Annotated in this window: 46 protein-coding genes and 1 tRNA gene (1 of these 47 running past the window's edge); 21 read left to right on the top strand and 26 right to left on the bottom strand. The window is 51.9% G+C overall.

The window, feature by feature from the left end; translation table 11 throughout:
• Positions 1–147: 147 nt before the first annotated feature.
• The 4 genes from ONB24_05790 to ONB24_05805 form a co-directional block, all read right to left on the bottom strand.
• Positions 148–378 carry a hypothetical protein gene (locus ONB24_05790; protein ID MDZ7315617.1) on the bottom strand — a complete coding sequence of 77 codons (231 nt, stop codon included), beginning with the start codon at positions 376–378 and terminating at the stop codon, positions 148–150.
• Between the two features lie 11 nt (positions 379–389).
• Complete coding sequence (locus ONB24_05795; protein ID MDZ7315618.1) at positions 390–1,289, bottom strand: universal stress protein; 900 nt, start codon at positions 1,287–1,289, stop codon at positions 390–392.
• 87 nt (positions 1,290–1,376) lie between these two features.
• Positions 1,377–3,650: a hypothetical protein gene (locus ONB24_05800; GenBank protein ID MDZ7315619.1), complete on the bottom strand. Its 2,274-nt coding sequence runs from the start codon at positions 3,648–3,650 to the stop codon at positions 1,377–1,379.
• Positions 3,651–3,669: 19 nt separating this feature from the next.
• Entirely contained in the window at positions 3,670–7,440 is a 3,771-nt protein-coding gene (locus ONB24_05805; protein ID MDZ7315620.1) for a C25 family cysteine peptidase, read from the bottom strand.
• Positions 7,441–7,654: 214 nt separating this feature from the next.
• Between ONB24_05805 and ONB24_05810 the strand changes: the two genes are divergently transcribed.
• Together ONB24_05810 and ONB24_05815 are read left to right on the top strand one after the other, a co-directional pair.
• Positions 7,655–9,196, top strand: coding sequence for a DoxX family membrane protein (locus tag ONB24_05810; protein ID MDZ7315621.1), 1,542 nt, complete (start codon positions 7,655–7,657; stop codon positions 9,194–9,196).
• Positions 9,197–9,218: 22 nt separating this feature from the next.
• Positions 9,219–10,250: a DUF2334 domain-containing protein gene (locus ONB24_05815; GenBank protein ID MDZ7315622.1), complete on the top strand. Its 1,032-nt coding sequence runs from the start codon at positions 9,219–9,221 to the stop codon at positions 10,248–10,250.
• Between the two features lie 23 nt (positions 10,251–10,273).
• Here ONB24_05815 and ONB24_05820 read toward each other — a convergent pair whose 3' ends face one another.
• The gene (locus ONB24_05820; GenBank protein MDZ7315623.1) at positions 10,274–11,059 is read right to left on the bottom strand and encodes a sugar phosphate isomerase/epimerase; all 786 of its coding nucleotides are present in this window, start codon (positions 11,057–11,059) and stop codon (positions 10,274–10,276) included.
• A gap of 138 nt (positions 11,060–11,197) precedes the next feature.
• A complete protein-coding gene (locus ONB24_05825; protein ID MDZ7315624.1) occupies positions 11,198–12,565 on the bottom strand; it encodes a sigma-54 dependent transcriptional regulator in 1,368 nt (455 codons plus the stop codon).
• A gap of 140 nt (positions 12,566–12,705) precedes the next feature.
• On the opposite strand from ONB24_05825, the gene ONB24_05830 reads away from it, so the two are divergent.
• On the top strand, positions 12,706–13,536 hold the full coding sequence (locus ONB24_05830; GenBank protein ID MDZ7315625.1) for a sugar phosphate isomerase/epimerase: 831 nt from the start codon (positions 12,706–12,708) through the stop codon (positions 13,534–13,536).
• A 22-nt stretch (positions 13,537–13,558) separates the two neighbouring features.
• A complete protein-coding gene (locus tag ONB24_05835; protein MDZ7315626.1) occupies positions 13,559–14,932 on the top strand; it encodes an oxidoreductase in 1,374 nt (457 codons plus the stop codon).
• Positions 14,933–14,987: 55 nt separating this feature from the next.
• On the opposite strand, the gene ONB24_05840 is transcribed toward ONB24_05835, so the two are convergent.
• The 5 genes from ONB24_05840 to ONB24_05860 form a co-directional block, all read right to left on the bottom strand.
• Positions 14,988–16,073 (bottom strand): hypothetical protein, encoded by a 1,086-nt coding sequence (locus ONB24_05840; GenBank protein ID MDZ7315627.1) that lies wholly within the window; start codon positions 16,071–16,073, stop codon positions 14,988–14,990.
• A gap of 78 nt (positions 16,074–16,151) precedes the next feature.
• Positions 16,152–18,047 (bottom strand): ABC-F family ATP-binding cassette domain-containing protein, encoded by a 1,896-nt coding sequence (locus ONB24_05845; protein MDZ7315628.1) that lies wholly within the window; start codon positions 18,045–18,047, stop codon positions 16,152–16,154.
• 108 nt (positions 18,048–18,155) lie between these two features.
• Positions 18,156–18,917, bottom strand: a complete 762-nt coding sequence (locus tag ONB24_05850; GenBank protein ID MDZ7315629.1) for a PEGA domain-containing protein — start codon at positions 18,915–18,917, stop codon at positions 18,156–18,158.
• Between the two features lie 12 nt (positions 18,918–18,929).
• Positions 18,930–19,619 carry an NUDIX hydrolase gene (locus ONB24_05855; protein ID MDZ7315630.1) on the bottom strand — a complete coding sequence of 230 codons (690 nt, stop codon included), beginning with the start codon at positions 19,617–19,619 and terminating at the stop codon, positions 18,930–18,932.
• Positions 19,603–21,366 carry a DNA topoisomerase I gene (locus ONB24_05860; GenBank protein MDZ7315631.1) on the bottom strand — a complete coding sequence of 588 codons (1,764 nt, stop codon included), beginning with the start codon at positions 21,364–21,366 and terminating at the stop codon, positions 19,603–19,605. The genes ONB24_05855 and ONB24_05860 overlap by 17 nt, the downstream gene beginning before the upstream one ends.
• Before the next feature lie 148 nt (positions 21,367–21,514).
• On the opposite strand from ONB24_05860, the gene ONB24_05865 reads away from it, so the two are divergent.
• The 17 genes from ONB24_05865 (at position 21,515) to ONB24_05945 (ending at position 36,905) form a co-directional block, all read left to right on the top strand.
• Positions 21,515–23,077 (top strand): bifunctional response regulator/alkaline phosphatase family protein, encoded by a 1,563-nt coding sequence (locus ONB24_05865; protein MDZ7315632.1) that lies wholly within the window; start codon positions 21,515–21,517, stop codon positions 23,075–23,077.
• Complete coding sequence (tsaE, locus tag ONB24_05870) at positions 23,074–23,538, top strand: tRNA (adenosine(37)-N6)-threonylcarbamoyltransferase complex ATPase subunit type 1 TsaE (GenBank protein ID MDZ7315633.1); 465 nt, start codon at positions 23,074–23,076, stop codon at positions 23,536–23,538. The genes ONB24_05865 and tsaE overlap by 4 nt, the downstream gene beginning before the upstream one ends.
• On the top strand, positions 23,535–24,221 hold the full coding sequence (tsaB, locus tag ONB24_05875) for a tRNA (adenosine(37)-N6)-threonylcarbamoyltransferase complex dimerization subunit type 1 TsaB (protein MDZ7315634.1): 687 nt from the start codon (positions 23,535–23,537) through the stop codon (positions 24,219–24,221). The genes tsaE and tsaB overlap by 4 nt, the downstream gene beginning before the upstream one ends.
• Positions 24,208–24,696, top strand: coding sequence for a ribosomal protein S18-alanine N-acetyltransferase (gene rimI / locus ONB24_05880; GenBank protein ID MDZ7315635.1), 489 nt, complete (start codon positions 24,208–24,210; stop codon positions 24,694–24,696). Before tsaB ends, rimI begins: the two co-directional genes overlap by 14 nt.
• A gap of 20 nt (positions 24,697–24,716) precedes the next feature.
• Entirely contained in the window at positions 24,717–25,577 is an 861-nt protein-coding gene (gene accD, locus ONB24_05885) for an acetyl-CoA carboxylase, carboxyltransferase subunit beta (GenBank protein ID MDZ7315636.1), read from the top strand.
• 9 nt (positions 25,578–25,586) lie between these two features.
• Positions 25,587–26,366 carry a 5'/3'-nucleotidase SurE gene (surE, locus tag ONB24_05890; GenBank protein ID MDZ7315637.1) on the top strand — a complete coding sequence of 260 codons (780 nt, stop codon included), beginning with the start codon at positions 25,587–25,589 and terminating at the stop codon, positions 26,364–26,366.
• Positions 26,360–27,904, top strand: a complete 1,545-nt coding sequence (gene guaA, locus ONB24_05895; protein MDZ7315638.1) for a glutamine-hydrolyzing GMP synthase — start codon at positions 26,360–26,362, stop codon at positions 27,902–27,904. Before surE ends, guaA begins: the two co-directional genes overlap by 7 nt.
• Positions 27,905–27,913: 9 nt before the next feature.
• Positions 27,914–29,746, top strand: coding sequence for a glutamine--fructose-6-phosphate transaminase (isomerizing) (gene glmS / locus ONB24_05900; GenBank protein ID MDZ7315639.1), 1,833 nt, complete (start codon positions 27,914–27,916; stop codon positions 29,744–29,746).
• Positions 29,747–29,762: 16 nt separating this feature from the next.
• A complete protein-coding gene (locus tag ONB24_05905; GenBank protein MDZ7315640.1) occupies positions 29,763–31,610 on the top strand; it encodes a penicillin-binding protein activator in 1,848 nt (615 codons plus the stop codon).
• An 84-nt stretch (positions 31,611–31,694) separates the two neighbouring features.
• Positions 31,695–32,513 (top strand): undecaprenyl-diphosphate phosphatase, encoded by an 819-nt coding sequence (locus ONB24_05910; GenBank protein MDZ7315641.1) that lies wholly within the window; start codon positions 31,695–31,697, stop codon positions 32,511–32,513.
• A 15-nt stretch (positions 32,514–32,528) separates the two neighbouring features.
• Complete coding sequence (holA, locus tag ONB24_05915) at positions 32,529–33,548, top strand: DNA polymerase III subunit delta (GenBank protein ID MDZ7315642.1); 1,020 nt, start codon at positions 32,529–32,531, stop codon at positions 33,546–33,548.
• 13 nt (positions 33,549–33,561) lie between these two features.
• Entirely contained in the window at positions 33,562–34,179 is a 618-nt protein-coding gene (locus ONB24_05920) for a sigma-70 family RNA polymerase sigma factor (GenBank protein MDZ7315643.1), read from the top strand.
• Between the two features lie 11 nt (positions 34,180–34,190).
• On the top strand, positions 34,191–34,850 hold the full coding sequence (locus tag ONB24_05925; GenBank protein MDZ7315644.1) for a zf-HC2 domain-containing protein: 660 nt from the start codon (positions 34,191–34,193) through the stop codon (positions 34,848–34,850).
• A 12-nt stretch (positions 34,851–34,862) separates the two neighbouring features.
• Entirely contained in the window at positions 34,863–35,957 is a 1,095-nt protein-coding gene (locus ONB24_05930) for a PDZ domain-containing protein (protein MDZ7315645.1), read from the top strand.
• 83 nt (positions 35,958–36,040) lie between these two features.
• Positions 36,041–36,238, top strand: a complete 198-nt coding sequence (locus tag ONB24_05935) for a hypothetical protein (GenBank protein MDZ7315646.1) — start codon at positions 36,041–36,043, stop codon at positions 36,236–36,238.
• Positions 36,235–36,840 carry an RdgB/HAM1 family non-canonical purine NTP pyrophosphatase gene (gene rdgB / locus ONB24_05940; protein ID MDZ7315647.1) on the top strand — a complete coding sequence of 202 codons (606 nt, stop codon included), beginning with the start codon at positions 36,235–36,237 and terminating at the stop codon, positions 36,838–36,840. The genes ONB24_05935 and rdgB overlap by 4 nt, the downstream gene beginning before the upstream one ends.
• A tRNA-Pro gene (locus tag ONB24_05945) sits at positions 36,831–36,905 on the top strand. Before rdgB ends, ONB24_05945 begins: the two co-directional genes overlap by 10 nt.
• 7 nt (positions 36,906–36,912) lie before the next feature.
• On the opposite strand, the gene ONB24_05950 is transcribed toward ONB24_05945, so the two are convergent.
• The 15 genes from ONB24_05950 to ONB24_06020 form a co-directional block, all read right to left on the bottom strand.
• Positions 36,913–38,451: a hypothetical protein gene (locus ONB24_05950; GenBank protein MDZ7315648.1), complete on the bottom strand. Its 1,539-nt coding sequence runs from the start codon at positions 38,449–38,451 to the stop codon at positions 36,913–36,915.
• Complete coding sequence (locus tag ONB24_05955; protein ID MDZ7315649.1) at positions 38,448–40,217, bottom strand: DUF6057 family protein; 1,770 nt, start codon at positions 40,215–40,217, stop codon at positions 38,448–38,450. The genes ONB24_05950 and ONB24_05955 overlap by 4 nt, the downstream gene beginning before the upstream one ends.
• A gap of 9 nt (positions 40,218–40,226) precedes the next feature.
• Complete coding sequence (locus ONB24_05960) at positions 40,227–43,595, bottom strand: CotH kinase family protein (GenBank protein ID MDZ7315650.1); 3,369 nt, start codon at positions 43,593–43,595, stop codon at positions 40,227–40,229.
• A gap of 20 nt (positions 43,596–43,615) precedes the next feature.
• The gene (locus ONB24_05965) at positions 43,616–45,517 is read right to left on the bottom strand and encodes a GDSL-type esterase/lipase family protein (GenBank protein ID MDZ7315651.1); all 1,902 of its coding nucleotides are present in this window, start codon (positions 45,515–45,517) and stop codon (positions 43,616–43,618) included.
• A 358-nt stretch (positions 45,518–45,875) separates the two neighbouring features.
• Entirely contained in the window at positions 45,876–46,982 is a 1,107-nt protein-coding gene (locus tag ONB24_05970) for a T9SS type A sorting domain-containing protein (protein MDZ7315652.1), read from the bottom strand.
• A gap of 783 nt (positions 46,983–47,765) precedes the next feature.
• Positions 47,766–48,791: a spermidine/putrescine ABC transporter substrate-binding protein gene (locus ONB24_05975; GenBank protein MDZ7315653.1), complete on the bottom strand. Its 1,026-nt coding sequence runs from the start codon at positions 48,789–48,791 to the stop codon at positions 47,766–47,768.
• Positions 48,788–49,561 carry an ABC transporter permease subunit gene (locus ONB24_05980; protein MDZ7315654.1) on the bottom strand — a complete coding sequence of 258 codons (774 nt, stop codon included), beginning with the start codon at positions 49,559–49,561 and terminating at the stop codon, positions 48,788–48,790. Before ONB24_05980 ends, ONB24_05975 begins: the two co-directional genes overlap by 4 nt.
• Positions 49,558–50,433, bottom strand: coding sequence for an ABC transporter permease (locus ONB24_05985; GenBank protein MDZ7315655.1), 876 nt, complete (start codon positions 50,431–50,433; stop codon positions 49,558–49,560). Before ONB24_05985 ends, ONB24_05980 begins: the two co-directional genes overlap by 4 nt.
• Positions 50,430–51,629 (bottom strand): ABC transporter ATP-binding protein, encoded by a 1,200-nt coding sequence (locus tag ONB24_05990; protein ID MDZ7315656.1) that lies wholly within the window; start codon positions 51,627–51,629, stop codon positions 50,430–50,432. Before ONB24_05990 ends, ONB24_05985 begins: the two co-directional genes overlap by 4 nt.
• A gap of 196 nt (positions 51,630–51,825) precedes the next feature.
• On the bottom strand, positions 51,826–53,190 hold the full coding sequence (locus ONB24_05995; GenBank protein MDZ7315657.1) for a glycoside hydrolase family 140 protein: 1,365 nt from the start codon (positions 53,188–53,190) through the stop codon (positions 51,826–51,828).
• Between the two features lie 30 nt (positions 53,191–53,220).
• The gene (locus tag ONB24_06000; protein MDZ7315658.1) at positions 53,221–54,543 is read right to left on the bottom strand and encodes an SAF domain-containing protein; all 1,323 of its coding nucleotides are present in this window, start codon (positions 54,541–54,543) and stop codon (positions 53,221–53,223) included.
• 40 nt (positions 54,544–54,583) lie between these two features.
• Entirely contained in the window at positions 54,584–55,621 is a 1,038-nt protein-coding gene (locus tag ONB24_06005) for an alcohol dehydrogenase catalytic domain-containing protein (protein MDZ7315659.1), read from the bottom strand.
• On the bottom strand, positions 55,618–56,235 hold the full coding sequence (locus ONB24_06010) for an SIS domain-containing protein (protein MDZ7315660.1): 618 nt from the start codon (positions 56,233–56,235) through the stop codon (positions 55,618–55,620). Before ONB24_06010 ends, ONB24_06005 begins: the two co-directional genes overlap by 4 nt.
• A complete protein-coding gene (locus ONB24_06015) occupies positions 56,232–57,254 on the bottom strand; it encodes an ABC transporter permease (protein ID MDZ7315661.1) in 1,023 nt (340 codons plus the stop codon). Before ONB24_06015 ends, ONB24_06010 begins: the two co-directional genes overlap by 4 nt.
• On the bottom strand, positions 57,251–57,671 hold the final stretch of the coding sequence (locus ONB24_06020; protein ID MDZ7315662.1) for a sugar ABC transporter ATP-binding protein. Its footprint extends 1,067 nt past the window's final position; only the last 421 of its 1,488 coding nucleotides appear in the window; the start codon falls outside the window, past its right edge; the stop codon is at positions 57,251–57,253. Before ONB24_06020 ends, ONB24_06015 begins: the two co-directional genes overlap by 4 nt.

The following is a 57,671-nucleotide window of genomic DNA, read 5'->3' on the forward strand; positions in this document are numbered from 1 at the left end:
TCATTGATCAACCGAATGATGGTCTCGAGCACCTCTCGTTGGCGTCGCGTAAGCTTCTCCATCCTCTCTCCAAAAACAAAAAAGGGTGAACTTGATGTCACCCTATATTACAAAAACCGTTTTCGATTGTCAAGCAAAAAGTCGCGCTTAAACCTCAGGCACGTTGAGGAGCGTTAAAAGCCGTTGATGCACTGCCTCCGGCACTTCTTTTTCCTGCAGAGAGCGGAACAGATGCACCAGTGTTCTCATCGATTCGAGTTGAGTGCGGCATTCCTCACACTGTTCCAAATGCTTTTTCAACTCTATGCACAACTCCGAATCGATGTCTTCGGCAAGCTCATCGCAGAGACGCTGCAATACCTCGGCACAACATTCCATGAAAAGTTCCTCTATTTTACGGTAATGACCGGGCAGCAAGCCTTGCGGATTACGCGATTCGCTTCGCTGCCGATAAACAAATGGCTAAGGGCATTTTGACCATGCGTACCCATGACGATCAGATCGATGCTCTGCGTCTCGGCGTATTCGAGAATTTCATGGGCAATGGATCCCTCGAGCGTAACGGTCTGCACGTCAATTCCCGCGGGCACTTGTGAGGCGGACTGTTTAAGAAGCGCCTCCGAGTTATCGCGGATTTGCGGCGTGATTTCATATATGAGTTCGCCGTCGGCGGCAAAAAACGCCGGCTGCACCAAACCCTCGATCACGTGCAGTAAAAAGATCGTTCCGCCCTCTTCCAGCAGTCCGCAGGCCAAATGTAGAGCCTTGCTGCTCGGCTCCGTAAAGTCGGTCGGCACCAACAGACGCTTGAATTTCGGCGTGATCGACTCGGTAGGAGTTTTGACGTTCATTCGCACGGTCATCACCGGGCAGGATGCATGGTGAACGACCTTGGCGGTAACGCTGCCGAGGAAAAAACGCGACAACGCCGTGCGGCCGTGCGTGCCCATAACGATCAAATCGACGGGATTATCTTCGGCGAAGCGGAGTATCTCCTCGTAAGGGCTGAACCCTCTTTGCACGACATAGCTGACATTTAATCCTGCCGATTGATTCTCGGCAATTAACTTTTCGAATTGACCACCGGCTTGCTCTTCGAGATGCTTGTAAAATTCATCGAGATGTGGAAATGAGAATTGAGGGTCGTAGGGATCGTCGTCGAAAAGGGTAACGACATGGAATAAGGTCAAGTGCGCTGAAAAACGCTTTGCCAATGCCGCGGCATAAATGAAAGCGCGCCGAGACGAATCATAAAAATCAAAGGGCGCCAAAATGTTCTTGATTTCCATAAGGCACCTGCGGCTTTTAGTTCATTTTGATTATTTGATGCAGGAACGGCGTAAAATATTCAAAATTAAAACGAGATGCAACATATTCTATAACGAAATCGGCAGTTTGAATCGCGTCCCGATGAAGATAAAGCCTTTTGAGGACGACTGTCCGGTCAGATTGGCGCCGATGCCGAGCTGCAGATGCTGCCAAAGAATGGCGCTTATTCCGGTACCGACTTGAACGGAATAGTCGCTTTTATCATACCTGGCATTACCGACAATAAAGGCGGCGTCGACTTCAAAAAACCGCTTTTTAACGAACGGCTGCCAGCTTACTCCCAGTCCGATTGAATTGAGAATTTGCGTCTTTTCATCGCCGCCGCCGAACGGTATTTTGCACAGAATAAAGGAGGTCGAGCCGTGAAAAGCTTCGGACCAATGCGGCGCGACAACAAAATATTCGGTAATGCGGTTTTGATTACCGGGGTTCTGCAGAGTAATTTCCAATCGATCGCCGGAACGAATGCGCTCTCTGCCCCGCCAACTCCAAGTGATCTCGTCGTCTCCCGCGGAAACGGCGATGCGGCGGCTGTCGAGAGATTCGGCGCGCACGGCACCGCTCGAGTCGGTCAGCACGCCGTTGATCAACAGCTTTTGCGTACCCAATTTAGGATTGATTCGCGACGGTTTGATGCGAACGGTTATCATCTCTCCCGCTTTAATGATATGGGTGCTTTCCACGCCGCGGAAGCAGGATTCCGGAGGCAAATCGCCCGAGGATGAAAGGTGAAAAACAATATACTCACTGAAGGGCTGCCAGGGGCGTATGGAAAGACGAAAGGCCTCGAACGTAAAGACCGTACCTTGGATATAGGCTTCCAGCGGATAATCGCCGATCCGTACGCGCATCGTGGAGGCAGCCGTTACCCGCACAAAGTCCTCCCGCTGCTCCAGTATCTGAAAAGTGACTTCAGGATCCGCGATACCGAGCAGCATGTCTTTGAGTCGAGCTCCCTTTACCATTATTGTCAGGCTGTCTCCCGGATGGAGGATGAGATTACTCGAAATGGAATCGATACGCGGCGGCAGGCGGCTGCTGAATACACCGCGCCACTGCGGCGGCCGCCCCGTTTCCTGCAGCGTAAAGACATGCTGTCTTTGGAGACGATTTTCAAGTGAAATCGGCACCTCGATTTCCGCCTCGCAGGTGCTGTCGGAGGTGACCACCTGAACTGGAAAGCGCTGTGAATCAATCACAATCTCGTAGGTTTTGCTTTTTTGCAGACGGCGATTTCTATCGACGGCGGCGGTAATCAGCAGGCGGGTCGGTCTGCCGGCGAAAAGGAGCGATTGGTCGACGGGTTCGGCGCGGGCAGGCGCCAACGGCGTCGGCAGAACCAAAAAGATGTTGCTGGTATCGGATTGGCCGTCGGGATTTTCGACGATCAATCGACAACGCACAGCTTCCTCCAGAAGAGGAAGGGAAAAGCGGATTTCGAGTTTGTCCGCTGAAATGCGGCGGCTGCGCAAATCGACCGGCATACCGGTCAGTTTAGCCTTCACTCCCAAGGCAAAGTCGCTGCCTTCGAGCAAAAGGGTTCTGCTTTTACCGTCTGCCGTCAGGTCATTGATCTCGGAAAAAAGTCGCGGCGGCCTGGGTGAACGCAAAAAGAGCTTTTTCACGCCTGCAGGCGCGAAAGCGCTTTTCAGCGTCAGCAATCCTTCTCCCAAAACCGCTTCCGGTTTGATTTCGATTTCAACGCACAAAGCGCCAGTCAGATCAAAAGTGTTCGGAGAGCGGCCTTGTTTTACGGTAATGGCCGGATCGGCAAATTCAATCTGAGCGTCCTGGGGCAGACGTCTGCCGAAAAGGCACAAATGGGCGGTAAGCGGTCGCGCCGGGTCAACAAGAAGAGTATCAATGAGCTTTCTACCCAGAACAGCAACGCGGATGGAATCAATCATTGGCGGGGTCGGAGAAAGAATGTCCAGCACGGCAACGGCTTTTCGCTGCAGATTGGAATCACAAATTGCAAATTGATATTTTCCGCAGCATACAACCTCCGCGTCAAGTCGAAAAGAGACCTCCAATTCGTGAATGCTTTTTGTTTCGACCGATGTAACCTGCAATCCTTCGACTTTGGGCAGAAGAAGAACCGTATCGTTTGGTGAAAAGCGGGTACCGACATCAAAGACGGCGCGCGAGTAAGAAACAATTGAATCGATCGGCGCAAGACGAATCGGCTCAAATCGCAAGGGTTCCTGCGCCCAACCTGTTAAAGTTCCGAGCTGAAGGAACAACAAGATACGGATTATCTTCCAAGCCTTACGCGGAGCAGGTTTGCTTTCCCATCCTCTTTGCATATAAATCAGAACCATCAGCAGATTCCAAATCCTCTTATTGCATGACGACCAAACGTTCGATGACCTCAGCTTTTTCTTCACCGTCGAAAGCGGACAGCCTGTAGAAATATAGTCCGTTGGCAAGTTTCTCACCAGCGGTATCGCAAAGATCATAGGGAATGGCGTTATAGCCGACGGTCGCCTCGCCTTCAGTTTTGTAAATCAGCCTGCCGGAAATCGTAAAAAGTTTGAGGGTTACTCGCGCCGGTTTGTCATTTTCCAGTACAAAAGAAACGACGGTTTGGTCGGCGCAGGGATTGGGAAAGTTGACGACATCCAGCAGACGGAGCGTCGAGGCGATGCGAAAACGGAGGACCCCAAGCGGCTTTGCGGCTGATTCCGGTTCGTGGACAGACAGCTCATATTCACCATCCGACAAAGTATTTACCGGTAAGGTAAAGGCAAGGCCGTCGGTGATGGGACGCCGAGTTGCGGACAGATCAAGAATCTGTCGATTGAGGCGCACGACGGGATCGCCGCTTCCATATTCATGCGAGCATTGAAAGCGAATTTCGATCACCGCATCGCGTTGCAACGGATCACCGTCTGCAAATGTTGGTTCGGCGGCCTCACCGTTAATGAAAAATTTGACCTCCGGCTGTTCGGCGACGAAAGTTGGAAATTCGGAAAGAGCCAGGCGCTGCAGTTGCCCGCCCTTCCACAACGCCGTAGGGAAGAGCTGGGTCGGATTCTGCGGGTAATCGAAAACGAACGTCACCGTATCGCCGGCAACGCCTCCTTCGCGTACCGGTGTTTCCGGATTATCCGGCGGAATATAAATCGGCCCGAATGCGCCTTTTTCGGAATTTATGGTCGTTTGCGCTACGGTTTGTCGGCTGATAAAAGCCGTCAGCGTTTTTCCTTTCACTTTGCGTCCGTCGTTGAATCTGATTTGCCCGGCAAAACCGGCATCTGCAAGACGTTCGGGCTGATACTGTAGTCGGCACGCAGGATCACCAAAAAGGATGTAAAATCGCACATGATCGTCGAAAAACGGATAGTCGGCGTACATGGTAAACAGACCGGCGGTACAGAATTCTCCCAATCTGGTAATGCCTTTTTGATAGAGCGCATCGTAGAGCATGCGGGCTAGGGGAAAAAGCGGCGAGGGATAGGCTTCGCCCGCTGCCGAAAAGCCGCCGATGATTCCGGCCTGATCCTGATTGAACAGCATTTCCGTCAGCGAAGAGTTGGCCGGATTGGGATCGGCAAAGTAGCCGTTGATGCAGCTCATGGTGAAAACAAAAGGGAAAAAACGGCCTCGAGGCAGCAACGGTACCTCTGCACGGGTAAGAATGGAATGCTTGGACCAATTGCCGACACTGCCGTGGCCAAAGTAGTTTATGGTCAATGCTCCTTCACCAAAGATTTCCAGGAGGCGTTTTCTGACTTCGGTTGCGGACGAACGGCTGATGTAAAGGGCTTCGGCTAACACCGTGGGCGGCACAAAGCGCGACGCCAGCGAGGAAGAGGTGTCTTCAAAAGCCATTGTGCCGCCCTCCCCTATATCGGCGACGAACACGGCACGCCGCATTGAAGGTTCGGCGGCTGTTTGATGATAGAGCAGTATTTTCTGTACCATTTGCCGCACTTCGTCGGCTGAACGGGCAGGCAGGCGCCCGACCAGGAGATCAGGCAAAATATCGTCCTCGCCGTCGACGCACGCCAGCCAGTTGTCTGAACACGCCTCGAAATAGTCGACAAGACTCTCGAAAAGGCGCGTCGGGATAAAGTCCGTGGCCTGCTCGCCGCCGTAATTGGGATTGGAAGAATTCAGTCGACGGGGATTCCAGCTTGCATCGCCGACCAGCAGCACATAACGCGGCGCAGGAAGCGGAAACATCTGCATGGCATAGGTCAAAAATCGGCGAATCGCGCGCTCTGATTTTTTGCCGTAATTGAACTCGTCGTAAATGTCCTGAACGTCGATAATTGCTACATTGAGGCCATCCTGCCGATGCCGCTCAGCCAGCGGCGTCAGGGCGGAAACAAACTCGGGGACGGTGATCATAAAATAGTCCGTCTGGCGAAGAGTTTTCCTGAGCGAAGAGATCTCATCCGCAGATATCTTGGACGGTTTGAGCTTTTGCGGCGGCTGAACGGCAAAAATTTCATAGACTCCGGCTTGAGGCAGACGGAAAAGGCGCCTATCCCCTTGTTGTTCCGCATTAACCAGCCGCTTCGGTTGAAAGGGATCGGTCACATCATACAGATCAACGGTTCCCGCGAGATTTTGCAAAACCACGGTTTTCGGTGCATCGAGGTTCAACGTAAAATAGAGCGCCTCAGAGTCCGCCGAATTAACCCGCGGGTAACGCAGCTCGAACCAATCAACAAGCACCCAATCGAGAAAAGAGTCTGTGTCGCCCGGCCCGACAATTTTCAGCGTATTTCCGCTTGCCTTGAGCAGTTGGGTTGAAAAAACGGTCGAGTCGAACAGCGTCACGCGTCCGTCCCAAAATTTATCATAGACAATTTGATCGTTGATCAAGATTTGGGTATGATGATCGGGGAAAACGCTCTGACTTTGGGCATAAGCCTGGATTCTAAATTTTAAAAAGGCTGCACCGCTTGGATCGATCGAGTTGATCGGCAGCGGATAGGTGAGCGTTTTGGGGGCGCGCAAATCGTCCATAAACCACCGCTCGTTGTCGGTATGACCGGGAAAGTCGGCGCGCCGGATGCGGTCTATTTCCAGGCGATAGGTCGCGATGCCGCGGTTGATTAAATCATCGCCTTTGGGATATGCATCCTGTTCCTGCATGCGCAAGCCGTCGCTGCCGCCGTCCGGCGTCAGCCAGTAGACGTTTTCGCTGTTATAGTAATCTTTGTAGGCAACTGCAAAGAACTCAACAGCATCGCCGTCGCTCCACCGGTCGAGGGAAGCGCATTGCATTCGCACAGCGACTTCTTTACCGTCGCAAAAGAGAGCCAAACGCCGAGGTGGACTTTCCAAACGCATTCCCGCCTGCCGAAGATCCGAAGCCGTCAGTCGGTAGAGGCCGGTTTGCGGGATAGTCAGCTTGTACCATTCTGTGCCGCGGTCAAGAAAATAGTCTTCAAGGGGGACAGCTTGGGCTTTCTGCAAAATTTTGGGCACGGATTGATGGTTAATCGTCAAGGCGGACAGCAAAGGATCGGGAGTCGTGTCCGTAAGACGGATTTCGCGGTCTCTTCCAGGCACTGCGTCAAAATAGACGGCTGCTTTCAAGGATCGGCAAAACTGCGCCTCGCCGGTCATCGGATTGACGCGCAGGGGAAAGAAGCGGTAACTGATCATGCGTTGGCCGCGGAACAGGCCTTCCTTGCCAAGTACAATATGGGCGGATGGGAAAAACGTCGATCGTTTATAGACTTCGCCTTCATCGTAGATGAGGGTTCTGTCCTCTGAGAATGCGGATGTTTCCAGCCGCGGAGCGGGCAGAATCCGCGGCAGCCGTCTCGTCTCGATCTCCTGGTCGATGATTTCCAATCGTGCGAGCGTGTTCGGGGGTAGGGTCAACCAAAGCCCCGTCTGCGGCAAAGCAGGTTCTCCGGGGACGCTGTTCTGAGAACAACCGGCAATAGAGGGCAAACAATAATCCATTCCTCCGATTCCCTCAGCGGGAGAAACCAAAACCGACGGGGTAACAAAAGAAAAGACAACGTGCCGCTCGTCCTGCTCCAGCACAACCGGTGCACAAGACTCTTTTGCCAGGATCGAAGCAAAGGTTATGTATATAACAGTGGTTGCAATCCCAAGAATCTCAATCGGCTTTTTGCCCACTAGTCAAGCCTCCCTTGTTGATATTTTTGAAAAATAAAACTCTTTTTGGAAAGAAAAAGTAATTTGCTGTCATTCGAGCGACTGAATCATTATTTGCTTTAGGTAATTATTGAGCATTTATCAAGCAAAGGATCGCGTTTAGAAAAAGTTTAAATCATCTTGACTATCATGTTAAAGTTGGCTATTTTGTTTTAAAAATAGGAGTTTGTCGCCCATGTCCTCTTCCAATAAATTTTCCACCGCCCAGCAGACGGTTTTGGTCATCTTGCGCATGCTGATCGGCTGGCACTTTATGTACGAAGGAGCCGTCAAGCTCTTTAATCCGGGCTGGTCTTCGGCTGTTTTTCTTGCCCGGTCGAAATGGCTCTTTGCAGATTATTTTCATCGCATTGCCGACTCGCCTGCGCTGCTTTCGGTTGTCGACCAATTGAACATTTGGGGGTTGCTCCTCATCGGGTTGGGGTTGTTTTTGGGCGTATTTACGCGGCTTGCAGCCGGTGCGGGATTTCTGCTCTTGGCGCTTTACTATGTCGCCAATCCGCCCATACCCGGATACGGCGTCGGTATGCCGGCCGAAGGCAGCTATCTGCTGGTGGATAAGAATCTCATCGAAATGTTCGCTCTCCTGCTGTTTGTGCTCATTCCAACCGGTCGTCTTTTCGGTTTGGAGGGGCTCTTGAGCGTTATGCGAACCATTCGACAATCCAAAAAGAAAGCTCTTCAAGCGGATGTTAAGGTTAAATCTGCCGCAGATCTGAAGCGTCGCGAAATTCTCAAGAGTCTGGCGTTGATGCCGTTGTTCGGCGGATTCGTTTATGCGTTTGTACGCAAACAGGGATGGGAAAGCTACGAAGAGAAGCACCTGCTTGCGGAAAAAATTCGCGGCCAAACCGACGGGACGACCGGCGCGACCCTCAAAACCTTTCAGTTTACCGAACTGCGGGATTTGAAAGGTGAACTTCCGAAAGGCAAAATTGGAAATCTTGAAATCAGCCGCCTGTTTCTGGGCGGCAATCTGATTGGCGGCTGGGCGCATGCGCGCGATCTAATTTACGTGAGCAAACTGGTCAAAGCTTATCACACCGACCGTAAGATTTTCGATACGTTTTGGCTGGCGGAAAAGGCAGGCATCAATACGATATTGACCAATCCGCAGCTCTGCCGCGTCATCAATGAATATTGGCGCAAGGAAAAAGGGACGATTCAGTTCATCTCCGATTGCGGGTGGAACAATCCCATTGACGGGTTGGAGATCTCGATCGACGGCGGCGCTTGTGCGGCCTATGTTCAGGGCGGCATTGCCGATGCGCTGGTGGAACAAGGAGATTTGGACACGTTCGAAAAATTCTTGGTCAAGGCGAGAGCGAACGGTTTGCCTGCAGGAATCGGCGCACATAAGCTCGAAACGGTCAAGGCCGTGGTCGAGCGCGGCATTCTGCCGGATTTTTGGGTAAAAACCCTGCATCATACTCATTACTGGTCGGCCAATATCGCCAACCAAAACGACAACATTTGGTGCGAGAATCCGGAAGAGACCATCGCCTATATGGAAACGCTCGAACAACCGTGGATCGCGTTTAAAACGTTGGCCGCGGGCGCCATCGAGCCGAAGGATGGATTTTCTTACGCATTCCGCAACGGCGCCGATTTCATCTGTGCCGGCATGTATGATTTTCAGATCGTCGAAGACGTCAACATTGTTTTAGAAATTCTTTCGGGTGATCTGTCTGCTCGTAAACGACCTTGGAGAGCGTGAGAGGCGTGCGGAAATGTGCCCTTTGAATAAGGTTTATTGCCTGCCCTTGTTTTTCCTTCTGCTTGTATCATGCGCCAAGAATCCGTCTGCAGTCGATGACGGCTATGCCCCATACACTCCTATTGTCTCGACCGTTTTCGCAGAGCGGCAAGTTTTCATTCCTACCCCTGCTTCTTTAAGCGGCATCCCTCCTGCATCTTTACATTGGGCGGCAGAAGTGGGCCGCATTGAGGTGACCGATTCGGGAATCGTATTTTTTGCACCTTCTGAGGGGGGATTGGCGCGCATTTTGGTGACAGCGGAGACAAACGAGCCGTCCGCCCTTACAGTCGAGCTGAACATTTATGTGCATCGGCAAATCATCATTTTCAAAGCCGACGACCTGATTTGGGACCGCAAGACGGTTCTGCCTGCGGGATGGTTTCGATTCATCGAATTGATTCGTTCTAAAAAAGCAAGAGCCGCTTTGGGTATTATCGGTAGTTATTTGGAAAAAGCGGATACGCAGTTTTGCAGAATGGTGAAGGATTTGATGGCCGACGGCACTTTTGAGATTTTTAATCACGGCTTTACGCACCAAATCAGCGGATCTGCGGGGTCGAATCCCGACAAGCCCTCTGAATTCTATCGCACCTCGGAAGCCGATCAGTTAACCAGTTTGCGCAAAACCCAACGACTGGCCCGAGAAAAACTTGGACTGACCCTAAGAGCCTTCGGTGCGCCCGGTAACGCGTTTGACAAGACCACCACACGCATTATAAATAAAGACCCTGATATTCTGATTTGGTTTTTCGGCGATCCTGCCTGCTCCAAATTGGTTCTGAAACGAGCGGGAGAAATCGAATATCCAACGCCTAATCCCAGTTTTGCAGAGTTCGCCAAGCGCTATGATCCGATGCGCGAAATGTACGTCTTTCAGATTCATCCGCATCAATGGAAAGAGGCGCAGTTCCAAGAATTCCAAAAAATTCTCGATTTTCTTGTCGAAAAAAAGGTTACCTTTCTCACGCCGACCCAGTATTACCGCATTTTTGTGCAGAATAGAATCCCCTAAACTTGCGCCGATAGCGATTCTGTCTATTTTCCCATCCCCATTAACCGCATAAAAAGCTGCTTTTGGAGCCGCATGGCTTCCAGGCGATCCTGCGGTTCGCTGCGCGCCTCCAACAAGACCCAGCCGCAATAGTCGGTAGCCTTGAGAAGATCGAACAGCTGCCGATAGGGATAATCCGCATCGTCGAGTTCGCGTACGTGGAGCGTTGAGCCGAACCATGGGCGAAGCAAATTAAAGTTATACTCAAAGCCAGGCTCAACAAGATCCTCGGGGTTGCAGTTCCAACAAATGCGGACGTTATTTTCCGTAACTTGATCAAAAATTGCCTTCATGGTTTGCGGCAGCTGCGTCAGCCGACCGTGCACCTCGACGCGAATTTCCTGGCCGTAATCGTGTGCAAAGCGGCCGATCTCATTGAGGGATGCTGCGATTTGGGCTATGGTCTTTTCCGCGGGCACGCCGTCAGGCAAATCGTTCGGCTTTACCTTGACGCCGGAGGCGCCGATGTCATGGCATAATTTGATCAGCTCAAAGGTGCCTTCAATTTGCCTGCGCAGCTCCTGCGGATCCGGCGAATGGTATTCTTGGTTGGAGCCGTAGCCGACGCAGACGATGCCGCTTTCGCGAAAAAGTCGCTTTACCGCAGACCGCTGCTCGCGCGTCAGCGACGGTTCGACTCCGTGGGCGTGTCGTGTTCTTAACTCAACGCCTTCGTATCCGGTTGCCGCGCAGCTTTTCAGCAAGGTCGGCAGATCCCAATCTCTCCCCCATTGATAGGTGACCAGCCCGAATCGCATTTTCTTGGACAAATCTTCTTTTCCCGCAGAGCCGGAAATTGCCCGTCCAGACATGATTGAAAAACCGAGGCTGCAAAGCCCCATTTTCAAAAATGACCGGCGGTCTATACTAAAGGCATTTCCATCCACTGATCCTCACCCTTTCTTTGACTAATTTTCCATATCAGACGGCAGGTCGAGGCCGTAACGCCGAATTTTTTCGTAAAGCGTCTTGCGGTCGATGCCCAATTGTCTGGCTGCCCGGCTGATGTTGTATCCCGCTGCCGCAAGCGTTTTGCGAATGTGCTCGCGCTCTACATCAGCCAAAGACAAAACTTCCGTTGCTTTAGTTTCGACTTGACGACGGATGTGCGGCGGCAAACTCGCAGGACGGATCAAATTGGATTCCTCGACAACCAAGGCCCGCTCGACGGCGTTCTGCAGTTCGCGGATATTTCCGGGCCAAGGATAGTCGAGAAAAAGCTCGATCGCTTCATCGGAAAAACCTTCGACCGGCGTGTTACGACGCTTTATTTTGAATTGCTTGAGGAAATAATTTGCCAATAGAGGAATGTCCTCGCGACGTTCACGCAGCGGCGGAAGCTCGATGGGTATAACGTTAAGACGATAGTAAAGGTCTTCCCGGAATCGTCCCTCCTCCACCGCCTTTTTAAGATCGATATTGGCGGCGGCGATGACACGGACATCGACATGAATGGTCTGTGTGCTGCCGATGCGGCGAATTTCCTTTTCCTGCAGCGTGCGCAGAATTTTGGCTTGAATGCTTAGCGGGATATTGCCGACTTCATCAAAGAAAAAGGTGCCGCTGTGGGCAATCTCAAAGGCGCCGTGTTTGGTTTCCGTTGCGCCGGTAAAAGAGCCTTTGACGTGGCCGAAAAGTTCGCTTTCGAACAGAGTCTCGACCAGCGTACTACAGTCCATGACCACAAACGGTTTGTCGCGTCGGGGTCCTGCGGCATGCACGGCTTTGGCGAAAAGCTCCTTGCCGGTCCCGCTCTCGCCGAGGATGAGCACCGTGCTGTCGGTCGGCGCCGCCTTAAGGATGAGATCATAGACCCTGCGGATGCGCTCACTCTTGCCTATGATGGTCAGAGGAGCGCCGTTGAAGGTTAAATGAAGCCCTGATTCAGGATCGATGTTGTACAACGACCGCTCTTCTTCGATCTTTTTAACCAATCGGACGAGTTTATCCGAGGAACTCGGTTTATCGAGATAATGAAAGGCTCCCAATTTGATTGCTTCTACCGCCGTTTCGATGCTGGAAAAGGCGGTTACTAGAACAAACTCGGCACGCGGCGCCAACTCCTTGCCACTCTGGAGAAACTGGAGCCCGTCCATATCCGGCATCCGATAATCGACGAAAACAATTGCATAATCTCTTTTTTGCAGCTGTTCGAGTCCATCGGCGCCGTCTGCAGCGGTCGTCACGTCATAGCCGTGCTCGGTGAGGATGAGCGCGTAGGTGTGACGGATCATTTCGTCATCGTCGACGATCAGGATGTTGAGCGGCTCGTTCATAAGTATTCTCCGCTTTAAATTTAAACAACCAAGCGAAATTTTCCGATTTTTTTCATTTGGGATCCACGCTTGACATTGACATGAGGAATCGCTAAAATTGCCGGTACAAAATCGTAAAGCCCAACAGGAGAACGGTGAAAATGATAAAACGAAGAGAGTTTTTTACACGAATGGGCGCGGCATTGGGGGCGGCTTCCCTACTTTCTCATTCCGTCAAGCGGGCAGAGGCTGCCGTCGGCATGGAACCGCTGACGCTGGGAATCGCCTCCTACTCTTTTCGCGCGTTCGATCTCGAAACGTGCCTCGAGATGACGAAACGGTTAGACGTTCGGCACATTTGCCTAAAGAGCTTTCATTTGCCGTTGGAAGCTTCACCGGAAGAGATTAAAAAAGCTGCGGAAAAGGTACGCGCAGCCGGAATCGAGCTGTACGGCGGCGGCGTGATCTATATGAACACGGAAGCTGAGGTCAGGCAGGCATTCGAGTATTGTCGAGCTGCCGGCATGCAGATGATGATCGGCGTACCGAAGCACGAACTTTTGGATATGGTCGAACAGCTGGCCGTGCAGCACGATTTGATCGTGGCCATTCACAACCATGGGCCGGGAGATCTGCTTTATCCTACGCCGCAAAGCATTTATGATCGAATCGTGAATCGCAACCGCCGCCTGGGGATCTGCCTGGATATCGGCCATGCCCAGCGATTGGGATTGGATCCGACGGCGCAATTTCGCGCTTACCATGACCGCATCTATGATATTCATATAAAGGATGTCAGCGCTCCGGCTCCCGAAGGCACGACGGTGGAAATCGGACGCGGCGTCATCGATATCCCAAAATTTCTTAAAACTGTCGCGGAAATGCATTACAAAGGACGTCTTTCACTCGAATATGAAAAGGACGAAAAAGATCCCCTGCCCGGCGCCGCCGAGTCGATCGGATATTTGCGCGGTGTTATGGCGACCTGGTGAGCCAACGACGAAAGGATCCTCTATGTACGGCAAACGATTACTTTTTCTGACATGCATCGGCAGTCTGTTCATCGTCTGCAAGAATTCCCGGCAAACCGAGGCGATGTTTACTCTTATGACGCTCGATCCCGGCCACTTTCACGCGGCACTGGTGCAGAAAACCATGTATCCGCAGGTTTCCCCTCAAGTCTATGTCTATGCGCCGGACGGCGACGAACTATACGAGCATCTACGCCGCATCGAATCTTATAACTCGCGGCCGGAGAATCCCACGCGTTGGCAGGAAATCGTCTATCGAGGCGATGACTATTTGCAGAAACTTTTGCAGGAAAAGCCGGGGAACGTGCTGGTGACTGCCGGCAACAACCGCCGAAAAGCGGAATACATTAAAGCCGCCGTCGACGCCGGAATTCACGTTTTGGCGGACAAACCGTTGTGCATCGACGCCCAAGGGTTCGAGCTGATCAAAGAGGCGTTCGCATCTGCAGAAAAAAAAGGCGTGCTGCTTTACGACATCATGACTGAACGCTACGAAATTACGACCATTCTGCAAAAGCGCTTGTCCGGCATACCGGATGTTTTTGGCGAACTGCTGACAGGAACGCCGGACGAACCCGCTATAACCAAAGAAAGCGTGCACCACTTTTTCAAGTATGTTTCCGGCGCGCCGCTCAAACGGCCGGCCTGGTTCTTTGACACCACCCAGCAGGGCGAAGGCCTCGTCGACGTAACGACGCATCTGATCGATCTGATTCAGTGGGAATGCTTTCCGGAACAGATTTTGGACTATCGAAACGATGTCGAGATCTTACGCGCGCGCCGTTGGCCGACCATCTTGACTCCTGCTCAGTTCAAGCAGGTCACTCATCTGGACGATTATCCTGACTACCTAAAGCCTTATGTCAGCGACGGAAATCTGGTTGTATTCAGCAACGGCGAGATCGTTTATCGCCTAAAAAACATCCATGCCAAAGTGTCGGTACTTTGGAATTTTCAGGCTCCCGAAGGCGGAGGCGACACCCATTTTTCCATCATGCGCGGCAGTAAAGCGGATTTAATCATTCGTCAAGGCAAAGCGGAAAATTATCGCCCCGAATTGTATGTGCGTCCCAATTCAAAAGCTTTAACGGCAGAATTCGAAAAGGCCCTGCAGGCGGCGATCGAAAAGCTGGCCAACGAATATCCTGGCCTTGGTCTCGAACGCGGTAATGACGAGTGGCGGGTCCTTGTGCCCGACAAATATCGCGTCGGCCATGAAGCCCATTTCGCGCAGGTGATGGAAAAGTTCCTCAGTTATCTTCAGGCGGGAAAATTGCCGGACTGGGAAGTCCCGAACATGATCGCCAAGTATTACACAACAACGGCGGCGCTGCAGAAAGCTCTTATGGAAAACTAAAAAGGGCTTTTTACAAAGCCCTTTTTAGCCTTACCGACTCATTTTACGGCGGCTTTTATCCGTTTGTAATCGATTCGTCTTTGAGAATCATTTTGACGATCCTGCCGGACTGAACCACATAGGTGATGCCCGGATAGATCCACGCATCTCCGTTCTTTTGCAGCGGCTGGCCGTATTTCTGCACAAGTTCGCCGGATGCGCTTCCGATGCCGATCATTTCGGGCGTAAGGCCGTCATACGGCGCATAGACTTCGATATAGTTCACTTTGCCGCTGCCGTAGAGAATCATCGAATTGGTGGTCACGCTAAAGTGAACGCCTAGATCGTCATAGGTAAAATGGTGGATGAACACCGTTTTCTCCGGCCTTTCATACCAATTGCGGTCGGGTTTTCCCAGTTTGTTCTGCACCATCGTATAGGTGTCTCCCAAATCGACGTTGGCCGCGCCGACACCCGGATAGACCTCGACCTCTCGCTCATAAGTTAAAAAAACTTTGAGCAGGTGTTCGCCGCCGTTTGAAACGAATTTGACCTCGTCTTGATACTGCCCGTATTTCAACATGCGCAGGCGGGCTCGAAACGGAACCTTTTCCGGCCGATCAAAGACACTTCCCGACGTAACCTCGAACTTGAGCCACTCCGGCGCGCGATCGATTCTCCACACCAACTCGCCGCCGCCCGCATTGCGGATTTCCAGCTGGGTGTAAGTGAAACGGCGATCCATGTTGACGATCGGCACATCGATGCCCAACACGGGCGCTCTGTAGACCAGCCTCAATTGAATCTCGGCATTGCCGCCGTTGGAATCGATGCGAAGGACGCCGGTATGGGTGCCGTATTCCAAGACTGCAAAGTTGGTCTGCAGCTTGAGCACAAAAGTGTCCTGCGTAACCCAGCCGACCATATTGCTGACATTCAGCCAACTCGGCTTTTCGGCTATCGACCACTTGAGCTGGCCGCCGCCGGCATTGACAATTAGAATTTGGTCGTAACGTGAGCTGCCGCTGAGATTCATTTCCGTTTTGTCCACGGAAAGTTGCGGCGGCCGGTTGTCGATGGTGCTGCTCGGCGATTTATTGCAGGAAGCGAGCTGAAGCACGATCATAAAAACAAGGGTAAAGATCAACAAACTTCTCTTCATACATTCCTCAAAATGATTTACTCTCCCTATGCGTTTAAAAATATAAAACTCTAAACTGTTCGCCAAGAAAAGGTTCAGTTAAGGCAGAGAGCGTAACAGTTCTTCCAATTCGTTTTGGGTTGCGCCCCATTGCGCATACAATTCATCGATTTTTACTTTAATAAGATTCAATTCACGAGCCAAAGATGCAACCCGAGCGCCGTCTTTATAGGTCTGCGGATCGGCCAAAAGTCGCTCCACCTCTTCTCGACGTGCTTCTTGCTGCATGATTTCAGTTTCAAATTGGTTGATCAACGTCGTTAGTTCATTACGCCGCTTTGATACAGCCTGCCGGGCTTCAGCTTCCCGACGCTTTTCTTCCTTGGATTTATATCCGGGGGATGATGTTTTTTCATTACGCTCGGGGGGTGGCGATTCGGGAAGCGGCCGGCGGAGCCGCAAATAGTCGCTATAGTTGCCTTCGTATTGATGCAGCTCGCCATCGCGAAGCTCGAACACACGATTGACGATTTTGTCGAGGAAATAGCGGTCGTGAGAGATGAGCAACAGCGTACCGTCGTAAGAGGACAAGGCTTCTTCCAAAGCCTCGCGGGAAGCCATATCCAGGTGATTGGTCGGCTCGTCCATAATAAGAAAATTGGCCGGCGAGAGAAGGAAGCGACAAAGCGAGACGCGCGCCTTTTCCCCTCCGGAAAGAACGGCGATCGGTTTAAAAACGTCGTCGCCGTGAAATCCGAACAAGCCGAGCAGGTTGCGAACGTGTTGAATCTGTTCTTCGGCGCAAAAGCCGAGCACCTGATCGATGACCGTCAATGAAAGATCGAGAGCCTCGGTCTGATGCTGGGCATAGTAACCGACGGTCACTCTCCTGCCGAGCTGTACGTAACCCTGCTGCGGCGATAAAAATCCGGCCATCAGCTTGGCCAGCGTCGTCTTGCCGACGCCGTTTTCCCCCACCAGCGCCGCCTTTTGTCCGCGATAGAGGTCGAGTGAGATATTTCTCAACACCCAATCGCGATCGTAGCGAAACCAAACATTCCGCAAATGAATAATGTCGTGATAACTTTCCTCGGCGGCCTGCAGTCTGATCCGATAGCTCTTGGGAGCTGTTTCCAGCTCGACATCCTGTAGTTTTTCCAACGCCTTGATGCGGCTTTGAACTTGACGCGCCTTGGTTGCTTTATAGCGGAAACGGTCGATAAACTCCTGCTGCTTTTTTCGCTCTTTTACGACCAAGAGCGATTGCTTAAGGGCGGTCTCCCGTTCGAAGGCCTTTTGCCGTTCATAAGCATGATAGTTGCCCGTGTAGCCCTTTAGTCGTCCGTTATAAAGCTCGTAGATTTTTTGTGCGATGCGGTCGATAAAAAAGCGATCGTGCGAGATGACGACCACGCTGCCGCGAAAATCTGAGAGATACTCTTCCAGCCACTCCAAAGAAGCGATATCCAAATGATTCGTCGGCTCGTCGAGAAGCAGGAGATCGGGATTCATCAGCAGCAGCCTGGCCAAATAGACGCGCATTCGCTTGCCGCCGCTGAACTCGTGTAAAGAACGATTGAAATCGTCCGGTTTGAAGCCGAGGCCGCTGAGTACGGCCTTGGCCTGCGTTTCGATCTTGTAGCCGTCGAGTGCCTGGAATCGGTGCTCGATCTCTCCCAACTGCGCAATCAGCTCCTCACTGGGATTCGCCTGTAATTGTCGGCGAAGCTCCTCCATCCTTTCGGCAAGCTTTAGCGCTTCCTCTTTGCCTGCTATGACGCAGTCGAGAATGGGTTGGTCGCGTTGATCGATCTCTTCTTGCGGCAAATAGCCGATACGATAGTCTTTCGGTTTGAGGATGTTCCCCCGATCGGGTCGGATTTCACCCGTCAGAATCCGGCAGAGCGTGGTTTTACCTGCGCCGTTCGGCCCGACAAGCGCGGCTCGACTTCCTTGGGGAATAGCCCAATCAATGCCGCGCAAAAGTTGTCGCACGCCGATTTCGTAGTAAATACCCTGGAGGCTGACCATATATCAGAGTTGTAAGTCTCTCGGGCGAACTTTTAAATGAGTGGAAGGTCTCATCAAGACAAAAAGCTTACGCTATTCTTTTTCAAGCTCGGCAATGACGTGATAGATCTCCTTGTTGCCGAATTTCGTCTGATCAAGATAGATGGTTTTGGTGCGATATCCCGGCGAGGAAACCTGCAGCACATGGCCGGATGCTCGGCTCACCGGCGTCCGCAACGGAGACTGACCGACCACTTTGTCGTCTATGATGATTTGAGCGTGCTCCGGTACAGTATTGATCTGCAGCAGGACCTGGCCGGAACCTTCATCCGGCGGAAAATCGCTTTCGGTTGCGCCGGTTGGGACGTATTCCATCTCCAGCGACTCCATGCGGGCGGTGAAATACATGGTGCGATTGACCGGCTCGCCGTTCGGCTTTTTGACGATCTCGGCAGTCACTACGGTCCGTTTGTCATGCTGCACCCGAATGAGGTCTTCGCTCAAAATCGGATATTCTTCCTCCCCCCAGCCGATGTTGGCAATATAGACCGCGCGCAGCTTGTAATATCCGGGTCGGAGGCGGAACTTGTAGACAAAGGTATTTTGAATGTTGGAAACCAGCCAATCGGGATCGATCGGTCGATCGTTCAAATAGAGCTCGACGCGGTTTTTATAGCTGCTTCTGGGATCCGCTACGTTTTTAATTTCGACTACAAGGTTTTCAGCGATCTGGGAAGGCAATTCCAATTGCTTGACCGGGCGAATGGCGTTGTAAGCCTCATCAACCGTTACTCGGCCTTTACAGCTCAACAAAATCACGAAAAAAAGAAAAGTGAACAAGAGAACTTTTTTCATCGCTCGCTTCTCCTATTTTGGGTCGTTCTTAAGACGCCTTTCAGCCCCCGATCGTTTACGGCTTGGATGGCTGAGGCCTGCGGCTATGCGATGGGCAACGGCGCGGTATTCGCCCCAATGACGCCAACGCTCGATGGTAAAGCTCTCCAATTGTTCGATTACTTTTGCCAAATAGGGTCTCGGCACCCATTCATAACCGCTGATATTCTCGCTCGAATCAAGCGGCCGCGGCTGAGTGCCTTCCGTAACAACCTCGAACAGATAGGAGCATAGTCCCATTTTTCGTCGTGCGCAAACTATCGAGGAAAGTACAAGGCCGCGAAAGTGGATAAAGAGAGGCGAGAAAGAAGTCTCTTCGGCGAGTTCACGATGCAGAGCCTGCAGGACGGTTTCGTTCGGTTTGATTCCTCCGGTCGGTAAACGAAAGGTGTTCGGCGGATAGAACGGCTTGGTATGGAGCAGTATGCGGTTCTGGCTGCTACGGATGATTAGGACAACCTCGCCCCTTCTGTCCCTTTTTTCATAATAAATTTGCTGTAAGCCGTAAAAATATTGCCTGCCCACCTGCAGCTTGGCGCGATAAAAATCGGTTGGCCCGTATTTTTCGCACAACTCGATCACTTCATTGGCATGCAGCCATGGGGCATGAAGCTCTGAGTGCAGCACGTCCTTCCAGTCGGCCGGCCTAATCCGCGTCGTCATCCTCTTCCTTTTCGGCGTCCTCGTTGTATTCTTGCTCTTTTACCCATTGAAACTTGGTGCGCAGAGTGCGGGAGTAATACTTTTCCAGCACGTCATAGTTAACCTGCAGACCCCAATTGTAGTAGACCCTCGGATCAATATAAGACTTTTGGCTGGTCGTCAAATTCCATTCGCGGTTCTCCATGGCGATGGTCATTTGCGCCCGCAGCTTTCCCAAGGCAAAGTTCGCTTTTTCTTCGCGATCTTGAAGCGTTTCGATCTTTTTCTGCAGGGTCTCGATCTTTTTTCGATAGCGCTCGACAAGTTTTTCTTTGTTCTTGCCGGCTTCTTTTTTCTTTTGCGACGCCTCTTTTTTCAGCTGTTTCAACGCCTCGTTTGCGGCTTTTAGCTGTTCCTGGATCTGCTTCAATCGTGCGGAAAGGGCTTTTTCCCGTTCTTTAAAGCGCTTGCGGCGTTCAGCCCAGTTCTTCGGCGCCTGGCGGGTGTGATTGCAGAGGATCGCCGCTTCGGTGTTGGCCTTTGTTGCCGCAGCCCATTTTACATATTCCGGATCATCGGCATCGACATCGGAAGCGGCCAGTGAACGACTGACGACCTGAGTGGCGTGATGTGTACGGAACACCTTGGCGGTCAATCCCGGCATGGCCTTTGACAGAAAGGCGTTGACATTGCGGCTGCTGACATCCGGGAAAATCTGCGGCTTGTTGTAGGCAGGATGCTTTTTATTGTTTTTTGCCGAAGCCGAAGGCCTCGCCTGGGCTACCAATTCCTTTAGATTTTCGACGACCTGCGGCGGTAATGGAATGCGCTTATGCCAAAGAACCGAGTCTTTGCCTAAAAATTTAAACTCTACGGTGCCGTCATCATGAAACTTTAGGTGTTCAGGACGCAGTGTGGTGGCGCCGACCGTATCCGCTTCATCCGGGTCCTTTTCGTCGCCGACGCGCAGGCAAAGATGATCGATCAACGCGCAGGCGGTGGCAATTTTGCGAATTTTCGGGTCAGGATCCGTAAGTCCTTTGGCTATATGCTCCCGCACCGCCTCGATTTTTCCCGCCAGCTCGATGGCCTTGTCGAATTTTTGCGCCTCGCGTCTTTGCTTGATCGGCGTGTTGTCGTGCAGCCAAATGTATTTGAGCTTTCCTGAAAGCTTGTCTTCCCAGCGCGCTACCCACAGGCTATCGGGCTGCCAAACGATTTCTTTCCATTCCGACGGATCGATTTCGGCGTCCGGACTCAAGTTGAGGGTAACGTCTTTTTTCTGTGCGCCCTCTTTCCAGCGGCCGCGCAAGGGATGTTTGCCTCGTCCCATAAAAATGCCGGACGGCTCAGTCATGTAGGTCGCCAGTTCAATCCGTTCGCCGTCGGCAATGGCATAGCCGTATTGTTCTTTGAGCTGTTCGCGCAAAGCCTTTCGCTGCGCCGCCAAAGCTTTGCGCTCCTCTTTGCTCATAGCTTCGCGTTTGGCTTTTTCGGCGGCAACAAACTCGATGACCTCGCTGAAATCGATCTGATCGATCTGCAGCGGCTTTTCGAATCCCAAGGCGCGGCTGAAATCGGCCATAAAGTTTTTGACGAAAACCAAATCCTGCACATACGGCGTGCCGAGCTTTTTCACCCACGCTAATGCCATTTCTTCCTGCTTGGGTGTCAATTTGTGCGGTTTGCCGTCGATTTTAATCGTCAGACCCTGATAAGGAGGCGGTTCCGGTACAAGAACGCCCCTATGAATAAGCTGCTTGAGCATAGGCTCCCTATTTTTGCATAACATGAAGATTTTAAATTAACAAACTTTATATAATTTTTGCAAGCCAATAATTGCAAAAGAGTTGTCTATTAAAAGAATTGACTCACGCCGGAAAAATTCTTACCTTAAAATCTATAATAGAGACTCTATGAGCAACGAAAAGAAAATACTTTGGGTTGACGACGAGATCGAGCTGCTGCGGCCGCACGTTCTCTATTTGGAAAGTAAAGGCTACTCGGTCACCACATTGACGAACGCCGAGGACGCAGTCGAGCGCGTGAAGGTTGAAGATTTCGATATTGTGCTCCTCGACGAGATGCTGAACGGCATGGACGGCCTCTCCGCCTTGTCCGAAATCAAAGAAATACGCCCCGGCCTGCCGATCATTATGGTGACCAAGAGCGAAGAAGAGTCGCTGATGGAAGAAGCCATCGGCTCTAAAATTGACGATTATTTGACCAAGCCCGTCAATCCGAGCCAAATTTTGCTCGTCTGCAAAAAGCTTTTGGAAAAACGCAAGATCGCCGGCCATATCCTAAGTCGCGATTACGCGGAAGAATTCAACAAGCTTTCCCTCAGGCTTATGGAGCCGCTCGACTGGAAGGACTGGATTGAAATCCACGTCGAGTTGTCCGAGTGGGAATTGGAGCTGGATGCTCATCCCGAGTTGGGACTTAAGCAGCTGCTTTCAGATCAGCGCCGCGCCTGCAATACTGCATTCGGCAAATTCATCGAAAATCACTATAAAAACTGGCTCTACGCTTCCAGCCGGCCGCCGCTTTCGGTCGACATCATCGGGAACTATGTCCTGCCCCACCTGAAGAACGGCAAGAGGACCATCTTTTTGGTCATCGATGCCCTTCGCCTCGATCAATGGCTCGTTTTAGAGCCGTTGCTGCGGAATTGGTTCAGGATTACGCGCGATTACTATTACTCGATTTTGCCGACTGCTACCCCCTATTCGCGAAACGCAATTTTCAGCGGTCTTTTTCCGGCAGACATTGAACGCATGTATCCGCAGATTTGGGAAGAGGCAGCCGAAGAGGAAGATGATCAAAGCCTCAATCGATATGAGCATATGCTGCTCGAAGAATTGTTAAAGCGGCTCTCCCCTGCCCATCAGTGGGGGATCAAATACGCTAAAATTTTGGATGTCAAGGAAGCGACGGACGTGGCGCGGCGTATCAATGAGTACGCTTCGGCGCCGCTCGGTGCGATTGTATTGAATTTTGTCGATATTTTGGCTCACTCGCGCAGTTCGATCGATCTTTTGAAAGAAATGATTCCCGATGAAGCCGCCTTTCGGTCCATGACTCGCGCCTGGTTCGAGCATTCGGCCATTTTTCAGGCGCTGCAGCATTTGGCGGAGCACGAAAACACTGTGGTCATCACCTCGGATCACGGCAGCATCCGCGGCCTGCGCGGCGCCAAAGTGATCGGCGACCGCCGAACGTCGACCAGTCTGCGCTACAAGTACGGCAAAAACATCAAGGCCGATCCGAAGCAGGCATTGATTATCCCGAATCCGGCAGAGTACCGCCTGCCATCGCGCGGCATCAATTCTAATTACATTATTGCCAAAGAGGATTTCTATTTTGTCTATCCGACGAATTACCATTACTATCTCAACTATTACGCCGACAGCTTTCAGCACGGCGGCATCTCTCTAGAAGAAATGATTCTTCCGGTGGTCACTTTGGAGCCGAAATGAATCATGATGTGTTTATAAAGACTGGGACTCTGCTTTTCGAACATTTAACACGCTCAGAGGAAGAAACGCGTCAAATCGCTACTGATTTCGCCGGACGGCTGCAGCGCGGCGATGTGGTCTGCGTTTCGGGCGAATTGGGTGCCGGCAAGACGACGTTTATTCAAGGAATTTGCCGTGCTTTGGGCGTAAAGGACGCCGTGACCAGCCCGACTTTCACGCTTATCAACGAATACTGTGGGCGGTTACCGATCTATCATTTCGATTTCTATCGCATTGATTCCGAAAAAGAAGCCTTGGATTTGGGCATCGAGGATTATTTTTACAGGGACGGCGTATGCCTTCTGGAGTGGCCGGAGCGCATTCTCGGCCTCCTACCCGAAAAGTTTTACATGGTACAGCTGGAATGGAACCCCGAGCTGGAGGCAAGAAGCCGTCTAATAAAAATATTTTGGCAGGAATGAACCTATTAGCCATCGAAACTTCAGCGCAAATCTGCGCGGCGGCGCTTTTTCTTGAAGGACATTTGGCTGCCGAGTGCCGAACCAATCTCAAAAACGCTCATGCATCCGTTCTCTTTCATCAGATCGAAACGGTACTGCATATGGCTAAAACGACTGCTTCTGAGCTTTCCGCCGTGGCTGTAAGCATCGGGCCGGGCTCTTTTACCGGGCTTAGAATCGGCCTGGCGGCTGCAAAGGGGCTGGCGTTAGCCCGCGAAATTCCGTTGATCGGGGTTCCTTCGCTTGAGGCGATGGTCTGGCGGCTTCCTCCGGTTGATCAAACGATTTATGTCCTCCGAAAATCTCGCGCAGACGAATACTATCTTGCCGACTACCGATTTATAGGAGGAAAGCCGCAATCGATAGGAAAAATTCAACTGCTTCGCGGAGCGGATCTTGCTGCAGAGTTTACCGGCCCGTGCCTCATCATCCTCGATGCAGATGGCGAGGCTGTAAAACTGCCGGAAAACTGTCGAGTAATTCCAAATTTTTTGCCTTCGGCTGAAGCGGTCGGTTTGGCGGCGCTTCCCCGTTTTGCCGCAGGCGACTTTATGGACCTCGATGCAAGTGAACCGTTCTATCTGCAGGACTTTATTGCCGGCAAACCCAGGCCGCTGGAAGCGACTGCGAATGCTCACACTTAAGCCGATAGAACAAACTTTTATTTTTAACGGTTGCCAAGCCCGCATTCGTCCTATGGTCGAAGCAGACCTGGATGCGGTTGTGGCAATGGAAGAAGAGTCTTTTACCGACCCTTGGAGCAGAGAGGCGTTTCAATACGAGTTGTCCGAAGGAAAATCGACTGCCTATGTTGTTGTGCTCGAAAATGGAACCGTTGTCGCTTATATTGTCTATCGCATTCTTTTTGACGAGATGCACATTTTGAACCTCGCCGTGGCGCAGGCGTATCGTCGTCGAGGTATTGCATATAATTTGTTGAATTTTTTTATTGAGCGGGCAAAGGAAGAAGGATTGACTTTTCTTTACCTGGAAGTTCGTGAATCGAATGCCTCGGCGATCAACCTATACAAAAAGATCGGCTTTCAAGTCATCGGCAGACGAAAGTTTTACTACTTTCATCCGCAGGAAGATGCCTTGGTGATGGCGAAAAAGCTTTAAATATTTAACGGAGTAAGCACATGAGTTGGTTTAAAAGAGAAAAAGCCGGCATAACGGTAACGGACAAAAAGGCATTGCCGGACGGACTATGGATCAAATGCGAAAACTGCGGCGAGGTGCTCTACAAGAAAGAGCTGGAGCGTCAGTATTCCGTCTGCAGCAAGTGCGGATTTCATTTCCGCATAACCTGCAACGAGTATATTGCGTTGATCTGCGATGAGGGCAGTTTTGTTGAAACGTTTGCCAACATTCGTTCGGCAGATCCCTTAAAGTTCAAGGATTCGGAGCGCTATATCGACCGCATTAAAAAAGCCATGCAAAAGACAGGCATGACCGAGGCCGTCAAGACCGGAACGGCTGCCATTAACGGTATTCCCGTGGTTTTGGGCGTGATGGACTTTCGTTTTGTCGGCGGCAGCATGGGCTCCGTGGTTGGGGAAAAAATTGCCCGCGCAACGATGTTGGCGCTCGAAAAGCGCCTGCCGCTGATTATCGTCTCTGCTTCCGGCGGCGCGCGGATGCAGGAATCAGCTTATTCGCTGATGCAGATGGCCAAAACCTCGGCGCGACTGGCCATGCTGGCCGAGGCGCGCTTACCTTACATCTCGATTCTTACCCACCCGACCACCGGCGGCGTCACGGCAAGCTTTTCTATGCTGGGCGATGTGATTTTGGCAGAGCCCGGCGCTCTAATCGGTTTTGCCGGCCCGCGGGTCATCAAACAGACCATCGGTCAGGACCTTCCGGAAGGATTTCAGCGCGCCGAATTTTTGTTGGAGCACGGCTTTATCGATGCGGTGATCCATCGCAAAGAACTCAAACAGACTCTTTACTCCCTCCTGACTTTTTTCCTGGATGAAGCGGCGTATCATCAAAATTAAGGACTTTTCATGGCACTGCGAGTTCTATTGACGAATGATGACGGCATCAATGCTCCGGGTTTGGCGGCGCTTGCCGAAGCCGTCGGCAAAGTCGCGCAGATTATGATCGTCGCACCCGCCACCGAGATGAGTGCGGTCGGTCATGCCATTACTCTAACCGATCCCCTGCGCGTTGCCGAGGTAAAGAAAAACGGCCGTTTTTACGGCTATGCCGTTACCGGAACCCCGGCCGATTGCGTTAAAATCGCTTATTGGGCGCTATTGGCGAAAAAGCCCAAGCCCGACGTGCTCATTTCCGGCATCAATCAGGGCGCCAATACGGGCATCAACACAATCTATTCCGGCACGGTCTCAGCAGCAACCGAAGGCGCCATCTTGGGCATACCTTCATTTGCCATTTCGCTGACGACCTATGTCAACCCGGACTTTACCTTTGCCGCCGAGTTCGCAGCACGCTTTTTGCAGGTCTTTAAAAGCCTTCCCCTTCCCCCCGATGTTTTTTTGAACATCAACGTGCCGGCGGTGCCGCGGCAAGAGATCAAGGGCATCCGCATAACCGAACAGGGAATGGCAAAATATATGGAAAAATATCACGTTCGCAGGGATCCCTATAACCGTAAATACTACTGGTTGACCGGTTACAAAGTCGATGTTGAAACTGATCCGGGCATCGATGATGCGGCAACGCAGGCGAACTATATTTCCATTACGCCGGTTCATTATAACCTGACCTATTATCCGATGATCGAACGGCTCAAATCTTTAAATTTGGAATCGATGACATGGTAAGTGAACATTCCGAGATATTGTTGGTTTTAGATTTCGGTTCGCAATATACCCAATTGATAGCTCGACGTATTCGTGAGTTGGGGGTTTATTCGGAAATAAAACCCTACTTTACTTCGGCAGAAGAGATCAAAAAAATCAATCCGCGGGGAATCGTCCTCTCGGGCGGACCGGCTTCGGTTTATGCCGCCGACGCGCCCTTGCCGGAACCGGAGCTTTTTTCACTCGGCATCCCGATCTTGGGCATTTGCTATGGCCTGCAGGTGACGGCGCATTTGTTGGGCGGAGAAGTATCCAGGGCGTCGCGCCGAGAGTACGGCCGAGCGGTCATCGAGGTACTGGAAGACGACGAGCTGTTTCATGGTCTTCCGCCGCGTCTCGACGTCTGGATGAGTCACGGTGATCATCTGACGCGAATGCCGAACGGTTTTTGCGCCATTGCCAAAACCGCCAATTCGCCGATTGCCGCCATGAAGCATGAGCGTTTGCCGATCTTTGGCCTGCAGTTTCATCCGGAGGTAGTGCATACACCTAACGGCAAGGAAATTTTAGCGAATTTTGTCTTTCGCATTTGCGGCTGTCGCGGCGGCTGGAACGCCGGCGCTTTTATCGAGTCGACGGTGGAGAGCATTCGCGCGCAGGTCGGCGAGGGTCGTGTCATATGTGCGCTGAGCGGCGGCGTAGATTCCACTGTTGCCGCCTATTTGGTGGCAAAGGCCGTCGGCAGGCGGCTGGTCTGCATTTTTGTCGATACCGGGCTTTTGCGCTATAAAGAAGCGGAAGAAGTCGCCGCCTTTTTCCGCAATGCGGATTTCGAGTTTCGTCTGGTGAATGCCGCGGATCGCTTTTTGAGACGGCTTAAGACCATAACAGATCCGGAAGTAAAGCGAAAGATCATCGGCGAGGAATTTATTCGTGTATTTGAGGAAGAAGCGAGCAAGGTCGGACGAGTGGATTATTTGGTTCAGGGCACCCTTTACCCGGACGTCATAGAGAGCACGTCGGTACGAGGGCCCTCCGTCAAGATCAAATCGCATCACAACGTCGGCGGTCTGCCGGAAGTCATGGGATTGTCTTTGATCGAACCTCTGCGCGAGCTGTTTAAGGACGAGGTGCGACGCGTCGGCGCCGAACTTGGCGTGCCGAAAGAAATACTAGGCCGGCATCCCTTCCCGGGACCAGGACTTGCCGTACGAATTTTGGGCGAGGTGACGCCGGAGCGTATTGCCGTGCTTCAACAAGCGGATCACATTTTCATTCAGGAGCTGCGGCGAAGCGGCTACTACGATCAAGTCTGGCAGGCGTTTGCCGTGTTGCTGCCGGTGCAGTCCGTCGGCGTCATGGGCGATGAGCGAACTTATGAAAATGTTGCGGCGCTGAGAGCCGTCACCAGCACCGACGGCATGACGGCCGATTGGGCACCTCTGCCGCACGAGCTCCTCGCTTTGGTTTCCAATCGCATTATCAACGAGGTCAAAGGAGTCAATCGGGTGGTGTACGACATCAGTTCCAAACCGCCCAGCACCATCGAATGGGAATAGGAGGGTTATATGTGCGGAATCGTAGGTTATATTGGCACCAAAAACGCTTTGCCGATCCTGCTCAACGGCTTGAAAAGGCTGGAATATCGGGGATATGATTCGTCCGGCATTGCCCTGCAGGGCAACGGCAATTTGTTTATCGAAAAACAGGTTGGCAAAATCAGTGCGTTGGAGAATTTGCTCAACGGCAGGTCTTTCGAATCTACCCTCGGCATTGGCCATACACGTTGGGCGACACACGGTGCGCCCTCGCAAATAAACGCGCATCCGCATTTGGACTGCAGCGGCAAAATCGCCGTAGTGCATAACGGCATAATTGAAAACTATGCGCAATTGCGGCGGGAACTGATTAATCGCGGCTGCCGTTTCGCCTCGGAAACCGACACCGAAACGCTGCCGCATCTGTTTGCCGAGGCAATGGAGCAGGGCTGCAGCTTTTTCGAGGCTGTACTGCAAAGCCTGCGCCGGGTGGAAGGAACTTACGGCATCATTGTCATGCACGCCGACTATCCCGATCAGCTCATTGCGGCGCGCAAGGGAAGTCCGTTGGTCATCGGTCACGGCAACGGTGAATATTTCATTGCCTCCGATGCCGCACCCCTCGTCGGTTATACGACGGACGTCACCTTTCTGGAGGACGGCGAGGTGGCGCTTGTTCAGCGGGATGGGATTACCATCCGCACCATCGACAACCGATCCGTCGTGCCGCACGTTGAGTGCATCGACACGGATGTGTCGACCTTGGAAAAAGGCGGCTATCCCCACTTTATGCTCAAGGAAATCATGGAGCAGCCGAAAACGCTGCAGGATTCCATGCGCGGCAGGCTGCTTCTTGAAGAGGGAACTGCCAAATTGGGCGGCATTCAATACGAGGTTCAATCGCTGCTCAACGCCAATCGCGTCGTCATAACGGCCTGCGGCACCTCCTGGCATGCCGGACTGATTGCCGAGTATATGATCGAGGAATTCGTCGGCATACCGGTTGAAGTCGAGTACGCCTCCGAGTTCCGTTACCGTAACCCCATTCTCGGTCCCTCTTCGGTCGTCATCTGCATCAGCCAGTCCGGCGAGACGGCGGACACGCTGGCGGCGCTGCGCGAAGCCAAGAGAAAAGGCAGTAAAGTGCTGGGCGTCTGCAATGTCGTCGGGTCGACGATCGCCAGGGAAAGCGATGCAGGCATTTACCTGCACGCGGGTCCGGAAATCGGTGTCGCTTCGACCAAAGCCTTTACCTCGCAGGTGGTGGTCATGGCGCTGATGACCCTGCTTCTGGCGCGCATGCGCAACATGTCGCATGCCAAAGGACGCGAATTTGCCCAGGCGCTGTACGAACTGCCGCAAAAAGTCGAGCGCGTTTTGGCGCAAAATGAAAAGATATATGCCATTGCCAGAAAATACTACCGCGCCAAGAACTTTCTCTACTTGGGAAGAGGATACAATTTTCCTGTGGCGCTGGAAGGCGCGTTGAAAATGAAGGAAATTTCCTACATTCACGCGGAAGGCTATCCGGCAGCAGAAATGAAGCACGGCCCGATCGCCCTCATCGACAAAAAAATGCCGGTTGTAGTCATCGCCACGCGCGACTCAATCTATGACAAAGTAATCAGCAACATTATGGAAGTCAAAGCCCGCGGAGGACGCGTCCTTGCGATTGCCACGGAAGGCGACGAAGAAATCAAGCGGCATGTGGATCATGTCATTTACGTGCCGAAGACTTTTGAGCCTCTCAATCCTTTGGTGACCATTATCCCGCTGCAACTGCTGGCTTATCATGTGGCGGTGCTGCGCGGTTGCGATGTGGATCAGCCCCGTAATTTAGCGAAAAGCGTAACTGTTGAATAAAGATCGGAGAATCATTTTGAAGCGCATTTTGGGTCTTTTGACCGTCCTGTTCCTTCTCGGCGCAGTCGGGATCAAAGCTCAGCCTTCGTTCGGTGAAAGCAGTTTTCAATCCGCCCTCATTCTGTTCCGAAACGGCGATTATGAAAAAGCCGAGGCACAATTGCTGAGTATGATCGAAAAACTGCCCGAAAATCCCAAGCGGTCGAGCATGCTGCTGCTGTTGAGCAAGATTTACTTGGACCGGCAGGAACCGGATAAAGCTCTTCGATATGCCGATCTGCTCCTGCAGGACTATCCCTCAAGTCGCTATCTTCCGTTTGCGCATTTTTATAAAGCGCAGGCTTTGAATCAAAAAAATGATCGGGTAGGAGCATTGGTAGAAACTGCCTATGCCGTCGAATTTGCCGAGGCAGAGATGCGATACCGCTTCGAAGCGGCTGCAGCGGAGCTTGTTCGGTCAATCGGTGCGGCGAGGCAAATCGAAGAGATTTCACGACAGCCGGAATGGAACAAGGCACGTCCCATTCTCCTGATTCTTGCGGCGCAGGCGAATATGGAAGCCGGAGATGCCGAGCGGGCGCGCGCCTTAATCGATCAGCTCTTGGCTGAAAAAACAGAATCGCGCTATCGAACCGTCGCCTTGAAGCTCAAAGAAAAGCTCGCACAACCCATGCAAAAACCTTTCCGCGTCGGTTTGCTTATGCCCCTGAGCGGTTATTTCAGCGAAGAAGCGGAAGAGTTCCTTGCCGGTGCGGCTTTGGCTGTGAAGCTTCGTCGGAATATGTCTCCCCCTGTCGAGCTTTACTTGGGAGATACTGCCGGTTCGGTTGCGGATGCGCGCAGACTGACGCAGGAACTAGTCAGCGGGGGTATTGACGCGATCATTGGGGAGCTGGAAGCGGACAAGTCTTCGGCCATCGCCGAGTTGATAGCCAACACTGAAGTTCCGCTGCTCATGCCGACGGCGACCGAAACGATTTTGACGGCGGGCGGAAACAATCTTTTTCAACTCAACAGCCCCATCGATATCCGCGGCAGAGCTTTGGCGGCTTTTGCGGTTCGCTCATTGGGTGCGAAAACCTTTGCCATGCTGACACCGGAGGATGAAATCGGCAGGCGCTGGGCCGAGGCTTTTGCCGCAGAGGTGGCAAGATTGGGCGGTGTGATGGTCTGCCGCCAAACCTACCACCCGGATTCGACCAACTTTTCCTCGCAGCTGGAAGCAATCCGCGAGGCAGGGTTCCGCTATTCGGTACGCCAATCTCTGACTGTCGGCGGACGTTCGGCCGACCCGGCTGAGGTAGACCGTGTTTATGAACAAATGAACCAATCGGCCAAACGCAAATCGGAAAATCGCGCGGAACTTCCAAAACAAACCCGCATCCCCATGCAGGCTGTGGATGCGGTGTTCATTCCCATGAATGAAGCAGAGTTACCGTTTATTGCCTCGCAGTACGCACTCTATAATATCAAAGCGCAGCTATTAGCTGGTGATCAGGTCTACAATCTCGAAAAGTTACGCGAGCAGCAGTCCTATCTCAACAAAATGATTTTCGTTTCCGGCTATTATTTTTCCGAAGCGGATTTGCTCTACAAAGAATTCGTTGAAAATTGCCTTGCCGAGATCGGACACGAGCCCACGCCCATGACTGCATACGGCTATAATGCCTTGCAGCTTATTCTCGATGGCCTTGATGAGGGCAATCGTTCGGGCGCGGCGATGAAGGCTTTTCTTGCCGGAGTCAAGGACTTTGAGGGTGTCGGCACGTTCATACGCCTGAACAATCCGCAGCGCGTCAATCAATTTGTCAACATCCTCCAGTTCGTCGACGGCAACGTGTTCCGCTTGAACACATTGGATTAAATTTGCGTTCGCACTTGAAACGGCAAAACGAATTTTAGCACCGCCGGAAATGAAACGGATGAGCGATCAAAAAGGAAAACACAGATGAATTTTTTAAAAGCGGCCGTTCTCGGTATTGTTCAAGGCTTGACGGAATTTCTGCCGGTCAGCAGTTCGGGACATTTGGTCTTGGCCGAGCATTTTCTCCATTTCGAGGGCATCGGGCTGGAGTTTGAGGTTTTTTTGCATTTTGGAACGCTTCTCGCCATCTTGACTGTGTTCTATCAAGATATCCTGCGTCTGTTTGCGGCCTTTTTTGCTTTGTTCGGTCGGCAGACGCGGCAGAACGGTTTGGCGGTTTTTTATCGCCAGAACCAAGATGTGCGCACTCTGCTTTACTTGATCATCGCCTCGATTCCGGCCGGCGTCATCGGCGTTTTATACGAAGATCAGATCGAACAAGTATTCGGCAGCCCACGCCTGACCTCCATCATGCTGCTGATCACGGCCGGATTTTTAGCTGCGACGTTCTTTGTAAAGGTGGGACAAAACCGCCTGGCATTGCTCAATACATTCATAATCGGTTTGGCTCAGGCGGCGGCCATTTTACCCGGCATCTCCCGTTCGGGCGCAACCATCAGCGCCGGCCTCTTGCAAAAGGTCGACAGCGATCAGGCCGCGCGGTTTTCATTCCTGTTGGCCGTTCCGGCTATTTTAGGGGCGACGCTTTTGAAAACCGTCGACGTTATTCAAGCAGGTTTGGATGGCGACACGCTTCTTGTTCTGACTGTCGGGATGGTCTGCGCCTATATTTCAGGACTGGCCGCCATCCGTTCTTTGTTGGCCATTGTTCGCCGCGGCAAACTCTATTACTTTGCCCCCTATTGTCTGTTGCTCGGCCTTTTAGGACTGCTGCTCATCTGATCGGAGGGAATCGGTTTGCCCAAGCCGAAAAACACCGAAACCGATTTTTATCAAAAATTGGAAAAAAAGGATTTTTCGCCGGTTTACTTTTTTTTCGGTGCGGAAGAATTCTTGATTCAGCAGTATACGGACGATCTCCTTCGTGCAGCGCTGACGGATCAGGATCGCGATTTCAATTTAGACATTTTTTATGCGAACGAATGCGATGCAGCGACGGTTGTCAACGCCGCCTCCTCGTTCCCGATGATGGCGGAGCGGCGCGTCGTGCTCGTGCGCGACCTTCACCTGATGCCGGATGCAGGCTTGAAACTCTTGCTTTCTTATGCAGCTAACCCTTCGCCTACCACCTGTCTCGTCATGAGCAGCGCGAAAATGGACGCTGCAAGCGGTTTTGTCAAAAAGTTGCCGGATTCCGTCTATGTTTTGGAATGTCGGCCTCTGTACGAGAATCAAATTCCGCAATGGTTGACACTATATGTAAAAAAGCGCGGGTACAGCATTACACCGGAAGCGGTCTCTCTGCTGCAGGCTGAAATCGGTGCTTCGCTGCTGCGTTTGGCATCCGAAATCGAAAAGATCGAGCTTTTACTGGAAGGCCGCAAAGTGATCGAGGCGGCGGATGTGGAAAAGGTGGTCGGCAGTTCACGGCAATTTACGGTGTTCGAGTTACGTGACGCACTCGGTGAACGCAATGCGGTCAAAGCGGTTCGCACCCTCAACCGGCTGCTGGAGGTCGGCGAAAAGCCGGTCGGCATCGTCGCCTCTCTGTTTACGCACTTTGCTTCATTAGCGAAAGCCAAAGAGCTTGATCGGCAAAGTCCAAAAGAGATGCTTGCTGCGGCGTTAAAGGTCAATCCCTATTTTGTCGAAAAAATCTTTTATCAAGCGAATCGCTACAGCACGGAACAGCTCGACCAGGTCTTTTCTTTGCTTTTGGAAGCCGATCAACAGCTTAAATCGAGTGCGCAAAAGCCGGAATTAATTTTGCAGCTTTTGGTGATGGAAATCGTGACCCTCGGGCGTAAAAACGAATAAGACGGTTGATTCGATGGCTAAGGGAAAAGACAGCGTTTATTCCGATTATTTCGATTTCGATGCTTTGCCCGATGAGGAGCTGATCCGGCTTTTTCAAAACGACGAATTGGCCGCCTATGATACGTTGGTCCGCCGATACCGCGACCAGCTCTACCTGTTTGCCTATCGATTTTTGGGCAACCAGCAGGAAGCGGAAGACGTGGTTCAGGAGACTTTTCTACGGCTTTTCCGCAAGCGCCACGCCTATCGACAGATTGCTAAATTTTCCACATGGATTTACACCATAGCCGGAAATCTTGCCAAAACCGAATTGCGAAGGCGCAAACGCCGCCGCCTCGTCTCCATCAATGATATGGGGTTCGACGAAAAAGAATTCGAAATCGAAGACGAGGGAATGGATACGGAACGCGAAGCGGACTCGTCCATGACCGACAAGCTGATTCAACAGGCCATTTCCGAACTTTCTCCGCGCTTCCGCGAAGTGATCATTTTACGAGATATTCAGGAACTTTCGTATGAAGAGATAGGTTCTATACTGCGAATTCCGCTCGGCACGGTCAAATCACGGGTGAATCGGGCAAGGTTGAAACTGCAGGCCAAGCTGAAAGCGATCAAACCGGAAAACAAGTAATGGAGGTGTGCATGTCCCTTTGCAACAGAGTGCAAAAGTTGTTTTCGGCATATCATGAGGGCGAATTGGCAGAGGATCAAAGGATTGCATTCGAGCAGCATTTGGAGGAGTGCTCCAGATGTCGGGAAAATTTTTCTGCTTTCCAGGTTGTCTGCCGCCGCCTGAAAGAACTGCCGAAACCTAAGCCCACCCCCTATTTTGACGCTGCCTTGTATTATCGCGTACGTCGTGAACAGAGTCATGCATCCCGCTATACCGTTTTCCCAGTGCCTTCGTGGAGGACCGTTCCAGTCTTTGCAGCTGCGGCGGTTCTGCTCGTTTTTCTCGGCGCTCAGCTGCAGAAAGCGGCTATGGACAAACAAATACGCGAGCTGGCGGCGCTCAACGATTTGCTGCGACAAAATGCCGAGGCTTCCGCACATTTCGTCGTTACGCAAATTGATACCACGGCTAATCGCATCAAGGTCATCAAATACGTCAACACCCGACCTGCAGGCGTTGAATGGGTTAATTATCCTGCTCAAGCGAGCCGCAGAACGCTCATTGATCGTGACGCCGACGGCTATCCTGACCTGCGGCGGGCACCCAGACCTGCGACCGGCCTTTTCTCTCCCCCGTCCTCTGAGTTGAACGGAGCGCGCGTTATTCAGGCAAGCCAGTATCAGTTCTAATTCGACGCGAATATGAGACGTAGATCTTTATTGGTTTTCATTCTTTTCCTATCACCCTCACCGCTGCTTTTCGGCTTTGGCAAGTCTTCGGCAGACGAAACCGTAAAGCGGCACATCAACCGTTTAATTCGGATTGTGCAAAATGCCGTAGTTCCGATCTATGTCGAGTTGGAAGCGGGGCAAAACGATCAAGTGGAATTTGCCAATTTCGGCTACGGCGTCAAGTTGGAGAACAATGTTATACTTGCACCGCTGACTCTATTCAGCGGCAGCAAAACTATTTTTGTACAAGACGGCACGAGCAAGAGGATCTCAGCTAAACTAATCGGCTGGGATAGCAGCAAGAGCATTGCAATATTGGCCTGCGATTCTTTGTCTTTCAATGCTGCGCTGACCATGCGTGACGCGCAAGATACTGTCGAGCCTCAGGAGCCCCTCCTTATCCTCATTCCCTTTCCAGGTCAAAATCCTTCAGTAGCCATCGGCACCCTGCACCAAGCGGAAGGCGAACGCCTGATCGTCTCGGGTTTTCCTTCTTTGGGAATCGAAAGCGGCGCTCTCGTCGATTTCAACGGCAAATTTGTCGGGTGGATTTTTACACGCCAAGTTCTCTCTTTCGAAGGTTCTGAAGAAGAAGCATTTGTTGCTTATTCGGCTCAGTCCCTGCGGCCGACCATTGACCAGGCGATTCGTCACGCTTCCAGACCCAAAGGATATCTCGGTGTTGTGGTAGTGGATTGGCCGAGTCAATTGGGCGGCGCGCACATTCGTCAGGTCAGTCTCGGCAGCCCGGCAGCGCTTTCGGGACTGCAGGTTGGCGACATCATTCTCAGCATCAACAATCGTAAAGTTGCCAACGCTTATGATTTGTACCGCGAAATGCAAATGTACGCCGCCGGCGACACCATCGATCTGCGTATTTTGCGTGCTTATGATATCGTTTCGTTTTCCGTCATTTTGGATTCCCTCAAAGGTACGGCTTTAAACGCAACTTACCTGCCGGTCAGCAGCTTCAGAGAGTTTTCCGGCCGCAATCCGCAATTGATTCAAGAACGCATCCGTCAACTCGAAAACGAAATCTCACGTCTCCGTCGCTTCCTCAGATAACCTCACCGCCGGAAAATCCGTTTGACTTTTTTCTAATTTTTCATTAGTTTAAAAAGCTTTTGAACCAATACATGAGGGTTACAATGGGCAAGGACAAATCTTTCAGCGCTAAATTGGCCAAAGCGGCCGGAACCAATATTCCACATTGCAAAGTCTGCGGCGAAGCTTTTCGCTTTACGAAAATCATCGAAACCAAAAAGGACCCCGACAGCGGACACTTTGGTTTTCGTGAAACGATTGTTTCAGTCTGCAAGTGCAACGCCCAGGAAGTGAATGCTTGAGCGGCCTGCCTAAGCAAATTATTTTGGCCACTCGCAACCGCGACAAAGTTTTAGAGATTAAAGCGCTTTTGCGCGATTTACCGATCGAAATTCGTTCTTTGGCAGACCTTTCCGAGCTGGAAATAGAAGAGGATCAGGACACCATCCAGGGCAATGCGGAAAAAAAAGCCCGCAGGCTCTTCGAATCCTTTCATATTCCCTCGCTGGCCGACGATACCGGCTTGGAAGTAGATGCTTTGGGAGGCGCGCCGGGGGTCTATTCAGCAAGATATGCCGGTGATAAAGCCTCTTATGAAGAAAATGTCGACAAACTTCTTAAAGAATTATCGGGCGTGCCCCTCGAACAGCGAACCGCTCGTTTCCGCACGGTGATGGCGTTTGCTTACGAGGGCGGCATTCTGTTCAGTGAAGGTGTCTGCGAAGGATTGATCCTCTTTGAACGGCGCGGCAACGGCGGTTTTGGGTATGATCCAGTTTTTTATTATCCGCCGCTCCAGAAAACTTTTGCCGAGCTGACGCTGGAAGAGAAAAACAGCGTCAGCCACCGCAGCATTGCCCTCCAAAATATGAAAATGCTGTTGAATCGTCTGTACGGGGCGTAGCGCAGTCCGGTTAGCGCGTCTGCTTTGGGAGCAGAAAGTCGAGAGTTCAAATCTCTCCGCCCCGACTTTTCCTCAATTGGGCGCCGGATGATAGGCGCCTTCGCTTTTTTTACCCTGCTTATCCCTCAGCTGCGGATCCAGCTGCGCATCGAGCTTACGACGATTGTCGTACGCGGTTTTTGCCAGCTTTTGTGATGAAAGGCGAATCGGCCCGCAAGCCCAAGTCGGTCGGTTGAATGTTTGTGTAAAGGTATCGTAGAATCTGGGTGACTTTTGCGGCAGGATAAAGGGCTTGTGCACCTTGCCGGCGGCAAAATAGCTTAAATAGACGTGCGAATAAACGTTGTCGCGACGTTTGCTGCTGAAAAGAATCCATCGACCATTGCTCGACCAGGAAGGATAGGTGTCTGCAAAATCACTGCTGCTAAAGGCAGCTTTTTCATGCCTTCCCGTCTGTAAATCCAAAAGATATATATCGCTGCTCGGCTTGTAGATCGGGAAATGGCCGTCGCTCGCCAGACAAAAGAGCAGATAGCGGCCGTCCGGGGAAACGGCCGGTTCCGTAATGCTTCCTCCTAATTCATTGCCCGCTAAAATCAGCTCTGCTTCTCCCCAACCGGTTTCGGAATTATAGAGGATTTTCATTAGGTCATAACGAACCCGCTCATAATGCAGTCCGCCCTGATCCACAAAGGTTTCGAACGACGGGCATCTGCAAAAGTAGAGCGTTTTTCCATCCGGCGACCAGGCGGGAAAAGTCTCCATCCAATGCGGATCGCTTAACGCTGCCGGTGCACTGATCAGGTTTTTTTCCACATCATAGAGAACGATGTCGGACCCGCGGTCAAGGACGTCGCGCGGCTCTCCTGAGGCATGGAAGAACATTTCGAGTTGATTGACGGAAAACGCGATCTGTCGGCCGTCCGGCGACCAGGCGGGATAGGCGCCCGCCCGATTAAAGCTCGTTGCCGTATTGACTTTTTTCACCTTTTCCCCTACGGCGATGAGCGTCCCTCCAACACGATTGCCGCGGATATGCAGCATGAATCGGGACGGATCATAGCCGCAAAAATGATGGCAATTGAGGCATTGCCCGCCGATCAGGCGATTGTGCAGGACCCTGTTTTCTGAAAAGTCGGAAATGCGGCGCTGATAGATGCCCATCTCCCTCCACAACAAATGCGCCGGGTGGATGAGACGGTAGACGATATAATCATCGGCCGTCTCTTGGGCGACGATTATATTGAACGGTTCAAACTTTTGCCACTGCGTTTTGACCCGGCCGTACAAGGTGACCTTTAGGGTCTCCCCTTGCGATTGCCGCAACAGGTGCCGCCACTTTTTTAAATCAAAGAAGACTTTACGGTTGCCGGCGCGGCAATCCAGTGAATTGCCGGACGTGGAGCGGATTTGCACCCAAAAATCGTCGCCGGTCTCGAGTATGCAGAAATTGAGCGGCGCAATGTTGGGCGGAACGATTACATCAGTGTAATCAGGGTCAATCACAGGATGTCGACCGAGTGAGGAATCAGCCTTTGGCGGATGCATCGGGCCGCAAGCCGATAGCAGGATTAACATGGAAAAAAGAGCAAGTGCTGCGAGCTTTTTCACTTTTCGGCTCCTTTATCCAGATACAGAAAATAGAACCAAAATGTCCTGCCGTACTTGCCCAACTCTTTGTAAGCGCTCCGCTTGTCATTGCCATGGAGCTGCAGAATGCGGATAAAATCCGCAAAAGCCTCAAGTGTACTCCGCCGAACGGCGATCTCACGCTGCTCGGCGGTGGTCGGCAAACCGCTGTTCAGGTAAAGGATGACCGCTTCTTCGAAATTGCGCGGTAATTCGGCGTTCAACTGCAAATAGGCAGGCAGATCGGTCATAAAAGCATCCAAGCGCCCGGCCAACAGCTCGTAGGCAAGCAGGTACTCGAGCGCTGCGCGATTGGGCTGCGTGCGGGCAATCTCTTTTAATTCAGCCGATGCAAATCCCGGCCGCATGAGAAAATCGGCTTTTTCTGCGAACAAGGAAAGACGAAGGAGTTCCGCATCTTTTTGGAGCGAGCGCTGTTGACATATTTCCTGATATCGCTTTAACCAGGGCCTCATTTTTCCGGTTTTTTCAAGACGCGAAAGATACTTTCCTGCCGCCGAGAACTCTTTTTTGGCCAGGTGCAGGAATGCAAGTCGCCGGAGCACGCGAGGCGTCTCTCCTTCCACTGCCCACGCTTCGTAAGCCTTGTGAAGAGCACCATTGACATGGCCCAGATCAATGAGCAGATCGCAATAGTCTAGCGGATACTCTAAAGCCGTTCGATCGGAGCGATAGAGGCCGTCGGGTCCTTCAAGCGGTCGTTCGAACAAACGTTCCCCCAGCTGCCCAGTAAAATAAAGGCCGCGGTAGCGATGCAAAATAACGAGTCGATGATTGACATCCGGGCGTCTGTCCGTCAGTTGAATCAGAGGCGCCCACTGACGGTTCTCAGCAAATAATTCAACTTGGAGAACGGTCTTTACTTTGGAATCAAAAAGATAAAACCAACTTGCGAGGGCGATCAAAAGCCCCAGCAAAGGCAGAACCGGCGGCGACAAACGGAATCGCTCGGCATGGCATTTCGAGACGGCGAGTGGAACGATAAAAAGAATGATGCAGGCAATCAAAAATACTTTTTGCTTTTCAGTGACTGGTTCAGGTACAAGTCCGAAAAAGAGCGATTGCGGATTTTGGGGAATCATTCGACTGATGAGAAAAGGCGTAACGGCTGCGGCCGCAAAAAAGGCGACAAGAGTCGGCAATCTTTTCGTGCGCAGGTTTTCACGATCCGCAAGCTGCAGAAACGGCAACAGCAACGCAATCGCTTGGACAAGGTAGTAGAGAAAAGCAACCAAAACTAAAAAAAAGAGTGCCCGCTGATATTCTTTCCAGGAACGGCTGATATGGCTGAAGACGACAGCCGTGCATAGAACAAGCAAAAGCGCCAGGACGTATCGTATAGGAAAGAAATATTCTCCAGTTAGAACCGCAAGAGGCGCCGCGACGAGCCATTCGCCGTTCCAATGAACCTGCCGGCTGAACATGCCGTAAAGTCTACGAACGATAAAAGCAAAGGCGACAATGACGCATGTCAGAAGCAAAGCTCCGAATACGGCAGAGGTGAAAAACTGCCCGATAAATTTTGCCAACCAATCGACAAGCCCGCCCGGGCGATCAAGATGCGAGGCGAAAAAGTCCCAATCGTAGAAAAAGACCGGCTGTTGGGCGACGTAAATTAAACGAGGGTCGACAATCAGTAAAAAATAAAAAAACAATACGGTGGCTATGCCGCTATACAGCAGGTAAGCGTACGCTGCATTTTTACTTTCAAGCATCGCACGGTTCATAGATTGCCTTTAACGAACCAGAGTAAATTTGCGAATTTCAATATAATCATCGGCTTGCAGCCGATAAAAGTAGACACCGGACGAAAAGCTGTCTCCGCGCCAGAGAATCGAATGGCGGCCGGTATCCAGGAATTCATCGAGCAATGAACTAATCAGCTGTCCGCGTAGATTATACACCTGCAGTTTCACCCGTGAAGGGCACGGCAAATCGAAAGGAATCGTCGTCTGGGCATTAAAGGGATTGGGATAATTTTGGTAAAGCCGATATTCGCGGACGGCCATTTCTTGAGCTTCCACGCTCGCGGCGATAAAGTCATCGCGGTTTGGTGTGCCGTGGAGGACGCTCGAGGCAATCCAGTTGCGTCCGTCGTTGCTGTCCTGCCAAGGTTCTAAATCGCGAGACGTCAGGCTATAGCCGCCGCCGTCCGCCGAGCGCGGCCAAGGCCAACGATCATCATATCGCACAGTAAAAAGCGTGTCTTCGCCGGCGGTAAAGACCAAAGTTTCGCCGCCGTTATCCAGTCTGCCGACAAAAACGCCGTGAGGATAAAAGCCGTAGCGGGAAAAGAAAGCGGCGGAATCGGCTGCTAAAACGACAAAGCTCTTGCCAGGCAGGCGGAATCCTTCCTGAAAGCGATACACAATGCCGCGCGCAAACCCGCAACCGCTTAGATTCAATTCTTCTTCGCCAATATTTTTGAGCTCAATAAATTCGTACAAATCATCATCGTTCGCTTCGGCCCTAGAAGGGAGCGGGTGATAATGAATTTCTGTGACCTTGAGGTTTTCGAGTCCCTTTAGCACCGCAAAGACTGTTTCCGTCAGCGGACTCCATTGGCCGCTATACGCCCGCACTTTGAGATGCGTGGTGTGTTCAATAACCAGAGGGCGTTCATAGCGCACGGCGGTCGGAGACAAAGCTTCGCGGCTGACGGCGCGGCCGATGAGGAGTTCGGCTGAAAAGAGAAAATCCGAGCTGTTTGCTGACGCATTCAAAGCGTGCACGGCGAGGAAATTGTCGCCGTCGGTCAGCCGATTCAATGAGTTCGATATGTCAAACATCTCCCACCCGGTGCTCTCGTGCAGACCGGCAGCCTGAGCGTCCCAAGTTATCGTTTCCGGGGCCAAAGCGTCGGCGCAGCGCCAACCGTTCAAATAGGCTGCAAAACCGTCGTCGTACATTACTTTGAGTTGGAGAATGTTAAAGTCTTGTAGCTCTGCCTTGTTCACGCGGAATGGAATGCGTATGTAGCAGGAAGTCTGCCTATTGTACATTCGGCTGCCGACGTCGATATGGATATAAGGCTCATAACCGGTGTCGCGTTCATAGCCGACCCCTCCCCTGCCGTGCAGCCAGCTCGAAAAATCCATGGTGACCGGCCTGCGCCAATTAAAGTCCATCTTTTGTTCCGGCACCAAGACATATTTTTCCGCGTTCTCATTAAAAAGCGTCCTCAATTCCCCGTGCAAAAGTCCTATTTGATAGGGGTCGCTGCCGTCAGTTGTGTAATAAATCTCTCCCGGCGAAGAAATTTGTACTGTGAACCCTTTGGGAACGATGCCGCTTTTGGCGTTCAGCCGTGGTGCAGAAAGGTCATTTATCCATCCTTTGGTCTTAAATTGATTGAGCACGACGGCGGTGCGATTCGGAAAGAATTCGTTCAAAATTCGATTGACTGCCGGCAGCCAGGCATTGTCCTTTGTAAAAGGAACGTTGCGTTTCGAGTCGCCCCAGCGGGCTGACTCGGCAATGATCGCCTTGTCGATTTGCGCCTTTCGCTGCAAAAGGCGTTCGGCGCAACGATGGGGCGTCAGGGCACCGTCGCCGGTAAAGTGCAGGGCAACGCGATCGGCAAAGCGTGCGCGATAAGCCGGATGCTCCATCAGGCGTTGGTGTAGATAGTGCGGATTTGATTTATCAAAGCTGCTGCCGGCCGGATAGGGTCCCGTGCGGTTTTCGTTTACATTCAGCAGCGTATGCTCGGCGTCATGCTGAAAAAAGACGAACCCGCGGCGATCGACGCGGCTGCGTACGGCAAAAAAGTTGTTGGGGCTGGTGTTGTTCAAAAAATTGCTGACCGGCGCATCCAGATTGCCGGTGTAAAAAGTGATCAGCATATAGTCGATCAGGTTATCGATATCCAACAACACCGGTAAAGCCTGATTGGGTGTGCCGTCCGGATTTTTGCCTTGAATCAAATAATAGGCCGAATCAGATCGAAAGCCGTTGCGTGCGATTTCCCACAGCGTTCGCCAGGCGTCGAGGGTCCCGTCGGTGGCTTCGATGATATACCCTTGATCAGCCGCCACCTTGATGACATCATAGTCTTCCGGCGCGCCGCCCAAATAGCCCGCGGCAAACGACGCCTCGGAGCGCTCCTGAGTTTGATACAGCCCCCAGTAGGTGCCGTTGATGTACAGATGGTAATATCGGCTGCGTGTATAAGGGTGGCCCATGTCGCGCTGGCAATCGCGCGAAAAAACATCACGAAGCAGGGTGTTTTGATCCGAACCGTCAAACGCCCAGGAATAGTTTTGGCTGGTGCGCAGATCGACCGCATCGAATTCGTCTACTCCCTCATCGCCGAACAACGGATACTTTAACTTGCCTTGGCCGTATTCTCGGCGGAAGAAAAAGCGAAAGGCGTGCTTCGGGTTTTGATTGCTGCGACTGTACCCGCCGCGGATGCGCACGCCGGCATCAATTTGAAATCCGGGTTCGCCGTTCGGTAAAATAAGCTCCAACGAGCACGGTCTTTCCCAATCCGGTCCGTGATTGCCGGCATTTACATAAATCCCGCGCTTCGCGTCAAAAAGATCGCGCAGGTCCATGACCATGGAAATCGACGGGATGTCCAAAAATGCCGGAACAATTTGATCGCGATAGAGGCGGTGATTATAAACATCCGGATCGAGGCCGTAATGGATGAACTGTTGATCGCCGCTGAAGCGTTGCGGCGGCCAACCGGGGCCTGGACGCCTGCCGTCGGGAGAAAGTTCGACGATACGGTGGACAAACAGGAAAGTGTGGGTTTCGATTCGACTGACGGGCTTGCCGTTCTGCAGCGCCACCGCCCTTACGCAGACTCCCGGAGCCAAATCATGCAGCAGCGTATCGGCAGGGTCGATTGCGATCTCTGCGGGCGAAGCAGCCGATTGGGCCGAAGGCGAATTAATCGGATTAGTTCCATCGAAGCAATATCGGATCAGGGCAGTGGGAACATCCGCAACGATCGTCAAGGTAAAATTGTCGCGATAGATACCCCGTGTATGCGAAAAATGCAGAGCAACCGGGTATTCGTTCGTCTGACCTTGAGCCCGGTCATGAAACAAAAGAAGGGGAATAAGAAAGATGGTCAAATTTGCATGACGGCGCATTTATTACCGGCTCCTTTTGCTCAGTCTTCCTCCCCCGTTTTTGATTCGTTATTCCCTGTAGTCATTGATAGGCGTAACTGTTGGAGATCTTTGAATTCCTTGCTTGCCGGAATCAGCCGGCTCAGCTCTTTGAGCCATCGATCGCCGGAAGGGATGTCGCCGAGATTGTAATAGCCGCGGCAGGCGTTATAGATCGCTTGTGCATCATGCGGATTACGTTTGAGAGATTCTTCCAGAAAATTGAGTCCCCGCCGCGTTTCGCCCGTAACCAACAGAATTTGTCCAATCCATTTATAAACGTAGGCCGAGTCCTGATAATGCAAGGCGTCGAACAAGACGGCAAGAGCCAACGAATAAGCTTTTTGTTGGACAAGCAGATCGATCATCGGCTCATAAAAAAGATCAAGGTAAGGAACGATAAAAGTCAAGGCGCGATATTCGCGGAAGGCTTTGTCGTATTGACCGGCGTCTTGGAACTCTTTGGCGAGAATCAGATGCGCCTGCTCGAGCGTAAGATCGTTCCCCTGGAGAACTCGAACGATCAGCTCTTCTTCTCTTGTCTTGGGCTTGAATTCGGCAAAAAAGCGGTTCGGCTGCTCGATCGGCCGAAACGGCCAGCCGCTTTTTAGATGAGCGATCGTCAGCGCGGCATAGACGCTGTCCAGCGGCGTGCAGCCCCAATTTTTCCGGTACCAGGCCGGCGAGTGCAGCGGCTTCGAAGGAGTATCGAGCAGTTGTCGGCGAAAAATTTCCTGCAAAAACGCCTCGGCCATTAAAAAATAGCCGTCAATATTGGGGTGGAGGTGTTCCGTGATCAGCGTCGCCCCGATTAATCCGTGCGGCGAATGCGCGGCAAAGATTTTTTTCATCGGCACGATCGGCACGCGATGCCGATCAGCCAGCCGGTGGAGGATGGCATTGAACTCTTCCGGCGCACGAAAACGCAGGGCATCCAAGTCTTTGGCGCGCTCGTAAAGGGAAGCCGCTTGAGCGTATTCACCGCGCTGCTCCGCCTCCTGCGCCTGAAGATAGACCTCGGCGGCGCATTCTTCGCTCCCGGAAACCGATAAAAAAGGCGGCTGGTCGCGAAGATTGCTCACCAATTCGCTGAGAATAACGGGAACGCCGGATTTTTCGGCCTTGCGTAGGATTGCCTCCATATTGCGCTCGAATTGAACGCAGCCTGCAAGGTAGCGCCGACTGCCCAACGGAATTTCCGGCTCTTTTACGATGCGCGACATGACGGTTTCGAAGGAGGCCTCTGAATTGTTTGCAACTGCCGTCCTTCGCAGACGATGGATACCTTTGCGGATCAGTCGATAAAGACGCAATCGCCTTAGTTTAAGAGAGGCTGTCTTGAGCACGCGGCTGTCGCCGAAAGATTCGACGGAAGCCGCGCCGAGAGCGCCGTAATACTCATTATGGCCTGCGTAGATCAGGAGCAAATCCGGTTTTTGGCGCAGGATTTCTTCCATAAAGTCAAGCAGCGCATAGCTGTTGATCGCCGTCATGGCGGTATTGACGACTTCGATCTTTCGTTCCGGATAGGCATCCTGCAGTCGACGATGGAGAATGCGGGGAAAGGTAATGTTGTTGCCGTACGGAAAGCCGGCAGTGGTGGAACCTCCGAGCACGAAAATACGAAAAGCGCCCGCCGGCTTTTTTTTGAGAAACAAATCTTTTCGCGGCGTCGGTAAAAAGTCGAGGCGGCTAAAATACCTTTGCCCGATTTGCGGGTTGATGCCGTAATAGGGCGACGACTTGTACGGAAGTGTGATGAAAAGATTATCGTCAAGCTGAGGGATGAAAAAGAGAAGGCCTTCGAGCAGAGCGATCAGCAGTGCGGGTAAGGCAAAAATTGCGGCTGTAAATAAGTAGCGTTTAAAATTGGTGTTACCGAGGGATATTTTCTTTGTCGACAATTTTAACTGCAAGAGTAGCCGCTCTCTCTATGCTGTATTATTAACATCTTTTACGCTAAAGTCGCGATGATTTGTTTAACGGTGTTAGGTTTTCGTCAAGATTTACCTTTGGGGTTTTTAACGAAAAACTCAATCTTTCGTATCGTTAACCTTTTTGAAATATTTATATGCGTTTAATTTATTCATTAAAATAGCTGATGGGGGCGGAAAAATCAATTACTTTTTAAGAACGAGAATTGGGATTTTTCGCTTTGAGAATTAACTTGTTACAGTTAGCAGGTTTTTGGGCGAGTGTCAACAAGATTTCGAATAAAAAAATAAAGCCGGCCGAGGAGGGACTCGACCGGCTTGTAGAGGTTTACTTGATCAGCATCATCTTCTTGGTCAAGATCTGGGAACCGTTGTTGATACGGTAGAGATAAATGCCGTTGGGCAGCTCGCCGGCATTAAAGACAACCGAATAGCTCCCCGGAGCCTTCATCTCATTGACGAGCGTGGCCACTTCGGTTCCGCGCAGATCATAGACCTTTACCGTCACCCACGCCTGCTGCGGCAACGAGTACTCGATAGTGGTCGAGGGATTGAACGGGTTGGGATAGTTCTGTTTAAGCTCGTACTTGACCGGTTTGAGCAGTTCCGCAACTTTGGTCCCGGTGGGACGATAGTCAATGCTGTTGGTATCGATGCCGGTGATGCTGTTCATGGTCGACATGTTGAACTTGTGATCTTCCAAGAACGTCATCGTACCGTGATAATTTACATTATTCCAAACAGCATCCCGCATATGCGAAGCCCATTCGATCGAGCCGTAGCGGCCGCCGGTGCCGTCGTTTTCATGGTTCATGATTGCCATGCCGAAGATATTGCCGACACCCGGCTGAACGGGACCGCGATTGTCCTGCGAGTAATAGATATGCTCCCAAGGTAGGCGGCCTTCGACGTTGTAGCCCAATGGAGTCTCCTTACGGGCATAATCTTCACCGGGCACATATCGAAAGCCGGCGATGTTCGAATTGCCTTCGGGATACATATTGTCGACACCCGAAAGCGGTCCGGTCGCCTCGGTGCTGTCGAAAGCCGTCAAGCGGATTGCAAAGACGCCGCTGCCGGATTTCGGCGGGCCCATCAAGGGATCCGGATCGAATTTGATCTCCAAGCAGTCGTTCGCCCAGTTCGTACCGTTGTCGCAAACGACATAATCGTCCCATACTTCTTCGTAGAAATAAAAGTAGGTGTCATCCCAAGCGCACCAAAAATTAGCGGACAGGTCGTATTCATCGTCGTGCTGCCCCCAGCCGCTGTTGTCGTTGTTTGCCGTATACGGAATATGGATCCAGCCGTTCTCCGGTCCCGTAAGAGTATTGTACCATTCATCCCGCTCCGCATCGATCTTGATGCTGAAATCAACGGCATACAGTCCGCTGCCGATAATCAAAAGCAGACTAAGTAGTAGAATTTTTTTCATGTTACATCTCCTCTGCGCCAATTCCCAAATGCTCCAGTGATCAAAATTTTTTCTGTCGCTCTCGAAATTGCCGGAGCTTTTTCTAAGGAAATTTTCGCGGCATGTTCATCGCCTCTTCCTCCTCTCTTTTGTTGTTTTATCCCCCCTATTCCCTAAACCGACCGAAGCAAAATTAACAATTATATAGTAAAAATCAACCTCTTTTTTACATCATGTTATATTCCTCTGACATTGCCTAATCTTTAACGGGTTGCCTGCGGTTTCGCCTATTTCGCATATTGAGGAAGCATTATGTTGACATTCGCACTTTTCTGCGAAAGGCTTTTCAATACAAGGAAATCAATCCATACAGTCAGGGGCACGCTTCCTGTATACAACTTGGGGAAATTGATTTTCAGGTGTGTCATGTTGAAAGCAAAGCCTGCGCGGGGCGGCGCCTTGAGCATTTAAATTGCGGAACTGCCGCCCCACCTCGCGGGCGAGTGCAAATTCTTCGGAAATTCTTCAGCTTATCTAATTTTCTATTGAGAGAAAAGATAAATGAAGCAAAGCGGCAGGGTTCTCACTTGCCTGGTTTATATACCTGCCTTCGACCTGCCGCTTTTTGGATATTGTGGAGCGATAATCCCCAGAACCCCTCGCTAATAGGGTGCTTTATATTAAAACTACTATAGCGATCATGCAATGACAGCGGGCTATCTCAAACTGTGCGTTTTTAGAGCATAAGCAACAGCGGCGTTTAACGCATTATTTACCGGCTGGTTGTCTTGGGAAGTAGTTTGATTATTTCCCAGCCTTTATCTCGTCCCAAACGCGCGTATATTTCTGATTTTCAATGCCGAGATCGCGGATAACTTCGAAACGTGAAACGATTTCTGCAGGCGGAAAGAGAATCGGATCACTGCGGAGTTCTTCCGGCAAAAGCTCATAGGCAGGCTTATTCGGGAACAGATAAGAGGTAAAGCGAATATTCGCTGCGGCAACTTCCGGGCGCAGCATAAAATTGATGAATTTGTGCGCCAGATCGGGATTCGGAGCGCTCTTGGGGATGACCATCTCGTCCATGGAGACCGAACCGCCTTCTTTCGGCAGCATGAAAACAATATTTTCATTCTCTTGGGAAACCTGCAGGATATCTCCGCTGTAGCCGTGTACAAGATAAAACTCTTCGGAAACAAGGCCGGTTTTATATTGCTCATTTTCGAATTTGGCAATATTCTTTTTCCACTGCAGCACCAAATCTTTTGCCTGCGCAAGCTGGCGTTCGTCCGTCGTGTTTAGGCTGTACCCCAAGGCCTTGAGTGCAGCGCCGATGGTCTCCCGCATATCGTTCAGCAGCGTCATACGACCGGCTAAATCGCTGCGCTCAAATACGCGCCAGCTCGGCTCCTTTATTTCGACTTTATCTTTCAAATAGGCAATGCCGGTAAAGGTCACCGCCCACGGCACGCTGTAGGTCATCGCCGGATCGAGCATGATATCGACATAAGACGAATCGACGTTCTTTAGGTTGGAAATTTTGTTGTGATCGAGCGGCATCAGCATGTCCTGCTGAATCATAATGTTGACCATATAACTGGACGGAACGATCACGTCATAACCGACTGCGCCCGCCTTGAGCTTGGCGTACATCGACTCGTTCGAGTCAAAGGTGTCTTCGATGACCCGGCAGTCATATTCTTCTTCGAATTGGGCGATCATTTCCGGATCCACATAATCAGCCCAATTGTAGAAATGCAGCACCGGTTTCTTTTCGGCACAACTCAGAACCAATGCGGCTAGTATTATAAGAGAAATCAACTGTTTCATGATTTTTTCTCCTCCAATAGTCGTTGCGAAATCAAAATGAGAGAAAAGGTAAAGATCAGCATCAGTGTCGACAAGGCGTTGATGATGGCCGGTGAGCCGTGCTTGATCATGCTGTAAATGCGGATCGGCAGGGTTGTGGAGCCGGCACCGGCGACGAAAAAGGAAATGACAAAATCATCGATGGAGAGCGTAAAAGCCAGCAATCCGCCGGCGGCGATGCCGGGGGCGAGCAGCGGCAGCATGACGCGACGGGCAGCCTGCCAGGCATCGGCGCCCAAATCCTGCGCCGCTTCGATCATCTGATAGTCGAAATCCTGCAGCCGCGAAAGTACAACCATCGCGACATAGCTGATGCAGAACGTTACATGTGCCAAAAAAATGGTCACGAGCCCCAATTTTACCCCCAACGCGATAAAAAACAGCAGCAGACTCATGCCCATCAGGATGTCGGGAAAGACCAAAGGCGTATAGATTAGGGTTAGGTGTAGCCGCTGCAGTCGCGTATGATAGCGGTGCAGAGCCAGAGCGGCAAGCGTGCCCAAAACCATGGAAACGAGCGTGGCCGAAACGGCGACGATGAGCGTATTCTGCAGCGCCCGCCAGATTTCATCATGATGAAAGAGCTGCACGTACCATTTAAAGGTAAAGCCCTTCCAATTGCCGCCGAAACGGGCAGCGTTAAAAGAGTTCAAAACCAAAATCAAGATCGGCAGGTAAAAAAAGACCAGGACGCCGATGGTGACCACGAGCGGAAAGCGGCTGCGCCTCATACACCCTCCGTAAAGATCGAGACACGCCGTTTCTGACGTTGCTGTTGTATGAGTACCCCGATCATGGGTGCGAGGACCGCGAGGGTCAAGAGTGCGGACAGCCAGGCGGCATGCGGCAGGTTGCGGTCCACAAACGTTCGCTGGGCGATTTTATTGCCGATCATTTCACTGTTCGGGCCGCCGACGAGGTCAGGAATGACGTATGCGCCCAAGGCCGGGATAAACACCATCAGCACGGCGGTAAGGATGCCCTGACGAATTCCAGGGATAAAGATCGCGAAAAAGGCCTGCAGCGAACGAGCGCCGAGGTCGCGCGCGGCTTCCAGCAGACGAAAATCGAATTTTTCTGCAGCCGCATAGATCGGCAATATGGCAAAAGGCAGCGACGTGTAAACCATGACCAGCAGAACGGCGGAAGGGCGATAGAGCAAAGAAGCGTCCCTTTCTAAAAGATGTAAGGCGACGAGCACCCGCTTCAGCAACCCTTCGGGGTGAAAAAGCACCTTCCAGGCAAAGATGCGAATGAGAAAGTTGGTCCAAAACGGAACGATGACAAGCAGGAGAAGCACCTGTCTGAGGCGATCATGCGCTCTGGCGATCGTGTAACCCGTCGGAACGGCGAGGAAGATGCAAATAATGGTGGTCACGACGCTGATCCAGATCGTGCGCCAGATGACGCCGGGGTAATTCAGAGCGTGCCAGTTGCGTACCGTTTCGAGCGTCCAACCGGAGCCGACGCCGCCAGCCGGGTCCGCGGGCTTGAAGGCAATGGCAAAAACGATCAGCGTCGGGATGAAGAAGAGGACGCTCAGCCAAAGCAACGAGGGCAGCGTCAGCAGCCACTCCATGCGTCGTGAACGCATCGACGTCATTCTTTGGCTCCCTTTTCAGAAGAATCATCTTCTTCCGGCAAAGAATCGATGTCTTCGCCGACCTCTTCCGGCGGCAGCAGCATCAGATCCTCGTCCTCCTCGCGATACCGCTCGAGCATATAGCCGTCATCCGCCGACCAGGAAATCCAGACCTCTTCCTTCCAACGGATCGGCTTTTCATCCAATAAAAAGCGGCTGTGCTGCTGAAAAATTTCCAGTCGATAGTCGCCGACGCGCACCCAATAGCGCGTATGCGCACCGAGGTAGATAATGTCGTCGACCACGGCTTTCAGACGGTTGAGGTGGTTGCCGCTGTTGGGCGCCTCGCGGGAGATGCGGAATTTTTCCGGGCGCACGCTGAGGTACACGAGATCGCCGGGCTTCATCTTTTTATCGTTAAAGCAAACCACATCGCCCAAGCCGTCGATCGACAACAGACTGTAATCGGGCTCCAAAACCTCCTTTACGCTGCCTTCAAAGAAATTGGTATCGCCGATAAAAGCGGCGACAAAACTGCTGCGCGGCGCCTCATAGATTTCAGCGGGCGTGCCGATCTGCTCGATGCAGCCCTCATTCATGACCGCAATGCGGTCACTAAGGCTCATGGCCTCGGATTGATCGTGCGTGACATAGAGAAACGTAATGCCGACCTCATCGTGAATGAGATCGAGTTCCATCAGCATATGCTGGCGCAGCTTGAGGTCGAGAGCGGCCAGCGGTTCATCGAGAAGCAGCACCTGCGGCTTGTTGATGAGCGCGCGGGCAATGGCAACGCGCTGCTTCTGGCCGCCGCTGATTTGGCTCGGCTTCTTATACGCCTGATCTTCCATTTGGATCAGTGCCAAGAGCTTCTCGACTTCCTGTTCGATCTGCTTTTTCGGCAGGCGCTTGATCTTGAGGCCGAACGCAATGTTCTCCCACACCGTCAGATGCGGAAAGAGAGCATAGTTTTGAAAAATGGTATTGACTTGACGTTTGTTGGGCGGGAGATCGGTAATGTCTTTGCCGTCGAGGTAAATGCGGCCTTTGTCGGGTCGTTCAAAGCCTGCCAACAATCGCAGGAGCGTCGTTTTGCCGCATCCGCTCGGCCCCAACAAGGCGTAAAATTCGCCCTTTTTGATGTCGAGAGTTACATTGTTGACCGCCACCAAAGAACCGAACCGCTTCGTCACCCCCTCGATCTGCAGAAACTCCAATGACGTTTCCCTCCTATCGGTTTAAAGAGGAAATGAAAAGCGCCGTCGGCCAAACAGAAATGCCCTGCAGCATTCTTGGGGCGTTCAATGCCGCAGAGCATCTCCAACAAAGCCATGCTTATCCGACAGAATTTCGCATGGCTAAATATACAAATTTCCAATCAGCTTGGCAATAAGCAGTCCAGAAGGTGTGCTTCTATTTTTTTCCTGGACGCGCAAAATTTCGCGCCGCATCGTCGAGCAGCAGGACCCAATCGTTGCCGCGTTTTTCATCAGAAGGCGGGTCAAAGGTCATTCGAGAATTTTTTTCAAATTTTCCGATGTAAATGCTTTTTCCAATGGCCGGGCTATACCACCAGCCCACAACTTGAGAGCCTTTCATCGGCTCGAGATCGAGCGTAAAGGTGCTGCCGTACGGCGTATAGACGACGAGAAAGCTGCCGTCCCTGGCCAACGCGGCGCGGCAAATCTTTTCAGGCTCGCTCGGCGCGTCGAGCAGCAGGTGCGAGGCAGGCTGCAAAAGCTGCCATGGCCGCGATTCAAAAAAGGCGCGCATGTAACCTGCTTGAAAGGCACCGGGATAGTCCAGCGCCTGGGTCCAGGGTGTGCGCGCCTGCGAGATAGGGCTGCGGCCGGGCAGCCACATCTGCCAGATGTTGTGATTGCCGTAGGTATGTCCGCAGGCGCCTTCAAGCATCGACCAGTAGCCGGCGCGGCGGCTGTCGAACTCGTCGAACCAGCCGTTATCTTTGTTCCAACCGACTGGATGATCTTCATAGTTGGGTTCGCCGTCCAAAACCGGTTTCGTCGGTTCGAGCCGATAGTCGTGAGCGGTCTTTAAATAATTGGGATTGTTCCACTCGCCGTGGCCGGACTGGAACATGTTGAAATCGAGCCATTCTTCGCTATGAAACCATTCTGAAGATGAATAGCCGCCCATGGGATGCAGGGTGATGAGTTGTGTGCCGGCGCAGCCTTCCTTAATGCCGCGGGCCATGGCACGTATGATCTCTTTGTGCGTTTCGTTGTCCGGTCTGCGGTCGCCGCCTAAAATCCAGATGATGTTTTTGCCTTTATAGCGGCGTCCGAGAAATTTGCCGTATGCAAAGGCATTTTCCGGCGTGAAAATTTCCGGACCTTGCCCCCATTGTTTGTTCCATTTGTCGCCCCACGTCGGCAGCATGCCGATGAACAGTCCGAGCTTTTGCGCCTTGTCGACGATGTAATCGACATGCTGAAAATAGCGCGGATTGGGCTTGAGCGGGTCATCGTCGATCAAAGGCAGGTGCCCGTAGGCGTTGGGCGTGTGCAGTCCGTCCAGTTCGGCTAAAACGACGGCTTGAATAACGGTAAATCCCTTGGCGGCGCGATTTTGCAGGTAAAGATCGGCTTCTTCACGCATTGTCCGATGGAATAGTTCCCATGCCGTATCGCCTAGATAGAAAAAAGGTTTGCCGTCGGCATAGACGATATGCCGGCGATCGGCGCTGATTTTGAGCGTCTTGGCCTGGAGCGAGCCCAGCCCCAAAAGCAAACAAAGCGCAAGGATGTAATTTTTCATCAGGCCTCCTGGGATAAAAAGCTGAATTGTTTATACCTCAAGCTGATCGATTCGTCTGCATGCCGTCTCCCCATCCAGCCGCCCGTTCATCCACTCGTCCTGTATGCGGCGAAGATCGAGAATAAGTGAAGGTTCAGCGAGCTGAACATCATCATAACTGATCGGCTGATCTTTGGCGACTGGACGGACAAGCCGTGCCCCCTTTGCCAGTCCGACGGGCAACAGACCTTCTTGGGCGGCGATTTCGTAACGATCGATGGAGCTGTAGAACGTGCCGCCTCCGATGCCGTCGAGGAGGGTTCCGGCAGGCAAATCTTGTTTGGCAACGGCAAAAACTTCGGACACCATGCGATTCAACGGCTGCATATTCGACTTTTTTTCAATGACCAACAAGGCGCAGGTCAATGGTACTTCTATGCTGCAAAGGTGATAGGGACGGAAAAGCGTATAATAGGGCCCATTCCCCATATCGCGATAGACCAAGGCCTGACGCAGCCGCGGATGATCGGTTGTGAAGATCAAAAACACTCCCGGATGAACGCCGCCGATGCCATAGTCGACGACTCCTGCCTGATTGAGAATGCCTCCATCCTTTTTCAGTGCGAACGTTTTGTTGAGAATCTCGCGATGCGTTATAGGGCCGTGCATACCGCGCACGTCCGGTATCAAGCCGGTGGCGTTCGACACAGCCGCCATTTCGATCATGGTTTTTGAGCCGTCGACAAATTCAATGAGCATATGGGGACTCAAGCCGCGCCGCTCCGCCTCCTTGGCCCATTTCTCATCGCTCGGCTTGGCGTAGCGATCCAGCGGATTGTTTTTTCCCTTTCCCGCAGCAATAACGGTAAATCCGCAGGCAACAGCGAAATCATAAAGCTCTTTACATGCGGCCGGTTCGTCGCCTGCGGCCAATGCATACAATACTCCTTTTTGGCGGGCATAAAAGTTCAGCAACGGACCGACGGTGATGTCGGTTTCGACGTTCATCATGGCGAGCTGTTGACCGTTACGTGCCGAGCGAACCGCGGCGCGAGCGCCAACCTCCGGCACGCCGGTGGCTTCCAACATGACGTCAACCGTCTTCATATCCGTAATCACACGGTAATCGGTGGTATAGACGCATTTCCCGGCTTCAACGGCCGCATCAGCCTCTTCAGCCTTCGAAGCATAGACGATCGGCGCGTCCAGTAGTGCAATCCGGTACGAGGAGCGGGCGCGCTGTTCGTCGATGTCGGCAACCGCAACGACTTTTATCCCCTTCATTTGCCGTGCGGTCGCCATAACGTCGACGCCCATTTGACCGCAACCAATCAAACCAATGCGGACCGGTCGTCCCTGTCGTTCTCTATCCAATAATTCTGCATATAATCCGATCATAAAACCCTTTCGAATATTATGGCTTGATGACAATTTTGAGAGCATCACCCTGCGCTGCGGTTTCGAAGGCTCGGTTGATTTGGCCCAAAGGAAACTCGTTCGTAATAATTTTTTCTGCCGAAATGATGTCGCGCCGCAAGAAATCCAAAGCTGCGGCATGATGCTTGGGATGATAGGAAAATGAGCCGATCAGCCGTATTTGGCCGTAATGTATGCGATTGGCATCGACAGACGTCATCGGTGATGATTTGGGCAGCCCGCCGAAGAGAACGACTGTTCCGCCTTTGCGGACAAGCTCTACTGCCTGCCGCTGGGTTTCAGCAATCGGATTGGCGCAAATGACCTTATCCGCACCGAAACGGGTTTTCGACTTTACAACCTCGATCAAGTCTTCATTAAGCGGATCGACGATCACTTCGGGCGCAAAGATTTCGGCGATTCGTCGACGGCTGGGATTGGGTTCGGAAAGAATAACCCTGGCTCCCCGCGCTTTAGCCAAAACGGTGTGGATACAGCCGATCGGTCCGGCACCCATGACGACAACCCAGTCGCCCAGCGTCGTACCGACAGCTTCGTGACAGGAGATGACCGAGGCGCAGGGTTCCGCTAATGCCGCCGCTTCATCGCTCAGATCTTTGGGAATTCGATGCCAAACGCCGTGCGCCAGCAGCTCGCCCGGCAACGCCATTTGTTCTGCAAATCCGCCGTGATGACCTGGCGTAATGCCGTAGAGCACCAAATAATCGCACAAATTATACATGCCTTGTTCGCAATACCAGCAGGCGCCGCAATGCACATCCGGGCCCAGTGCAAGTCGATCGCCGACTTTGACGGCATGACAATTATTACCCACGCGAATCACCGTACCGGCTATCTCATGCCCTGGAATAACCGGTTCAGATTTTGAGATTGGGCCTTCGCGCCAACGGCGCAGATCAGAACCGCAGATTGCCGCGGCTTTGACGGCAATAATGCATCCGTCGACAGGCAGCTGAGGATTTTCAATGTCGGCCAACTCGATGGTTTTCGGACCGGTAAAGAACGCCGCCTTCATTTTGCTTCTCCGGCTCGTTCTTCGGAAGCCAGCCTCAACCCGACGGCTCCTTCCGGATGCGTTTCGCCGAACTGTTCTTTTGAATAGCCTCGACGTTCGAGTAAAAGAACACACAGGATATCACATGCCAACGAATTGAACAGAGAACTGCCGGTGGCAATCATACCGTAAGGATCGACGTCGGGTGATTTGACGTGATAGACGCAGTCGCTCATTTTTCCCAAAGTGGAAATCGGATTCTCGGTTTGCGCAATTATACGCGCGCCTCGTCGTTTGGCAATTTCAGCAAACCGGTTGATTTCGCGACTTTCTCCGCCCTTTGAGATAATATAGACCACGTCTTCACTGCGGACCGCTCCTGCCCCGCCATGCAGCGCATCGGCGGCGTTGATCGGCAGCGCCGGCGTCCCGCAGCAGGAGAGCAGGTGGGCGAATCGCTGAGCGACAGCCCGCGAAGTTCCTGCACCGGCGACCAGAATATGGCCGGAGCAGGCCGACATCATTTCGATAATCGAATGCAGCGTTTCTTCGTTCAGCTGATCGGCAAGGCTTTTCAGCGCTTCGATTTCCATGTGAATGATTTTTTTCGCCCGCTGCAAAAGAGCGTTATTCATGTCTGCTTATCCTTTCTAAGGCTAATAATTTTTCTTCTCTGCCTGGCGATGATCATATTTCTACGTGTATCCAGCATGACTGCTAAAAACAGAATCACTGCAAAGATCATCGGCTGGAAGTAGAGATTGATCTTTGCCGAGACGAGTCCGCTCCAAATCATACGGATCATTAACGCGCCGATGACGGTGCCGGGAAAAGCAGAACCGACACCTCCGGATAGAGCTGCTCCTCCCAATACTGCGGCGGCAATTGCGTCGAACTCATCCCCTTTGCCAAAGCCGGCGTTGACAATCCCCAATTGCGTCACTGCAACTAAGCCTCCGAGGGAGGCACAGATACCGCAAAGAACATAGGCCGAGGCGATGATGCGGTCCACCGGCAGACCGGCACGGCGGGCATTTTCCGCATTAAAGCCGACGGCGTAATAATGCCTGCCTAAGGGAATGCGACTTAGAAAGAGCTGGATTGCCGTTGCGCTCAAGGCAAAGAGTAAAATCGGCAACGGCAAAAACCCGAAAAGTTTAAAGCCGCCTACTTTTAATATCACAGCCGGAAATTCCAAGGCGCGCGATTTTGTCAAGAGTAGTCCCAAACCGCGACCGGCAATCATGGTCGCCAGGGTTACAACGAAGGGCAAAATTTTGAATCGAGTAATAAAAAAAGCGTTAAAACCGCCGATGCCGGCGCCCGCCAGCAAACAGACAAACGAAGCGGCCACCGGAGACATGCCGTAATCGCGCATCAGCAGTCCGGCAACGATGGTTGAAAGATACACCGTGGAACCCAGCGACAGATCGACGCCGCCGGTGATCAATACCAATGTCATGCCCAAGGCGGCGATGCCGATGTATGAAGCCTGCTTGGCTATATTGAGCAGAGATTCCGGCTGCAGAAACCGCGGAGAGGTCAGGCCGAAGAGCAGAAATACAATGATAAATATCGACGTCGGCATACAGCGCGTAAAAAGGGCGGTAACATCAATCCGAAAGCCCTTAAAGATTTCAAGCCTTCTGCTCATAGGTGAAAAGCCGCCTCAAGAATTTTTTCGGCATCGAATTGGTCTTTTGTGAAGCTTTTAATGATTTCGCCGCGGTGAATAACCAGCAGCCTGTCGCACAGAGCGGTCAACTCTTCAAGCTCCGAAGAAATCATTAAAATGCCGGCACCTTCGTCGGCCAAATGATTGATCAGAGAATAGACCTCATATTTTGCGCCGACGTCGATGCCGCGCGTAGGTTCATCTAATATGAACAGCAGAGGCCGTGCGAGCAGCCATTTGCCGAGCACGACTTTTTGCTGATTGCCGCCGCTGAGGCTTTTTACGATTTGTTTAAGGCTTGTGCAGCGGAGATTCAATTGTCGAACCTGCGCTTCTGATTCAGACGCCATTTTTTCATCGTCGAGAAACCTTGCAAAATCAACAAATCGGTCTAGA

The sequence above is a fragment of the candidate division KSB1 bacterium genome (assembly GCA_034505495.1).
Lineage (GTDB): Bacteria > Zhuqueibacterota > Zhuqueibacteria > Residuimicrobiales > Krinioviventaceae > Fontimicrobium_A.

What these genes read in the sequence shown, in the direction of transcription:
- ONB24_05790 (MDZ7315617.1), bottom strand. Translation starts at nt 378, where the DNA reads ATGGAATGTTGTGCCGAGGTATTGCAGCGTCTCTGCGATGAGCTTGCC.
- ONB24_05795 (MDZ7315618.1), bottom strand. Translation starts at nt 1,289, where the DNA reads ATGGAAATCAAGAACATTTTGGCGCCCTTTGATTTTTATGATTCGTCT.
- ONB24_05800 (MDZ7315619.1), bottom strand. Translation starts at nt 3,650, where the DNA reads ATGGTTCTGATTTATATGCAAAGAGGATGGGAAAGCAAACCTGCTCCG.
- ONB24_05810 (MDZ7315621.1), top strand. Translation starts at nt 7,655, where the DNA reads ATGTCCTCTTCCAATAAATTTTCCACCGCCCAGCAGACGGTTTTGGTC.
- ONB24_05825 (MDZ7315624.1), bottom strand. Translation starts at nt 12,565, where the DNA reads ATGAACGAGCCGCTCAACATCCTGATCGTCGACGATGACGAAATGATC.
- ONB24_05830 (MDZ7315625.1), top strand. Translation starts at nt 12,706, where the DNA reads ATGATAAAACGAAGAGAGTTTTTTACACGAATGGGCGCGGCATTGGGG.
- ONB24_05835 (MDZ7315626.1), top strand. Translation starts at nt 13,559, where the DNA reads ATGTACGGCAAACGATTACTTTTTCTGACATGCATCGGCAGTCTGTTC.
- ONB24_05840 (MDZ7315627.1), bottom strand. Translation starts at nt 16,073, where the DNA reads ATGAAGAGAAGTTTGTTGATCTTTACCCTTGTTTTTATGATCGTGCTT.
- ONB24_05850 (MDZ7315629.1), bottom strand. Translation starts at nt 18,917, where the DNA reads ATGAAAAAAGTTCTCTTGTTCACTTTTCTTTTTTTCGTGATTTTGTTG.
- ONB24_05855 (MDZ7315630.1), bottom strand. Translation starts at nt 19,619, where the DNA reads ATGACGACGCGGATTAGGCCGGCCGACTGGAAGGACGTGCTGCACTCA.
- ONB24_05860 (MDZ7315631.1), bottom strand. Translation starts at nt 21,366, where the DNA reads ATGCTCAAGCAGCTTATTCATAGGGGCGTTCTTGTACCGGAACCGCCT.
- ONB24_05865 (MDZ7315632.1), top strand. Translation starts at nt 21,515, where the DNA reads ATGAGCAACGAAAAGAAAATACTTTGGGTTGACGACGAGATCGAGCTG.
- tsaE (MDZ7315633.1), top strand. Translation starts at nt 23,074, where the DNA reads ATGAATCATGATGTGTTTATAAAGACTGGGACTCTGCTTTTCGAACAT.
- tsaB (MDZ7315634.1), top strand. Translation starts at nt 23,535, where the DNA reads ATGAACCTATTAGCCATCGAAACTTCAGCGCAAATCTGCGCGGCGGCG.
- rimI (MDZ7315635.1), top strand. Translation starts at nt 24,208, where the DNA reads ATGCTCACACTTAAGCCGATAGAACAAACTTTTATTTTTAACGGTTGC.
- accD (MDZ7315636.1), top strand. Translation starts at nt 24,717, where the DNA reads ATGAGTTGGTTTAAAAGAGAAAAAGCCGGCATAACGGTAACGGACAAA.
- surE (MDZ7315637.1), top strand. Translation starts at nt 25,587, where the DNA reads ATGGCACTGCGAGTTCTATTGACGAATGATGACGGCATCAATGCTCCG.
- guaA (MDZ7315638.1), top strand. Translation starts at nt 26,360, where the DNA reads ATGGTAAGTGAACATTCCGAGATATTGTTGGTTTTAGATTTCGGTTCG.
- glmS (MDZ7315639.1), top strand. Translation starts at nt 27,914, where the DNA reads ATGTGCGGAATCGTAGGTTATATTGGCACCAAAAACGCTTTGCCGATC.
- ONB24_05910 (MDZ7315641.1), top strand. Translation starts at nt 31,695, where the DNA reads ATGAATTTTTTAAAAGCGGCCGTTCTCGGTATTGTTCAAGGCTTGACG.
- ONB24_05920 (MDZ7315643.1), top strand. Translation starts at nt 33,562, where the DNA reads ATGGCTAAGGGAAAAGACAGCGTTTATTCCGATTATTTCGATTTCGAT.
- ONB24_05925 (MDZ7315644.1), top strand. Translation starts at nt 34,191, where the DNA reads ATGTCCCTTTGCAACAGAGTGCAAAAGTTGTTTTCGGCATATCATGAG.
- ONB24_05930 (MDZ7315645.1), top strand. Translation starts at nt 34,863, where the DNA reads ATGAGACGTAGATCTTTATTGGTTTTCATTCTTTTCCTATCACCCTCA.
- ONB24_05935 (MDZ7315646.1), top strand. Translation starts at nt 36,041, where the DNA reads ATGGGCAAGGACAAATCTTTCAGCGCTAAATTGGCCAAAGCGGCCGGA.
- ONB24_05955 (MDZ7315649.1), bottom strand. Translation starts at nt 40,217, where the DNA reads ATGAACCGTGCGATGCTTGAAAGTAAAAATGCAGCGTACGCTTACCTG.
- ONB24_05960 (MDZ7315650.1), bottom strand. Translation starts at nt 43,595, where the DNA reads ATGCGCCGTCATGCAAATTTGACCATCTTTCTTATTCCCCTTCTTTTG.
- ONB24_05970 (MDZ7315652.1), bottom strand. Translation starts at nt 46,982, where the DNA reads ATGAAAAAAATTCTACTACTTAGTCTGCTTTTGATTATCGGCAGCGGA.
- ONB24_05975 (MDZ7315653.1), bottom strand. Translation starts at nt 48,791, where the DNA reads ATGAAACAGTTGATTTCTCTTATAATACTAGCCGCATTGGTTCTGAGT.
- ONB24_05980 (MDZ7315654.1), bottom strand. Translation starts at nt 49,561, where the DNA reads ATGAGGCGCAGCCGCTTTCCGCTCGTGGTCACCATCGGCGTCCTGGTC.
- ONB24_05985 (MDZ7315655.1), bottom strand. Translation starts at nt 50,433, where the DNA reads ATGACGTCGATGCGTTCACGACGCATGGAGTGGCTGCTGACGCTGCCC.
- ONB24_05995 (MDZ7315657.1), bottom strand. Translation starts at nt 53,190, where the DNA reads ATGAAAAATTACATCCTTGCGCTTTGTTTGCTTTTGGGGCTGGGCTCG.
- ONB24_06005 (MDZ7315659.1), bottom strand. Translation starts at nt 55,621, where the DNA reads ATGAAGGCGGCGTTCTTTACCGGTCCGAAAACCATCGAGTTGGCCGAC.
- ONB24_06010 (MDZ7315660.1), bottom strand. Translation starts at nt 56,235, where the DNA reads ATGAATAACGCTCTTTTGCAGCGGGCGAAAAAAATCATTCACATGGAA.
- ONB24_06015 (MDZ7315661.1), bottom strand. Translation starts at nt 57,254, where the DNA reads ATGAGCAGAAGGCTTGAAATCTTTAAGGGCTTTCGGATTGATGTTACC.